A 57,671-nucleotide genomic window follows, 5' to 3' on the forward strand; every position below is an offset into this window, starting at 1 on the left:
TTTATAAATGGCAACCAGAGCAAAAAACCGAGATTTTTCGTCAACCTTCTGGCAATGCTAATGGTAATACGTTAGACCGCTCAGGGCGTTTAGTTACTGCCGAACATAGTAATCGTCGTCTATCCCTAACACAGAAAGATGGACAAATCGTAACTCTAGCTAGTCACTACCAAGGCAAGCGGCTGAATAGTCCCAACGATATAGCAGTCAAATCAGATGGTAGCATCTATTTTACCGATCCTCCCTATGGCATCAAATCCGAACAAGAAGAATTAGGGTTTTATGGTGTTTATCGCCTAGCACCAGATGGCACACTAACTCTGCTAGTTGATGACTTTGTGCGCCCTAATGGTATTGTCTTTTCCCCAGATGAAACTAAATTATATGTGAATGATTCACAAAGAGGTCATATTCGGGTTTTTGATGTCAAGCCAGACGGGATGTTAGAGAATGGAAAACTTTTTGCCGAACTGAAACCTCCTAGTCAGGAAGGCGCAGCAGATGGTATGAAGGTAGACATCCAAGGCAATGTTTACAGCACTGGACCAGGAGGAGTTTGGATTTTCTCACCACAAGGGGATCTACTTGGCATTATTGAAACACCAGAAGCGCCTGCTAATTTAGCCTGGGGCGACAGTGACTACCAAACCCTTTACATTACAGCAAGAAACAGTCTTTATCGTATCCGTCTTAAGATTAAAGGGATGCCCTAGAAAGTAATACTAATTATACTGCATTAATCAGAGACTTAGTAGGAGTATATAATTTATAATTCAGATTAATGGTAGTGGTACACAAGTAGTGATCGATAACAGAAGCGTCTAAACCTCGTCTATTTTCTGCAGATGTCTACTGAAGATAGTTCAAGATTGAGTGCATACATCTCATCCTGGAAGCGCATAAAAATATTCCATACCTCTTCAGTCACCATATAAACTAGGCTACGGGAAACTTCTATCTCATCTAGACGGCGGGCTAGATGGATAGAATCTCCAGCATGATCCGCTTCTACCACGCTATGTAAGGTGAGCCAAGTTAGATCATGCTCAGAAATTTCCTGAGTCCGCATGATTTGCTCATTGAGACATTCAATGAACTTCTTGGCGTAAATCTCTTCTACCAAAAATGCAGCGATGATAATAGTCGGATCAGGAGCATTAAAATAGCCTTCTAGTCGTTGTCTTAGTTTTATCCCAGGTGAGCTAATGTTCAGAGCATCCATCTTCCCGGTAGCAATTGACTCGTAACCGTTCAGGGGGGTTGTAATCATCAAAAAAACACACCCGGCAGGAGTAATAATGAAATAAAATTATTGAGCTGCGATCACTAGCTCTTGCTCATGCTCGTGATCAGAAATAGCTACCTATGGCAGTAACGAAGGGGCAGGTTTACCTGCGCGTGCAGCGGGGAATTGCATTTGTCAAAAACTCCAAGACATTACGCTGCTGGGACTTCAATGTTGTCACAACAGTTAACATACGAGCAACAAAAGCACTCCCTGCTTGAGTCTGAGAACCAAAACTGGTACGCCGCCAGATTACTGCTGGACGGATGGCTCTTTCTGCTGCATTATTTGTTGGTTCCACACCCTCAACACTCACAAACAACCATAAAGCTGGTTCAACTTTGAGTAGTTGGCGACAAGTGCGGACAGTTTTAGCAAGGGGTGTTTTCTCCTGTGACCCAATCGAGTAAGAATCTGCTTGTTTTAAAGTCAACTTGACCCCTTCACGTATCTCCAAGGGCTAGCAATTGAAACTGACAACGTTTCAAAGTACCATATAGTACTCGATGCCACAATTCAAACAGCTTCTCCTGTTGTTTAACCAATGCAGTCCCTAATTCTTTAGATACCCCAGGACGTTCCGAGATTTTAATGAATTCCCGTCGCCGATGTGCCCAACACAATTGCCGACGTTCCTTGTCTACCCAGTTATACGCACCATGACGGTCTGAGTTTAAAATACCACCAAAATTTTGACCCAGTAGGTTTGTCAGAAGCAGAGGTACAACGAGTTAGGGCAATCTCAAAAAATGTCACTAGTGGCGTGACTGCCACCCACAACCACGCTTTTCGTTGTTTGGGGTTTTTCCCATCTAGATTTCCGTGGATTTTAGCTCGTTTCGTCTGCTCCTACCACCTTTGAGTGTTGGACATAAAGTTTGGCATCCTCAACACTGCTTGCCACTGCATCGCTTGCTTCTTGCCGGAGTTTGTTTACCGTTCCTAATGACATGGAAATCTCAAACAAGTCAGCTAGAGCACTTTGCACCTGGCGTTGACTATTGCGGTAAACTCCACTCAGTAGTGCCACCATTGCTACTACTCGTACTCCGTATCCACTCCTGTTGACCTCCTCTGGCAATTTAGCCCTGGTTGATCTCTGACATTGCCCACACTTCAACGAGTGTAAACGATGCTCGATCACGATCGGTTCAATCGGTGGAATCTCTACTATTTGGTGGCGATAGGGGTTTTGATCTTCTCCACTTAGTCTTTTCCCACAACAGGAGCATTTGCTTGGATGATGGTCAATGATCTGGTTACACCGCTCGATTGGATACAAGTCTCGACTATGCCCATCATGACCTGGTTGACCTCCTCGTTTTCTCTTACTTTTGTTTTTCTGTGGTTTTTTTTCCAGCCCTGGTGGGTCAAAGGAAGGAGGCGATGATGAGTTCTTTGATGTCCGTCGGGTTTTTTCTAATAGCTGTTGCTGAACTGCCGATATATCTGTGAGTTGTTTTTTTAAATTTTCAATTTGCTGCGCCATTCCCTCTACCAGTTTTTTGACACTGGCTGGAGTTTCTTCCCAATCTGACCAGGGGACTTGCTCGCTCATGTTTGGGCGCTGCTGTTCCATGTTCCTTACCGCACGCATATTCTCGCTACCATTTTTGGCGAGGGCTCTTCTACCCCCTGAACGCTTACATTGACTCTGGTTGCCAGGGATGAAAGGCATGATAAAAGCGATTATATAGTAAAGTATGACACTGTTCAGGATTTCCGTTTCCAAGTTCATCATAGAGCTGTTTTACAAGTAAGCAACGAATAACATTATCGTCGATTCTAGACACAGCACTAGCGAGCCAGCGGACAAAATCTGCAGTAATCCCCTGAAGATTATGGAGAAGCAACCAAATGCTGGAAAGATCGATAGGCCTTAAATGCAACCACTGGAAGTAGTCATTTCTTATATCTTTTTGCTCGTAAAAATTAATGACTGCTTCTAGGCTTTGGTAATTCCGATCTGGAGTAGTTGAGTTATTCTCAGTAAAACTCAGAGACACTAGTGATTCTTTCTGAGAAACCGAATGAAATGTAACCATACAAAAATATCTTGTTAAAAAATTTCCCCAAAAACATCAGTCTACTATTTACTATAGTAGTTTATAGTAATTCAAGAGTGTTGTAGTCTTTAACTTGACTATCGTTTCCCTGATGCCCGATATATTGTCAATGCTACGGCACACTCAGGCTGGTTCGTAAGATTTCGGAAAAATTCTAGACCGGCTTCTAGCCTTTGATAATCCTTTCCCAGTTTTCGTGTCATTTCCATGAGAGTTGGTTGTATACAAGAGTGCATATACTCTACCAACTTCTCTAGATCTTGATCTTCAGTATTACCAAAGTTATAAAACGCCCATGGTATATTAGTGACCTCCCGAAAACCCACTGAATTTAAAAGTGGTCCCAAAATTCGCCCGATACAGGGATTACCATCTGCATATAAGAACATTTCACGGTAAGATTGTAGTAAATATTGATAATCAGGTGATTCCGGCCAAATCAGGTGAGTTTCGTAATCAGTTTCAGTTAAGGTAATTCGACCGCCTGGCTTGAGGACACGGTACGCTTCCTCCAGAATTGCTTTAGGATTTGAGACATGTTCTAAGAACCAGATGGCATAAACATGATCAAAACTGGCATCGGGCCAAGGAAGCTGAATGGCATCACCTACACGCAGATCAATGTTGTTTTCAAAACCAAGAGTATGTAAATAGTGCTGAGCGCATTCTATTTGAGTAGATTCGAGATCGATTCCAGCTACTCTCAAATCTGGAAAACTGTCTAGAATTATTCCTAAGACAGCACCTGTACCACAGCCGATTTCTAACAAATTCTCGGTAGGAAACAAATTGAGATCGCGCAATAGCACTTTGTCCCGCCAATATTGAGCTTGTTTAACTAAGCGTTGTTGCTCTTGATGTGAATAGCCATGTATGTAATTTTTGGACAAGTGTTAGTCTCCCAACTGAACTAATTTAGAAGATTGTCGATGAAGTTTATAAATTAAAATTTGTGATTATAACACACTTGAATTTGCATTGCCAGCACAAGAATGTGTTATAACCATCTAAACTATCCTATTGTTTCTAACACAGAATATCTTAATTTATCGGCTGCCTCTTCCATTTCTACTAGTGATTCAATCGCCATAACATCTGTAAGTGAAACACCTAAAATTTGAGCAGCTTTCCGAATGGCTTCTTTTTCCTTTTGATGATAGTCTCTATCAGCTCGGCACATCTTGATCGCTTGATATAAAATAACTTTTGGCGAATTCATGGGAAAATCAAAATTAATCTTCTCCAATAGCTCTTCGAGATTAACATCTTTCCAATTAAGGTTTTTGACAGTGGCAATATACTCTTTACTGATTTCTGGCAAATACTCTTCAGTACATCCGAACAAAACCAGCTCATCAATGTACCAATCCAATTCTGCCTCTGCCAGCTCACCCTCTGCACCAGCAATTGCCAACAACACACGACTATAATTAACCGCAACATCAAAGTCACCAGGTTGGTGAATATTGTATTGTCTTTTTGAATAGGGGGATGGTTGCAGTGCCTTGCCGTTACTCATATTTTGTGCTGGATTTGTCTAAGACGGATTTAATACTAAGCAATTTATCCTATACTAAAATTTTAACAATGTCAATTTTTTATAGGGCGTGTCATCAAATAGGTATCAATCTAGTTTAGAAGCGATGCATATCGTTAACAAATATAGAAATTCTACGACTTGTGAGGTAAAAATTTCTGAGGCGCGCACCAAAGCGCGAATTTAATTACGGGTCAAGCGCACCTAAGGGGTATTGAGGGTTTTCCCTGCTCGCGCTTTGCATGGAGACAGCGTGCCCATAGCCCATAAGTTGATAACTGATAGCTGAACGCGCACCCGTGGGCGTAGCGCATTAACTGATAGCTAATTTATTACAAAATTATCCCTCTATTATATTACTTTAAAAAACTCGTTATAATAGATGACAATTAATTCCTAAAAAATTAACTATGCTTACTGGCTCAATGTTACTAAAAACAATCACACTCTTTACCGCAATGGTAATGAGTGTACTGTTAGTAAAAGCAGATTTATACAAGAGATTTAACCCTGAGCAATCTTACCCCACAGCAAATAACTACCAGACCAAACAAAAAAAAAGTATAACCAAAAGTGAATTTGGCCAGACTAAAGATGCTCAAAACGTTTATCTCTATACTTTAACCAATACCAAGGGTTTAGTAGCTAAGATAACCAACTATGGTGCTACTCTTACTGCATTACACTTGCCTGACAAGAGCGGTGAGCTAGAGGATGTAGTGCTCGGATTTGATAGTCTAGAAGATTATTTGGCGGCTAAGCGCTACCTATATTATGGTGCAATTGTTGGTCGCGTCGCTAATAGGATTAAAGATGCTCAGTTCACTCTCAATGGTCAAAAGTATGATCTAGCTGCTAATGCCCCTCCCCATCACATCCATGGTGGTAACAAGGGTTTTGACAAAGTGGTTTGGAATGCTGAACCAATTAACAGTAGCCAAGGACAGGCACTAAAACTAACTTATCTGAGTGCTGACTCAGAAGAAGGATATCCAGGTGATTTGACAGTTACAGCTATTTACACTCTGACTAACGATAATGAGTTAAAGCTGGAAATGACCGCTACCACTAACAAACCTACTCCTGTCAACTTGGTGAATCATACATATTGGAACTTGGCTGGTCATGCTTCTGGAAATATTCTAGGACAATATTTAACGATCAATGCCGATAGATATACGCCTAACAACGAACAGCGCATCCCTACAGGAGAGATTAAATCAGTTAAAGATACACCCTACGACTTTACTCAGCCTCAGTTGATTGGAGATGGCATTAATCAGCTTAGAAATACCCTAAAGCCAAACTATCCAGGAGGCTACGACCTCAATTATGTCTTGAATGGAGAATCAGAAAAAATCAAACTGGCAGCTACTGTATATGAACCAAAATCTGGTCGGGTGATGGAGCTTCACACTAATCAGCCAGGAATACAGTTTTTTTCGGGAAATCTTCCTAAGCTTAGAACTGTGGGTAAAGGAGATGTTGTTTATACAAATCATCAAGGTTTGTGCCTAGAGACCTGAGGGGGTGACATGAGCCCTGAAAAGCTTACTAGGTAAGGCTTTGATGCCAATTATTTCAGGAAAGATAAACTCCCAAATTGACCCTTCTTTGATGTTCTGGACGCTCAAACCCTTATAACTACGTCCAAGGTCGGTCCAAAACAGCATGTATCTTTTTGTAACAGATGAGCTGAATATCTTACCCAGTAAGGATTTTAGCTTGCATGTCACCCCCCCAGGCCTAGAGACACAACATTTTCCTGACTCAGTCAATCAGCCTAACTTTCCTTCGGTTATCTTGCATCCAGGTGAAACTTACCGACACCTAATGGTTTATAAATTTTACACCAAACAAAATAATCTAGGAAAAATTATTGCTCCCAATACTCAAGTTGAAAAGGTAGCAGGAGGTTTTAAGTTTACTGAAGGACCTGTTTGGCATCCCGACGGCTTTCTACTATTTAGTGATATTCCAGCTAATACCATTTATAAATGGCAACCAGAGCAAAAAACCGAGATTTTTCGTCAACCTTCTGGCAATGCTAATGGTAATACGTTAGACCGCTCAGGGCGTTTAGTTACTGCCGAACATAGTAATCGTCGTCTATCCCTCACACAGAAAGATGGAAAAATTGTAACTCTAGCTAGTCACTACCAAGGCAAGCGGCTGAATAGTCCCAACGATATAGCAGTCAAATCAGATGGTAGCATCTATTTTACCGATCCTCCCTATGGCATCAAATCTGAACAAGAAGAATTAGGCTTTTATGGTGTTTATCGCCTAGCACCAGATGGCACACTAACCCTGCTAGTTGATGACTTTGTCCGCCCTAATGGTATTGTCTTTTCCCCAGATGAAACTAAATTATATGTGAATGATTCACAAAGAGGTCATATTCGGGTTTTTGATGTCAAGCCAGACGGGATGTTAGAGAATGGAAAACTTTTTGCGGAACTGAAACCTCCTAGTAAAGAGGGGGCAGCAGATGGTATGAAGGTAGACATCCAAGGCAATGTTTACAGCACTGGACCAGGAGGAGTTTGGATTTTTGATCCCAGCGGCAACCTACTGGGCATTATTGAAGTGCCAGAAGCTCCCGCTAATTTAGCCTGGGGTGATAGTGACTACCAAACCCTTTACATTACAGCAAGAAACAGTCTTTATCGTATCCGTCTTAAGATTAAAGGGATGCCTTAGAACATCATACTAATTATACTGCATTAATCAGAGACTTAGTAGGAGTATATAATTCATAATTAAGATTAATAATAGTGAATTTTTAGGATGGGTTTCGCTATCGCTATACCCATCTATCTCTCCCTCCTATTCAGTTTTATCCTTCAACCTAACCTACAATAATGTGAATTCCATAACCATCATTATTGCAAACTATTCTGGTCAATAGGGGATTTTGCTGAACGAACGAGTTTCCTAACTTTACCATCTTGTTTTGATGTCACATAGATTTCTCCTTCTTCGTCCACCCCGAATCGCACATCAGAGCGTTTTTTACCAATAATTTCTAGAAAAGAAGCGTCTTGCTCTCCGTCAAAGAATCTGAGTTCTTTTATTTTTGCCTGTTTGCCATTGATAAGTTCATCTACAGGAACGTGGAAAAATCTGGCATCATGAGCGAAGTCAGCAAAAATGTATTGACCGATTAATTCAGGAATTGCTTTGCCCCGATAAACATAACCACCAGCGATCGCAATTCCATAGAAGCCTTTTATGTCGGGGGGGATGTCATGGTCATATTGGGCAACGGGATAAGTATAGCCATAGGAGCGATCATTTTTGGGTAATGCAAACAAAACATTTTCATTATTTTCCTCTATAACCCAAGTACCTTCCCGCTCGCCCCAACCATAGTTAGCTCCTTTGATACCAAGATTAATTTCTTCAATAAAAGCCTGACCAGTATCAGCAATCAACATTTTGCCTTCGCCACCAGTATCCCAGCTAAAACGATGGGGATTACGCAGTCCATAAGCCCAGATTTCACCCAAGGTCTTAGGATCGTCATCTGTAACAAAAGGATTATCACCAGGAATACCATATTTACCATTAACACTCTTATTCCCAAAGGGATCGATTCTGAGAATTTTGCCCAGGGGTGTTCCCAGATTCTGTCCATTATCCAAGGGATCGGTATCGCTAACAGGGTAGCCATCACTACCGCCATCAGCTACTGCAATGTAGAGCAAGCCATAATCATCATCCCCTGGTTTAGCATTGGGATTAAAGCCCAATTGTCCAACATTATGATCTGGGTAAGGCTCTTCAATGCGCAAAATCTCACGGGATGTTCCCGCAAAAGTATTGCTAGAAGGGTTTGTTGCCTTCCACTCGCGAATTACATCGTGGTGGGCACTTTCGATAATGTTATTGTTACTGTCAATAATTGGTTTGGTAACGGGGAAGTCAGGAGTACCGCCAGTTTTAACTTCGCTAGTTACAGTATAAAAAATTCCATTGTTAGCAAATTCTGGATGAAAAGCAAAATAAGCGAAGCCCTGTTGAGGAGTTTCATAAGTAAAGTCTGCACAAATTAGTTTTTTCAGATTCATATAAACAGTAGCAGTGCCGTCAACAATGACATACAACTTGCCACGCATATCGTTAACAAATAATCGTCGGGTCCCATCTCCTGCATGGGTAAGCAGGTTCAAGCGAGCAGCTTTCTTTCTTCCAGTTCCACTGTTGGGAATTTGAACAACTTCTTCCAATCCCACAGATAGTTCTGACTTTTTAATTGGCTCGGGAATGGGATCGGTTATCTGGGCAGAAGAAATCCTGGTAACAGCAAAGATGACCAAGAAGAGCGACAATATAAAACAGAGAAGGCGAAATTTATTCATACATAATATGAATGCTGCTAAGGTAAGGGCGCAGACGCTAAAAATCTGAGAAATACCAAAATACGAAACTCCTTGTTATAATTACCTTGTGAGGGATTGAGCTTGGAGTCATGGTGGCGTAATTTGGTTTTTTGCATGTTACAGCTCAAGGCACTGGTTCCGCAATAATTCTTGCCCACTAGAGCAATAGTAATAGAAACTACTGATAGTCCTGTTAGAAATTGTTACTATATTAGTTTATCTCTATTAACTAAGTCTTAGCATCTAAGACCTAGACACTTGTTGGTGCATTCTACAGAGTAACTCTAATGGAAGATTTAACAACTATCAGCAAACCCAAGCATATTGTTTTAACCTCCCATCCTAGCTCTTCTAGATTAAATTCTCCAGCAATTAACTGGGGAGAAAGTGACCCCCTCAAACGAGGACCTATTGTCGGTACCTTAGTTAACTCAGCTCATCGCAATGTTATTGGTACTCACTCAGGCTCCTATTCAGTGTATCGAGCTTTAGCCGTAGCCAGTGGTACACTCCAGCCCAATCACCGCCCGGATCTCACCAACACTGCTCCCATCGTTCCTATTGGTCCTCATCCGAGTTGGACTGACCCTAATTTGATTGTTTCTCTCGACCCCTTTGGGGCGATGGTAGGTGAAGTTTATAGCGATTTATATCAGCAGGGATACGACATTAGACCCACAATTGCCATCACCAAAGCTCATATCAATATGCCAGAACTACAGGATGCTGTAGAGAAAAAACGTTTAGCAATTGATGGCAAAATTATTAAAAACGATGGTAGTTTAGTAGTAACTAAAGTAGCAATTGACCCGGTTTGGTATCTACCCGGAATTGCCCAACGATTGGACATTCAGGAAAGTTACCTGCGCCGTGCTCTATTTCAGCAAACCGGTGGCATGTTTCCAGAACTGATCACTCGCCCCGATTTAAAGGTATTCTTACCCCCCATTGGTGGCATCACTGTCTATTTAATTGGTGATGTGGCAGCCATTACTGAACCGAATCGACTGCTGGCTGTACGAGTTCATGATGAATGTAATGGTTCCGATGTTTTCGGTTCCGACATCTGCACCTGTCGTCCCTATCTAGTCCATGGTCTAGAAGTCTGTGTCGAGACAGCCCAAGCTGGAGGTGCAGGTGTGATTGTTTATTTCCGTAAAGAAGGTCGCGCCTTAGGTGAAGTGACTAAGTTTCTAGTGTATAATGCTCGCAAACGTCAGGCAGGAGGTGATAGCGCTAATGCCTACTTCAACCGTACAGAGTGTGTGGCTGGGGTTCAAGATATCCGCTTCCAAGAACTAATGCCTGATGTGCTCCATTGGCTGGGAATTAAACGAATTGACCGTTTTGTCTCCATGAGCGATATGAAATATAACGCTATCGTTCAATCCGGTATTGAGATTATTCAGCGCATTCCCATTCCAGAACACTTGATTCCCGCTGATGCCCAAGTAGAAATCGCTGCCAAAAAAGCTGCTGGTTATTACACTGAACATACAACTGAACTAGATGCGATCGCATTGGCTGAAATTCAAGGGCGTGGTTTAGCCGATTAGTCTTTATCGTCAATAGTCAATAGTCACTCGCGAATTGCCCATTCCCTAATTCCCTGTTACCTATGTCATCTGTCGATAATGCACAACAGCAGTTAATCGCTTACTTAAGAACCCCATTGGCAATTCGGGAGAGATGCGATCGCATTTTCACCTTAGCTACTGCTGACCAGTTGCAGTACTTTCGCTGCAATTTAACCAAGCTAGAGCAAGTAGCTAACTATGTAATCGAGGTCATGCAGCAGCACTACCCCGATTTCCAGATTCCATTTCATAGTCGCTGGCGGCATTTTGAGGTAGGAAATGTCCCTCGTCTTCAGGAACTAGACCAGAAATTGGCAGGATTCACTCCACTCCAAAAAGCCCAAACCAAATTCGACTTAGTTATCATTAGTGTCTTACTCGATGCTGGCGCTGGCAGCAATTGGCAGTATCATGAACCAGAAACCGGACTAGTGTTTCGCCGTTCCGAAGGATTAGCCGTTGCTAGTTTCCGCATGTTCTGTCAGGGAGCTTTCTCCAGCGACCCAGACCTACCTTGGCAAGTCGATGCCAAAGGACTTCAATCCTTGAGTGCCCATGACTTAGCCCAGGGATTCCAGGTCAGTCAAACCAATCCACTCATAGGTATAGAGGGTAGGCTAGCTTTACTACAGCGCTTAGGTAAAGCAATGGTTTCATTACCACAGATGTTTGGAAAAGTCAATCCTCGTCCTGGCAACTTAGTAAATTACTTGGTAAATTACTTGGTAAATTACCAATTGCTAGATAAGTTGCAGGTTACCAAGGGATTGCACGATAGCAACTTCAACCTTGAAAGTTGCCAAGACAACCAAAGCTGGGTCAAGCCACTTACAGATTTACAACCTCTCCAGGAGCAACCTGCAACTTGTCAACCAGCTAACCTACAACCTGCCAAGCTACAACCTGCAACCTGTGAACTGGCCAACCTTCTAAGTGCGACTAACCTATTCAGCACCGTCCTGGAGGGATTAGGGGATATTTGGCCAAAACGAGAATCAATAGCGGGGGTCAATTTAGGGGATGTGTGGCAACATTCTGCTCTCAAAGGGGATAACTACGGTTCTGAGTATGTACCATTTCACAAACTCTCCCAGTGGTTAACTTACTCTCTATTAGAGCCATTGCAGGAACTGGGTTTAGAGATTACTGAACTTGATCAGTTGACCAGCTTAGCAGAATATCGCAATGGGGGCTTATGTTTAGATCTAGGATTACTAGAAGTCAAGGATAGCGCTATTTTACAACAGTCTCACTTACCCAGCTCCGAAGTGATTATTGAGTGGCGAGCACTCACCGTTAGTTTGCTAGATCAAATAGCAGCAACTATTCGTCAACAATTGAACCTGAGTGCTACTGAATTGCCACTAGTAAAAGTCTTACAAGGAGGAACTTGGACAGCAGGACGTAGAATTGCTACTCAATTGAGACCAGGAGGCTCTTCCCCGATTCAGATAGACAGTGATGGCACAGTCTTTTGAGAAAATTTGACTTGCTCAATTGGGTACTCAAGCCTAGTTGGGTGATCTAGTTGGGTCAGTTACCCATTACCCATTACCCATTACCCATTACCCATTACCCATTACCCTCAATAGCCTTTTTTCGTTCTTCGAGGATACTGCGAATGGAAGCTGTATCCAGAATTCCCACCAGTACACCCTTGTCACCAACAATAGGTAGCTGATCTAGCTGCTCTTTATCCATAATTTTGACAACCTCTAACAGAGAATGGTCCGATTGAACAGTTTTCAAAGTCTTAACAGGCTTCATCAGTGCTCTTACTGGAGTCACCGGCCAATTAGAGGTAGGAACAGTTTTGAGATCATCCACTACTACAACTCCTAGCAGTTGGCCCGCTTCATCAGTTACTAGAAACTTGCGCCACTGATTTTTACCAATAATGTACTCGTTAGCAAACTCCCTTAGAGACAAATCAGCGAATACAATTGGGCTGTTGGGAATGACCGCATCTTCTGCTGTCAAGCCCTCTAACTGGTCTTTAACCATAGCAGATTGGGCCGACATGCCAGCATTTTGGAGCAAGAACAAACCAATTAAGGCAAACCAGATGCCATTAAAGCTACCATACAGCAGGATTGGAAGCACTCCATAAATAATTCCTCCCCAACCAAAGAACTGACCAACACGGCTAGCAAATAACACACCTTTGTGTGGGTTGTCCGTAACTTGCCAAACCAGTGCCTTCAGGATGTTACCCCCATCTAGTGGTAAGCCAGGAATTAAGTTAAACAATGCTAAAGCCAAGTTGATGGAGGCGAGGAGTCCAACAATTGATGCCAATGAACTAGCTAGATTAGCATTAGCCTGAACGGCAGTTAGTAGAGCAAATAGTAGCAAACTAACAGCTGGACCAGCAATCGCAACTAAGAACGCCTCTAGTGGACTTTTTGATTCTTTCTCCAGGCTAGCTAGACCACCAAATAGGAAGAGAGTGATAGATTTAACCTCAATTCCCTGCTGGATCGCTACAAAGCTGTGTCCTAGTTCATGAGCTAAGACAGAGGCAAATAACAAAAGTGCCGTAACAAATCCTAAAAACCATGGCAAAACACCGCTCAATCCTGAAAAATTTGCTAAGTCACCTCCGAAATCAAAGGTAACTAAAGCTAAGATTAGAAACCAGCTTGGATTCACATAAAAGGGAATGCCAAATAAATTCCCAACACGAATACTGCCGTTCATGCAGACTACCTCAAACTCTCCTAAGACGTTTTTTTATACCAAGTTGGCTTATAAGGTAGTAGATAGGTTATGGTTCATGGTTAACAGTTCATGATTCATAGTTCATGAAAAATAAACTATGATACCATTGCCAGTTATCCTTGGCAGTAAAGGGTTTATCGCTTTTGCCAATCAACAATCAACCAAGAGCAATGAACAATTAACCTACCTTCAAGCAACTCGATAGTAGTTTCGTCTTTCATGGTTCTATCGTAACGAAATGTAAAAGATTTGCCGATTGCTTAAATGCCGTAAAATCCGTCCACGCTTAGTGCGGTTTTAGGAATGCAGGTGGTTTGACCCCTCTGTGTTTCCATCGGCATAATAAAATTAAGCACCGCTCAAGCGTGTTTAGAGCAACATCTTCTTTAAGCACTACCCCCCTTCCTACTAGTTAAACTGACTAAATGATGTCCGTCTTTGAAACCAAAATCACCCACTCTTACAACCAACAAGATATCCAGCAAATCCTCAATCTAGCCCTGGCACGTCAGGAAATGGTTGAAGATTTTTCCCGTGAACAGTTGGTAGAAATTGCTTCTGAATTAGGGATTTCAATCCACACTCTCTTGGAAGCCGAACGAGAATGGCTAGCCCAGCAACAAGAAGAGCAAAAACGTCATGAATTCAATAACTACCGACGTAGCCAATTTAAAAAAAGTTTTGGAAAGTTTGTAATCGTTAATAGTTTTTTGTTGGCGATTAATCTAATTAACGTTGGTTACCTGTCTTGGTCTTTATATATTTTATTGTTCTGGGGTTTGTGGATAGCACTCAGAGCATGGAATACTTATCAAATACAGGGCGATGACTACGAAAGAGCTTTCCAAAAATGGAAACTTCAAAACCAGGTAAAACAGATCGCCCAATCAACGTATACTAGTCTCAAAAACTGGATTCAAGACCAAGGACTAATGACTAAGGAGTAACATAAATAATTTGAGCTAAATCGCTGATTAACAATGTTTCTTCCTGAATATCTCCTAAAGCATGAGCCACTGCGATCGCTTTTTCATAAAAAGCCCGAGCTTCTAACCAATTACCAGTGTCTTGGTATAACTGGGCAAACAACTTTAGAGCAACAAGCTCTTCACGGCGATTGTTTTGTTCTTGTGCCAAAGCCAGATATTCCTTTAGTGCTTTCACCGCTTGCCGATTCTTACCTGTAGCAATATGGGTTAACGCTATACCCTTAATAGCACGAATCTGATTGAAAACATTGTCAACTTTTTCAGCCAGTATCTGGGCAATGCGGTAAGAATACAAAGCATCTTTTTCCTGTCTAGCGGCGAGATAGGCATCTCCCAAATTATTCCGGATATTCGTCTCACCTAACTTATCCCGAGAGCGACGCCGTAAAACTAGAGCAGCTTCATACCACTTAATCGCCTCGGGATAGTTTCCCCCTTGAGCTGCCACTAAGCCTAGATTATTCAGACTCAACCCTTCACCGTCATCATCCTTAATCGTACGGGAAATGGTCAGTGCTTCCGTAAAAGCTTCCTGGGCCGCTTTGAGGTTTCTCGTTTGCAGTAATAAGATTCCAATATTATTTATACTATAAATCTGTGGCTGAAAACTTTGTTGAGAACGAGCAGCACCCAAGCCTCGGCGCAAGGCTCGCTCTGCATCTTGATAGCGTCCCAACTTAGCGTAAGTCTGACCTAGGGAATTGTAAGTCTTACCCAATCCCTCAAAATCACCAATTTGCTGATAAATTTCTCCCGCTTGGGACAAATACGCGATCGCATCGTTCAATTTACCACTCTGTTTTGCCAGCTCTGACTGTTCCAGGAAAAAATCTGCCCGATTTCTGGCTTTGCGGTCACGAAGATTGTCTAAAGGGATTGCCAGTTGTTGGTCAATGCTCCGAGTCTGACCCCAAGCCATCGGGCATGGCAACATTACCAAGGGGGTAAAGGCTAGCGCTATGATTCCGGAAAGACTAGTCACCAACCTGCTACGATTCGCCATACCAAAAGACTCCGTTTGATCAACGTTTCTGCTATTATCGAAGTTATGATCAAAGTACCCCAATCAAGGGTGCAAACTAACCGCCCCTTATTCGCTCAAAACCGGTACTGCAAAGAGATCAGACTCTTCTCGATTCTTAGCTTCGACCCCCAGATAGACCACCCGAATATCCTCGGGTAAAGCAGCTTCCAACAGTTCATAGCCTTCTTGAAGTTCTTTTCTCACCTGAGCTGGAGTAATCATTTCTCCCTCCGCTTGCAGATAAGCCGCAATTCGCGTTTCACTCCAGTGAAAGGTCTGAGCCATGATTACCATCAACCGCACCGCTGGTGGTAGCTGTTCCAATGCCATTTCCAGATAACACCACAAGGGTGGTGGTGCGACATTGAGATTATAGTGAATAGACTCCACTGGTGGCAAGTCTGCCTGGTTAATACAAACCGCCGTTAGGTTTATAATCTGGTTTTGGAAGGAGGTTGACTCTAGTCCATAATCCTCCCGCAAATCCATGCCACCCAGTTCGTGATAGATGTGACGCCAAGTCAGAGCAAATAGATATTCCGCCTGTACAGGCGATCGCGCTGAGTGGCGCACTAATGTATAGACAATAGGACTGTAGCGACAGAAAATTGCTGTAAAGTACTTCCCTTCAGACCGATGACGCTGAAACAAAGTCAGCAATTCCTGATCACTATGATGAAACAGTGATTTAATAAGTGGATGCTTAGATTCAGGAAAATTGGGAATTTGCACAATCTTTCAATAAAAGCTGTAATTAGGAGAATTAGACTAGATGCATCCTGATCTCACCACAACCCCCTCATCTTGAGAAAGGGGAAATGCCGATGGTTAACTGGCATTGGAGTAGATCAATGTCGGGACCTAATATCCTAGGTCTGCACTAGACCTCAAGATGAAGGAGATGGATGACGATACCAAGTCTACAACCTTTGGTGCTCCGATGCTCCTTCAGTTGAAGCTAAAATCGAGAAAAAGCGTTCGCGTAGCGTGGCCCAAAGGCCATCGCCAAGGTGCGCGCCTCCTAGGGCGAGAGGAATTGCTCGCGCCCTAGGGTCGCACCTCAATGTCTGATGGTAATAATATTACCTACGATTGGACAAAAAGTTCATAAGGACCTTTAAACTAATTTATCCAGTTGCTAACTCTGTTTAAGTTTATGATTCTATCAGTTGATATTATTTCCTGGCTAACTTCACCCCTGCCTCTTGGCGCATTTTTACCCTCTTTGCCTTTAGATAGCCTGTTTTCCACTCAAGGCATCATGGTAATGCTCCTAGCCGCCTATGCCTTTGCCATGTGGATGTTTTTGACCAGCGCTCCAAAAGTTCACACCATCATGGTGTCTGATTTGGCAATAGCGCGACAGTTTTATGAAGGCTTGCTAGAGTTATCCGCAGCAGAAGTCCCCCTACATTACTACTATAATTACGAGCAGACCATGGGCAGTACCAGCATTGATCCCCTATATATGTCAACCAATCTGGGCACCACCCAAGCTACCCAGTTCAGTGGTACTGATGGGCTATGGTACCAGTTAAAGAAGAATACCCAGCTCCATGTGATTTCCGGAGCTAGCTTGGGCAATAAAAACCAACAACGTCACGTGTGCTTTGACCATGAGTGCTTGGATCAAGTTTTGATGCTGGTGCAGATGAGACGGCTGAAATACAAAGTGCGCACCCTCAAGCCCCTTAACTTTTTGGTCAAGGATGTGGACGATCGTGTAATTGAACTGGCAGAAGTTTCTAATTAGCGGTTAAATCAATAATGGTGAGTTAATCAGGGATTAGGCGGGTAACAATTGCCCGTAGCGCACCAGCCTAAGGTTTTACGCCTAATCACATTTACCATGTTTGAAGTCATTATCGCAGTACTTATCGTTCTGTTCGGTTCAGCCATCTGTGCTATGGCAGAAACCGCTTTGTTTTCAGTGCCTACTGTTAAAGTCCGACAGTTAGCGCAGTCAAACAAGCCTGCAGTGTTAGCACTACTGGCGATTCGCAAAAACATGAATCGGCCCATAGCTACCATTGTTATTCTCAACAACACCTTCAACATTGTTGGCAGCATCGTAATTGGTTCCCTTGCTGCTAGGGTCTTAGGAGAGGCTTGGTTGGGGGTTTTTTCAGGTCTATTTACCTTTCTCATTATTGTATTTGGGGAAATTGTCCCGAAAACCCTTGGTCAGATCTACGCCCAAAACATCGCCCTACTCGTGGCTCTACCAGTTCGGTTCTTAACCGTTGTGTTTACGCCTCTGGTGTGGTTGATGGAAAAAATTACTGCTCCGTTTACTAAAGGTCAAAAACTTCCTACCACCAATGAGGCGGAAATCCGGTTTTTAGCCAAGGTTGGGTATCAAGAAGGGGTGATTGAAGATGATGAAGCAGAAATGATCCAACGAGTATTTCAGTTAAATGATTTGACTGCATCTGATTTAATGACACCGCGAATCCTAACCACCTATTTACATGGTAATACCACTTTGGCTGATGCTAAACCAAGCATTATTGCTTCGCCTCACACCCGGATGCCTGTGGTTGAAGACTCTATTGATAAAGTTATTGGAATTGCTCTCAAAGATGAGTTACTCACAGCAATCATTGAAGACAAACATAACCAACCCCTTGCTTCTCTGATTCGTCAAGTCCGCTTTGTACCTGAAACTGTTCGGGCTGATAAGCTACTGAAAACCTTTCAGCAAACCCGTGAACATCTGATGGTTGTACTGGATGAATATGGGGGTGTTTCTGGTGTAGTCACCCTGGAAGATGTACTGGAAGTGCTAACCGGTGAAATTGTTGATGAGACTGATCGAAACATTGATCTACAAGCAATTGCTCGTAAACGGCGAGAAAAAATGTTGCAATCTTATGGGCTTGATCAGGATTAGTTTTCGGTAAAATAATAAATAGAGGCTTTTTCTTTGAGATGTAAACATAGAATTGAAAAAAAGCGATTAATCGCTGCTATTATGTCCCTATTGCCTGTTACTTGTTACCTTTAAATAAAGCTATATAAATAAAAAAAATGAGCTAGGTTTTGTGACATATTTTATAAGCTTGTTCTTCTGACTCTTCAAGAGTTTTAAATTGTGAGTATAGCTTTTCAATGGTTTCTTGATCGGTACTTTCTACGGTCACATTAAACACTATACTATTGAATTGATTTTGGGCTGTTTTTACAACTTCTTCAGCTTTCCTACAAGATGGATTTATGAGTATTTGATCAAGTTGAGGAAAACACCCACTTAAGCAAAACGTTAGTATAAAGATTATTATTCTATTAGCTTGGGCAATAGTAGCAAATTTCATCAGACAAGGGTGTAACTTAAGTTAATTCTAATACCCACTACTTAAGGTAATCTAGAGTTTCAGGAAATTTAATCCAAACCTCTGAACGATTCCACAACCCAAGTACCTAGGATTTGAAGTCTTTTCTAGAGCATCACTTCAGTCAACAGACTCTCCTGCTGGTTACTACTATAGAGATCCACTATAGAGATCCACGGTTGTGTACCTCTACTAACTGATAACTATTGACCTCAGTTTTTGGTTATCTTCCCACTGCCACAAGCTTGAGATCATCTCTGCCACCCGCGCGATCGCTTCTGTCAATTTGCTCTCAATGCTCTTGACAAATTCCACATCACCTTGAATGCTCACCAATCTGGATTTCTGTCCTATAGGATAGGCTTTAAGACACCCTTTTTGGGCTTATACGGTGGAATTGAGCCAAAAATCAGCCAAAAAGGCAAGATACTGTATATGGGACAGGTAATATAGTACAGGTATTTAGCCCATTGGTATCAGCCATTTGGCTGATTTTTGCTATGAGGGGTCACACCCCTCATCATTTGTGATAAATTTTAATTAGTAGATGCACCCTGATGATCGAGAGAGTCAAAAACGTGGCTCTCTTTTTTTTTTGGGCATAGGGATTGCCTGATAGAGGTAGCGTTTTCCCCAATCACTTGCCCCAAGCCAGCTGATTAAGCTGATCAAATAGACATCTTTAAAAGTATTTTTTAAAGTATTGCGAAATATATTTACCTGACAGGACAACTCTTGAACTATAGCGCTATATATTAAAGGATTGGGCTAATCTAATCGAAAACTTAACTAGAGGAATTTCCAGTAACCAACAACCACCAGGCTGAAACATTCCGTTCAGTATCAGTACCCCGAAAGCGAGTAATAACCAATAGCATTCCCCAGAGTGCGTTCGCGTAGCGGCTCTTCCAGAGCATCGCGTAGCGGCTCCAAACGCGCCCCGCGTGGCCCATTCGCGTAGCGTGGCCAATAGGCCAAGGCCAAGGAGCATCGCATTCTGGGGGATATCAAAACTACCTAATTCTATTCAGACCAATGTGATCATGTGTTCCCAACACCTGTTAAGGCAATATAGTGAGCAATATAATTCCACAAATTTATCTAAAATTCCAGCACTATAGTCATACCTAATCATCTATACCCTTGAACAAACAGGCAAAACCATCCCCTCCCGAGCCAGTAAGTGATTAGGATAGAAAGACTGGAGTTGCTTTTGTAGTCTGTCGAGATAATCATCATTATAGTCAGGATGATAACGAGACATAACTATGCGCTTAACACCTGCCACCTTTGCCGTTACTATCCCAGTTTGCCAACGGTCATCTTGCCAAATCAAAGGTGAATCATTAAGCAGATCATCTTCTTTGAGGGGAAAGGGAGTATTCAAAATTAGCAAATCTGCCTGACGGGATAGGTATCGTAAATTTTCATCAATGCCACCCCAACCATGGGAGTGAGTAGTGGCGTATACAACAGCATATCCTTGCCAGTTGACCCGATAACCCATTGCTTGATGTGAGTCATTAAGAAGCACAGCCTCCACTGTTACATCATCTAGGGTGACTGTATGACCTGACCTGAGCCCATGAAATTTCAGATCTGACTGCATGACCTGAAGGGGCACTGGAAAATTTGGAGGAATCATTTGCTGACCTAGACACTGTTCGATGGACGCCCCATCAGGTGCTGCTGCTCCATAGAGATGAAAACAGTTACCAGGAATAAACGCAGGAGTAAAAAAGGGAAACCCTTGAATGCTGTCCCAATGGCTATGGGAAAAAAAAATGTGAGCTTCTATGGGCATTTCCTTAAGCCAATGATTTCCCAGCACCCGCAAACCACTGCCACCGTCAAAGATTAAGCGTTTTCTACCAACACGCATTTCTACACAAGATGTATTGCCACCATAGCGAATGGTATCTGTCCCAGGAGCAGAAATTTGACCCCTAACGCCCCAAAATCGGACGCTCATATCCCCTCCAGTACCATTGTTTAGGCTGGGTTTAGCCTTATATTGGCCTAGTTTGGGTGCTACTAGATTTTGCATTTTCAATCTATGAATTAAGTGAACCTAAGTTAGGAATTATTCCCATTGGTAGATTCCCACTAGAGGATACTCAGGTACTATTAAGTAACCATCTGTGGTTAACCACTAATTTCTGTTAAAGCGGGCCGATTGCATACATCAAATTGCATACATCAAATTGCATACACCAAATTGCACACATTAAGAGTAATTAGATGGGGGAAAGCAAGCACAACAGCCCCAGTAATTTAGTCATATCTCTAATCTCGAACCGTTCAGCCCCCCGAAACAAGTTAAGATACAGTTATGCTTTATCTTAACTGTATCTTAAGTGTTGGTTAATTTTAACGGATTTAGGAACAAACAGTTTGTGACCTATGTCACACATGCATCAAATTAATTCAATCAATCAATCAGAATGGGAACTGGGTATTGCATCGCTTATCCCTTGATCGGTCAGCTTTCATCTATCGGAAGTCAGCCTATTTCCTTATAGCTTAACCTCGACAGCTAAACCAAAAGCTCAGTTTATGCCCATCTCAAGTATAACTGCTCACCCCATCCCATTCTCACCCGATTATCTTCTCACCTAAAAAGGTAATATCTTTGAGCTTCTGTTGGTATCTCTCCCTGACCCTACTCTAGTAAGGTTGGGGGATTTTTTGTTCTGCTTGCCCTTAAAACAGAGAATGGCTAATCGCCTTGCTAGCTTTATAGCAAGGCGATTAGCCTAAAAAAAGAAATGCTAGTGGAACTCATCTCACCGATGAGTTCCTACTTGATCAGTCCCTACTACTTATAGTTTTTGATCGACTTTTCCACCAAAGGCATTACGTGATCAAGATCTTTCCATCCTAAAATTTCAGTTACTTTCTTTTCCAGATTTTTGTATGTCTTGAAAAATTCAGCAATCTCATCCAACCGATGGGGCGCTATATCTTGGAGAGTTTTTACCTCAGCGTAGCGAGGATCCTTGTCAGGAACACACAGAATTTTTTCATCCCGATCACCTCCATCGATCATTTCCAGCATCCCGATTGGTCTAGCGGTAATGACACAACCAGGGAACGTAGGTTGATCCATTATGACCATACCATCAAGAGGATCACCATCATCTGCTAGAGTGTTAGGGACAAAGCCGTAGTCATAGGGGTACTGTACGGATGCATAAAGTACCCGGTCAAGGGCAAAGGCTTCTAGATCCTTGTCAAACTCATACTTATTTTTACTACCTGCGGGAATTTCAATTAAAACGTTGATCAGACCTGGTTTAGGTTGAGCAGGAATCTTTGATAAATCCATGAACTATATGTTTCAAAAAAACAGCAGATGTGGGTTATCTCATCTTTAGTGCTTAAGACATCCTAATAGCTGCTTTAATACTTACCCAGACAAATCCCATAGTTCAGGATTTTTTAGGTAGGTAGAATAGCCAACCGATCAGATTATCCTGAGCAGGGTGCCGTTCAATGGCAGCTATATTGAACTACTAGCCCCGTGGAACATTGTGACATCTCACCGCAACTTTTCAAACCGCCATTCGACTGATAGTGTGTAATGTGTGTGTAATGTGTGAGTGATTGAGGAGTGAAGTCCGATGGGAGAGCTTCAGCAGAGGATTGGTATAACACCATTACAGTCGGAATCTGTCACACAAATCCTAGGGGATGATACTGACTGCCTAAGTGACCCGTTTTATCCTGGATTACGCCAACGAGCCTGGGCCGAAATTGATAAAGTTGCTCTTCATCAAAATTTACGGCAAATACAGCAGCTTTTGCGCCATCCTACCCAACTAATGGCAGTGGTGAAAGCCGATGCTTATGGCCATGGTGCTCTAACCGTTGCCCGCACAGCGATAGATGCTGGTGCTGGGGGGTTATGTGTTGCTACTGTCTCAGAGGGCATTCAACTCAGGCAAGGGGGAATTAAGGCCACTATACTCTTGTTGGGAGCGACTAATACCCCAGAACAAGTCAAAGCGATCGCTCACTGGCAATTGGAACCAACTCTGTGTAATCCTCAACAAGCGTTAGTGTTTTCGGAAACCTTGAGTGGTCTAAACCAAAGCCTGCCAGTGCATCTGAAACTAGATACAGGAATGTCCCGGTTGGGAATGCCTTGGCAAGATGCTATCGAGTTTGTACGCCTAGTCCAACAATTACCTAACTTGGAAATAGCTAGTGTCTATTCCCATCTAGCCACTGCTGATAGTCCTGACCCCACAGTGATGAGACAGCAGCATCAAAGGTTTAAAAACGCGATCGCACAATTGCAGGCTGGTGGCATAACTCCTCCCCGATTGCACTTAGCCAATTCCGCTGCCACCTTAACCGATTCAGCATTGCACTACGATTGGGTGCGTGTCGGATTAGCCCTCTATGGTCTCTATCCAGCGGAGCATCTTCAAAATGTTATTCACCTCCAGCCAGTGATGCAGGTAAAAGCGCGGATCACCCAAATTAAAACTATTCCCCCTGGCACTGGTATCAGCTATGGCCATCAATTTATTTCAAATCGACAGATGCGTATAGCAGTAGTCGGTATTGGCTATGCTGACGGTGTTCCCCGAAATCTCTCCAATCGCATCAATGTCATCATCCGAGGGCAGCAAGTTCCTCAGATTGGCGCAATTACTATGGATCAGCTCATGTTGGATGTTAGTGATATTCCTAATATACAAGTTGGGGAAATTGTTACCTTAATTGGACAGGATGGGGAAGAGCAAATCTCAGCAGATGACTGGGCTATGGCTTTAGGCACCATTTCCTGGGAAATTATTTGTGGTTTTAAGCACCGACTACCCCGTGTAGTAGTAGGGTAAGCCGTCAGCCGTCAGCGGTCAGCGGTCAGCGGTCAGCGGTCAGCGGTCAGCTTATTATATTCAAAAGTAGCGTGGCCACAGGCCAAAGGCTGATAGCTGATAGCTGATAGCTGATAGCACCTCAAGTAGCGTGCGCTAATCGCTGATAGCTGATAGCTGATAGCTGATAGCTGATAGCTGATAGCTGATAGCTGATAGCTGATAGCTTACCAATTAACAAATTTAATGTTATTAAAATAAAATTCATCCATGCCATCCCTTTGCCATTAGGGAGTCAGAATGTGTTACCCTAAAAGGGTTTTATAAACATCGCACATCCAGGGTTTCGGGTGTTTCTAAAGGGAAATCCACCTGGATGGAGGTTAAACCCGAATTAGGAGTTAAAAAATTATGCCTGTAGTTTCTTTAGCTGAAATGCTAGAGTCAGGGGTTCACTTTGGTCACCAGACTCGCCGATGGAACCCCAAGATGGATCCTTACATTTACACTGCTCGCAATGGTGTCCACATCATTGACTTGGTACAGACAGCTCAGCTGATGGAGGACGCTTATCACTATATCCGCACCTCATCAGAGCAGGGGAAAAGATTTCTGTTTGTCGGTACTAAGCGGCAAGCTGCTGGAATTATTGCCCAAGAGGCAAGCCGTTGTGGTGCCTACTATGTTAACCAGCGCTGGCTAGGTGGTATGCTCACCAACTGGGAAACAATTAAGACCAGGGTGGAGCGACTGAAAGATTTAGAGCGTCGGGAAACCAGTGGTGCCCTTGACTTACTGCCAAAAAAAGAAGGCTCTATGCTGCGTCGGGAACTAGGCAAGCTTCAGAAGTATCTAGGTGGCATCAAAATGATGCGTAAGGTTCCCGACATAGTCATAATCATAGACCAAAAGCGGGAGTACAACGCTATTTTGGAATGTGAAAAGCTAAGTCTACCGATTGTATCACTATTAGATACAAACTGTGACCCTGATTTAGCCGATATTCCGATTCCAGCCAATGACGATGCGATCCGGTCGATTAAGCTAATCATAGGTAAACTGGCTGATGCCATTTACGAAGGCCGTCATGGTCAGCTAGATGCGGCAGAGGAATATGAATACGAAGAATTTGAAGAGGGATTAGAGGAGTTCCCAGACGAGGAGGAAATTCAAGAGACTGAACAAAGTGAGCAAATTGAATCCGTAGATCAAGGAGATAACCAGGAGACTGAGGAAGAATAGTTAGTTATCTTCGAACTTGAAGCCCCACGCTGAATTTATCCTTTGATAAAAATCAACTAGCTTTCAGCGTGGGCTGGTAAACCCATACTCACGGATCGAGTAGTGTGGGAAGATATCACGGTGTAATCAGTTTCACTAACAGTAGGAACAAAAACAACATGGCAATTTCAGCACAACTTGTCAAAGAGCTACGGGAAAAAACCGGCGCTGGCATGATGGATTGCAAAAAAGCTCTCGTAGAAAGCGACGGAGACACGGCCAAAGCTATAGAATGGCTGCGGAAAAAAGGCATTACCTCAGCTGAGAAAAAATCCGGTCGTGTGGCAGCAGAAGGAATTATCGGCAGCTACATCCACACTGGTGGTCGAGTCGGTGTACTCGTAGAAATTAACTGCGAGACCGATTTTGTTGCCCGCCGCGACGAGTTCCAAGCCCTAGTCAAGAACGTCGCCATGCAAGTAGCAGCTTGCCCTAACGTTGAATACGTGAAGGTCGATGACATCCCTCAAGAGATTGTTCAAAAAGAAAAAGACATTGAAATGGGTAGGGATGACCTAGGCAAAAAGCCAGAAAACATCAAAGAGAAAATTGTTCAGGGTAGGATTGACAAACGCCTTAAAGAACTCTCGTTGATGGATCAACCTTACATTCGTGATCAAAGCATCACAGTGGAAGAGTTAGTCAAGCAATGTGTTGCCCAGTTGGGTGAAAACATCCAAGTGCGTCGCTTCACTCGCTACGTCTTGGGTGAAGGTATAGAAAAGGAAGAAAGCAACTTTGCTGAAGAAGTTGCTGCCCAGATGGGTTCTTAAACCGAAGCTTACCTTTGAGCTTCACCCTTGAGCTTGATCAACACGCTTCACTTATTTCGGAGATAGGGAAGATCAGCTAGTTTAGCAGGAGCTTCACACCATAATCTTTGATTTGGTGTGAGAGGAATGCGCGGTTCCACCCGGGGGTTCAATGCCCCCGTATGGAACCCATCACAACGCTTTCACAGGCAAGTCGTCAGATGGCCCTGATGGCTCCAAGGGCAGAGTTGACCTAACCAGGTGTTCAAGGCATTGTAAAGTTGGGATTTTTTTTCACAGCATTTCTAGAGTATGAGTGGTATCAACTCCATGTGAGCATTATTGGTCTACCCGTGACAACCAACTCAAGAAATCTTCCCAACTATTCAACTCAAAAATAATATCTGTTAACCCTTCCAAATTTGACAGAGACAAACCTTGAACTAAGTTGTTTATTTCCTCGGTCATTTCTGGGAATCGTTTTTTCAGCAGACGCATGACCAAAATCTGTGCCTCAGTGATGCGACCTTCAGCATTCACTTCCTGATAAAATCTGGTCTGTTTCCATTCAGTAAGTCCAAACATCGCTTCTAATTCCCTCCAGGGACGTTCAGGAAATTTATACACTAAGGCTTGTTCTACTAATTCTATCGCATTTCTTTGCTGTGCTACTGGTAGAGCCCTCGCACATCTTTCCAGTTGCTGTACTCTGTGTTGGACATTGGTCTCTGGTTCTACTACCAGGCGTACCAGTCCCAATCCGATTGAGTCTGAGGTGTCTGGAGTTTCATCGAGGTAAAGTGAGCGCAGATATCCTGTTTGGACTTCGCCATCGTAACATCTGGGAATCCCTGTATCCAAGCTGCGCTTAGCCCAAAATACTACCGCTTGCCAACTATGCTGCCAGCGATTTTGTCCTAAGTAGACAAACACTTCTTGCATGAGGCGGTAGTACAAGTCCTCATCTTTCTGAAATTGGACTTCTACGAAATAAATAGGGTCACCGTCCCGTTTGGGGAGAAATACGCCGTCGGTGCGTTTGGCGAGTTCTTTGAGTTCGACGGCCTTAAAATTATAGTTTTGTGCTAGTTGAGAGTTTTCTTCCAGGAGTTCAAAGAAAGTACCAGGGAGGGTTTGGAACACTTTATAAAATAGGCTGTCAGTGCGCATTGGTTAGCATTGGAAGGAACTGGTATTTGGGTTATCTGGCCAATATTATCATCGGTTGGTGTTATTTTTTGATATTATTTTTTTATAATGGCAAAGGTGTGCGCCCATATATAAAGTGCTCTTCTGATATCGAGTCCGCCTCAGCAGTTGAACTATCAGTAAGTCTTGCGGAGTAATTTGGTGGGCAAAGGGAAAAGGGGGTATTTGATGAATCTATTGGTAAAGTTTCCCCTTGCCCACCCTACGAGCTCTGCGATCGCCTCAGTTCTAGACGCTTAACTTGTGCCTGATATTGTCTTCTCTCCCAGACAGCTTTTTCTATCTCTTCTTGGGTACAGTCTAAACGTTGACAAGTATCTGTTAACCAGATTACTTAAGGTAGCTTTCCAGAAAGAACAGCCGCCAGAGTGGGCGTGACAAAAGTTTTTAGAGAAATTCAACTACTTGCCGCCCTTGGATTTGCGACGTAATTCTGTACTGATCGGAGCCATAGCAGAACAGCAAAAAAAATACAAGAATTATTTACAAAAAGTTGCAAAGCTGGGAAAGCTGGGACAGGAGTGGGTTTGGGAACAGCTTTGCTTGGAATTAGGGGTTTAGTTGTGACCGTCGTGCTATTAATTCTATTTCCACTATTTACCACTGCTATACCTGAGTCAGTTCAGGAGTATGATAATTTAGTAATTAAAATCAGCTCAAATCTTTTCTTATGACTAAAACTGGATTATTAATGCCAGGATTTGGAGGTGCAATTGCCACAACAGTTTCAGGTGTTATTGATTTGATAAAACAGGGTCATGTTAAAAAGTATGGCATGATTAGCGAAAAGCCAATTGATGATCGCACGTTAGGTCAAATTGCAGGTGCACCCGAGATTGAAGAGCTAGAAGTTGGGGGCTGGGATGCTGTTGATGCGACGATCGGTGATGCTATGAAATTACATGGTGTCTTGGAAGAGTGGCAATATAATCTGGTCTCACCCAATCTCAAGCTCCTTCGTGCTTGGCCTGTGCGTTGTCCAGATCTTGAAAAGAAGAGCCCATGGGGCTCCTGTATTGCACAAATTTGTAATGATATCGAAACGTTTCGCAAGGAACGTGGGGTTGACTCGATTGTGCTAGTCAATTGCATTAGCACAATGCCGAAGCCAACACCCAATCCAGCCTATGAATCAATCAGTAGTTTGCAAGTTGCCTGCCAGCAAGATGATCCGTGCATTACACCATCAATGCAGTATGCGATCGCAGCAGCATTGACCGGGTCTGCCTACGCCAACTTTACGCCCAATCCGGTAGAAGTTCCTTCCATTGTAAAGTTAGCACAGCAGCACAATACACCGCTTGCAGGTCATGATGGCAAAACTGGACAGACACTTTTGAAAACTGGTATTGCCCCCATGTTCAACATTCGCAATTTAAGGGTTCGGCAATGGATTAGTTACAATCACCTGGGTAATCGGGATGGGGCTGCTCTTGCAGAACCTAATGCCAATCAGACAAAAATAACCAGTAAAGCAAACTGCTTAACTCAGATCTTGGGTTACGAGGATGTTGGACATAAAGTCACAATTGACTACGTTCCTCACCCAGATGGCGAACTCGGTGATCGTAAGCAAGCTATTGATCATATTCGATTCAAAGGTTTTGGAGACACTCCGATGTCTCTGCTGCTGCACTTTGATTGTCAGGATTCTTCTCTGGCCGGTGGTATTGTTGTTGACTTGGCTCGTTTTATGACCGTTTCTCTAGCCCGTAAAGAAAGCGGCTTGCAGCCTCAGTATGGACTATTTTTTAAGTCTCCGCAGGTTCCCAATGGTGAACCTGATCATGATCTGTTCAACCAAGCTGCTTATTTTGAAGCTTGGGTCTGTCAAGATGCAAACCAATAAACCTCTCCGGAAATTATCCCTCTTCTGTCAGACTCCGAAAAATGGGGGTCAAACCCTAATTCTCTCGTTAGGTGTCGTTGGCTGTAATGACGCAATTTCGTCAGAATTTCGGAAAGTGACAGAAGACGGATAAGTTTTCACCTAGACATGATATAGCAATCCTAAATAGATTTTAACTCACATCTTGCACCATCTAAATAGAATTGCTATAAAGGTTTAAGATTCTTTTTCATAGCGCTTTTCATTTGGATGGACACAATTATTCAGTCTGATAGGAGTGTAAGCGAAACAGATTAGAGCTACCCATTTGAAAACCGCTATCAGAGAGGTCTAATAATCTTGGCTCTTCCGTACTTGTTATGCTAAATCAACACTTTGGCAAAGGGAGCTGAGGCCGTGGGCCACGCTACGCGAACGGAGCAGGGAGAAGAGGCAGTATTCAGAAAACTTTATTATTTAAATAGCCTCATAACCCTGACACAGTAAGCTTTATGAGTTTTGTTAACTGGAAATTTAGCATAGCAGTTACTGAAGAACCATAATCTTTAACGGAACAAATTTCCATTATGGCTGTTCAAGAACCATCTCAAGTTTCAGGAGATCATCAAATTAGTCACAGTAACGCTCTAAATATTGATTCATACCCTGGTACTTCAAGTCAGACTATACTTGAACATAACGATCCGAAATCTCGCCTCAAAATCAGTCTTTTACTTCTAGGATTTCTGCTGATTGGTCTATATGAGTCTAGTATCAGTGTCTTAATTCTAAATCTACAAATTTATTATCAGGTTGACAAAGCAACCGTCGCCTTCCTCCTTCTAGGAGGAACACTCGGTCATTTCATTGCGGCATTAACTATTGGCTTCATTGAAAATTGGCTTGGACGCTTATCACTTTTACTTATTGGTATCAATTCATTTGTTATTGCCACATTAGCTTGTAGCTTATGCCCACCATTTAAAATTTTTATTCTATTACCTATTCTCATTGGTTTTGGTTTGGCAATTATAGAAACTTGGTTTAATGCTTACCTGGTCATGCAGCCAAACAGTAAGATTTGGCTTAATTATTTACATGCACTCTGGGGAGTTGGAGCCTTGTTAGGTCCAATAATTGCCGCTAGCATCATTGCCAGCAATCAGGGTTGGTATAATATTTATCGATTATGGGCATTACTGGGGTTTCTGTTGGCGATCGCATTATATTTGGCATTTTCAGATCAAGCTGATACAACGTTAAACTATGATGACTCGCAAGGGTCACAACCCAGTGTTTTGCAGGCTGCTCTAACGTCCCCTATTATCTGGTTCACCAGTGGATTTGTTATTTTCTGTGTTGGAACAGAACATAGCCTAGGGGATTGGGCTTACAGTTTTCTGTGTAGTATTCAGCATGAATCTCACTTCATGGCTAGCTTAAGCATCAGTACTTATTGGTTAGGCATGACTCTTGCCCGTTTAGGCATTAGTATTTTATTTCGCTGGTTTGAGATTAATCAATTACTCTATCTTTGCATGTTCAGCATCTTGATTAATATGATGCTGATCTGGTTTTGGCCATCGGTCATCATGTCTACAGTCGGCCTAGGGATTGCTGGTCTAAGCTTGGGACCGTTGTATCCCACAATACTCGCTGTTGTAGCAAAACAAATACAACCAAGGCTTGTTATAAGTGCGATCGCAATCATAAGTGGGCTTGGTAAGTTAGGAACTTCAATTGTGCCGTGGCTAATGGGACTGATTGCCCAAAAATTCAGTCTATGGTCGCTATTCCCTTACATCATGCTGTTAGCAATGATTATGGTTATACTTTGGACAGCGATGAATTTTCTGTATTATCGGCCTGAACAAATTTCGATTAATGGCTAAGGTTGTAGTACCAGAAGTAAAGACTAATCAGTGCACTAATTGCGACTAAAACCCCATTCCATCACCTCCGTTGTTTAGGGATAACACTATGCACATCAGCCCAGAACTAATAGACCTAAAGCAAATTAAGCCAACCTTTGGATGTTTGAAAGACAAAGTCGTAGTCGTTACCGGGTCAACCCAAGGTTTAGGTGCTGCGATCGCCCGTCAAGTGGCTTGTTCGGGTGCAGCAGGAGTAGTTATTTGTGGCCGCCAACAGGATTGCGGCAAAGCAGTTGCTGATGATATTCAAAACGAATTTAATGTGAAAACCTGTTTCCAGCGAACGGATTTAAGGCAAGTTGAGGACTGTCAAAACTTAGTTGCTACCTCCTGCAAAACCTTTGGACGCATTGATGCCTTAGTCAATGCTGCGGGGCTGAGTACACGTGGTTCTATTGAAAACACTAGTCCTGAGCTATTTGATGAGTTAATTTCAGTTAATTTACGCGCACCATTCTTCACAATTCAAGCTGCTGTACTTGCAATGCAAAAGCAAAACTCAGCTGGGAGTATTGTTAATATCATTTCAATTTCTAGTTATGGCGGACAATCATATTTAGCTCCCTATGTTGCAGCAAAAGCAGGACTTATAGCATTAACTCGCAACGTCGCTTATAGTCAGCGTTGGCGACAAATTCGATGCAATGCTCTCAATATAGGATGGACAGAAACTCCTAATGAGCATAAAGTGCAACTAGCCATGGGAAAGTCCGAAAATTGGCTTGAACAGGTACAGCAATCCTTGCCAGCTAAAAGCTTACTCCAGCCGCACCAAATTGCTAAAGCGACTACCTTCTTGCTCTCAAATGATTCTGCACCGATTACAGGTTCTATTATTGATTGGGACCAGCAGCCAGTAGGTTGCTGGGATTAACACTCTTGAGTGCTTATTGACAGGCTTATTGAGCATAAGATTGATACAGATTGAAGAGGATTCGCGATCGTCTTGAGTTGAGGAAAATTTTTTATTCTTAGGGGCTATGAATGCATTGATTTTATTTGTCCCCAACCGAATCAAAATGATGATTATTATTAATAGTGTACCTCCTTCTGACTTCTGACTTCTGACTTCTGACTTCTGACTTGATCGTAGCACTATACCATCCTTTAAATACCTAGTCATTTCTCTCTTCTTAAACTAGCTAAGAAGAGATTTTTTTATTACTATAATCAAGGATGACGAATAAACATCAATAAATAGTGCTATAAACAAATGTCAACTGATAACTGATTATCAATATTTACTTTGCTAAATCTTTGTTAAAACTTAATTGTTTATTAGTTTTTAGTTAATTATTAGTTAACCTAAACCCATAATTATCTAATGGCTAAGGTATTTTGGATGAGATTAAATTCAGAGATTAGAAGTAGATAACTCTAGTTTTGGTTTTACATTAACCAAGACATATGACTCTACAACTATCACTGTTTTTACTCTTTTTGCTGATAGCTATAACATCGATACATAACTGCGATCTACTGTTATGGAAACTAACAATCCAGAGGTAGTTGATACCTCAAATGAAGTAACTCTGATCGGATTTGCTTCGTTACCTGCTGATACCTTTGCCGATGGACCGGAATCAGGCAAAGATGTAGATAGCACTCGCACTGGACCATTCCCTGGTCAACCCGTAGGTGGATGGAGTGGAGTACAGTTTGCCGATAATGATAGTTATTGGTTTATAGTAGATAGCCTATTTGGTAGCAATTCTGATACTCTGGCCAGGATCTACAAAGTCGATCCCAATTTTGCTGGTACGGAAGGGGGTGACGGCAGTGTTGAGGTTGAAGAATTTATTATTCTTAGGGATCCTAACAAGCTAATACCCTTTGAGATTCGTAACCAAAACGATATCCAAAGACTTTTAACTGGTACAGATTTTGATACCGAACCCTTAGTCATTGACAAAAATGGCGATTTGTGGGTAGGAGATGAGTATGGTCCCTATCTATTACACTTCGATAGCAATGGCGTCTTACTAGTGCAGCGCGGTAGAAATGCTTGAGCAGCTGCGGATAATGGTGAAACAGAAGGATGAACCGCTGACCCACTCGATGCTCAGCTCATCCGATTACACTCTTCACAACTAGGCTATGCCTAACCAGTTTCAGATCAACAAATGGCAGCACTCAACTTGACCCATCGTCCCATTTGTCCCCAGTGGAATTACATGATTCATCCTCGGTCTCAATCTGCTCAAAAACCATGAACTTATTTCTTGACAAACCCTTAGGTCAACCCTCTTGAGCTTGAGTTTGTTAGCAACCTAACTAGCACCATTGATTTTGAGTCACCAGTTACTTATCTGGTTGAGTCCACAACTTTTATGTCGCAGTTTCCGAATTTGTAACATAACTTTACAAAAAACCCCCAGATAGTTCTAATCTGATGGTTAGAATGCAACAGTTTGGTAGACATAGCCCTACTTGCTGTCAGAATGATAATTGCTTGGAATTGCTCGAAAGTACTCTTAGCTATACCTGATGGGGTTGGGTGAGTTAGCTTTTTACCAGTTGTCAATAGGCTAAGGCTTGGTGATAATAAGCGATCGCTGAAAGCGGGACTATCGGCAGAGCCGTTCGCACCTCAAGCAGCGTCGCCTACGGCGAAAGCGTGGCCTACGGCCGACCCTACGCGAACGTCCATCGCATCTTCATACTCCTGAAGTGCAAAAAGCGCCAATCCCCGGTTTTAGTAACCCCGGAAATCATGGCGCTATCGAGTAATTAACCTGAGGGGAATCAAAAAAATGAGCGCCAGAATGGGCGCTTTTTGGGTTTAAGGGTATCGGTTTTGTCCTGATTAACTGGCTTCTGATCAGCCTCTATACCTAATTGTGGAGATTTGGACTCTGGGGATTTTTGATTAGAAATTTCTTTACCCAACTGCCAGTCATTGTCAGCCTGTAATAAAACATAGGTAGCCACATTTTCAATCTCCTGCTCAGTCAGCTTCTTATTGAAGGAGGGCATAGCGTTTTTGCCATTGGTTACCTGGGTTTTAATGCTTTCGAGGTCATACATCTTGTATCGTTTCAGCACAGGTTTCTTCAAGGTTTTATTGGCCATAATCACGTTATTGCCACCGATATGACAAGCAGCACAATTTTGACTAAAAACCTGAGCTCCCTGAGGGGCATCACCAGCTAGGGCTGGACGTTCTAGAGCAAATGTAAACCATACCGTAGCAGTCAACAGGATTGATAGCAGCTTCATAAAAGGTATTCTCCTTCTGATCAAACATACAGCAGGCTACAGAGTGGCCTATAATTATTACCTAGAATGACTGTAAACCTTAGAAGAACTGCTGTCAAACCTAAGCAAGACTATAAATAAAGGAAGCAGACAGACTAAATATGAATCGGGATAGCCTGGCGGCTCTTCACTTCATACACTATTAATCAGTTTTAGCACCAAAATTACCGGAAAATTAACCACTAATCTATGAGTCCTCTGCCCCATCATCGCCCTAAACAACTCTCCCTAGGTCCATTGGAACGAGAAATCTTGGAGATCATCTGGGCATTGGGTTGCGCTACTGTCAAAGATGTCCATGAACAGATTTTGGCTGACCCAGATCGGGAATTAGCGTATGCTTCAGTGACCACAGTGCTACGCCGCTTGACCCAGAAAGGTTGGCTCAGTTGTGATAAACGACAGCGTACCTTTTTATGGAGACCCTTAGTGTCTCGGCAAGAAGCCCAGGTACTCGCAGCCCATGACCAGCTCAATCGCTTTTTAGCCGTAGGCAATCCAGATGTAGTTGCTGCCTTTGCCGATAGCTTAGATGCAGCAAGTGTGGAACAAATTTCTGCGATCGCACAACGACTGCAAGCAGCACGTCAAAGGCGGAAGGAGGGAAAATAATGCATTTTGTAATGATAATAGCAGCCTTAGGGCTGGCTTGCTGGCACAGGCACACAAGCTACCAACTCCCTGGGAGTTGTCCCAGGCGCTGGCAACAGTTACTAGTGCAATTTCTTGCTCCACCCCTACTCCTGCTAACCACTGCTGTGGCTGTGCTATCCATGGGGCCAAAGGGACAAATGATCGGGTTACGTACCGACTGGCTCAGCTACTCTCTAGCCCTAGGATTTCTGGTTTGGGCACTAATGTTGTGGCTAAAGTTAGCAAGACTTGGTTGGCAGTCTTTGCAACAAGTTCGTTCCTTACCCCAAATTTGCTTAACAAATGGGCAATGGCAAAATGGGCAATGGGAAAGGGTTGAAAACTGTCCTGGCTTAACTCCAACCCCTGAATCCCTAGCTAGTCAGGGTCAATTGGCTCGTCTTTTAGACACTCCCATACCCTTTATTGCTCAGATTGGCTTTTGGCAACCCGAACTTGTGGTCAGTCAGGGACTCTTAGAAACTCTCTCATCGGAACATCTAGAGGCTGTTATCACCCATGAGCAAGCTCACCACCATTACCGAGATACCTTCTGGTTTTTCTGGCTAGGATGGATTCATCGCATCACTGCTTGGTTACCAAATACAGAGTCATTGTGGCAAGAACTATTGAGTCTACGAGAAATCCGTGCTGACCATTGGGCCGCTAAACGGGTCGATGCCCTATTGTTGGCAGAATCACTGTTAACTATGGTTAGTAGTCCGATGATCACTACGGAAAATTTCTGTGCTCCCTTTAGTAGACCAGTGTCTCCCAGTCGCTTCCAACAGAGAATCGATGCATTGTTGACAGAGCAAGAGTCTTCCACTGGTACTAGCTCCTGGAATTGGAGTTGGTTGCTATACGTATTATTACCCCTATTGGTTGTACCGTTTCACCAATAGACTTAAGGGCAACAGGTAACAGGCCACAGGGAAAGGGGAAAAAAATATTTTTTTGGGTATTGACGTCGCGACATAGTGATGTAATTATATAAATATATCGCGACAAAAGGAACGAACACAGAAAACACTTAACTAAAACACTTAAGTAAACCCCCTAAGTGTAGTAACTACCTAAGTGTATTAACCAGTGTATTAACCTATTGTCACGATATCACGATATACCAATAGAAGTATATCGTGACAAAATGTGCCAAACTTATAAGAGGACAATCATATGTTGCTCTCTCCCGAGCTAGAGGACAAGGACATTGGTTCACAAAAAGACAGATCCCCGGTATGCATTACTGCGAGGACATATTCCCAAACATCTACTAAAGCGCTTCCGCAACTACTGTGTCGAACACGAGCTTGACTACAGTGAAGGGCTAGAAGATACGCTGACTAAATTTTTTAACTACCTAGACAGCAGCCAACTATCAGCAGTTCCAGTACAAACTCCTACCATTGTTGATCTCATTCATGGCTGGAACTTGGAAGAACTATCACGATTAAGTGAAGTTAGCGTTGAAAACCTGCAAGCCATCTTAGAAGGGAAGCGACCCACAGATGATGACTTGATTGGTTTGGGTGTAGTGCTATGCAAGAACAATGGTGAACCTTGGACAACGGATGAGTTAGTGGAGATTCGCGATCGCTGTTTCTACGGTTTTCCAAAATTGTCGAGCAACAACGAGTTGCCAAAGATTCAATAACCGTGATCGGACTAACACCTGCCAATGGTTATTGCTATCAGAGGGGATGTAAAGCGAGAAATTATCGTTTTTTGAAGCGATTTTTGGCTAAAATCAATCCTGCCAGTTACTTTACTATAGAAGCCGTCGGTTACTTAGATCAACAACCATAAATCAACAACGATAGATCAACAACCATAGTTAGCCATAGTAGTTAGCCATAGTAGTTAGCCATAGTCTCCGTTGGTCCGGTTTAACTTGCTTAAGAGCAACACTCACTACTCAGCGTGTCATTTTAGGTTTCAGTCTTCAACAATGGACAATTTTTTTTTCTCAGGGTGCCATCTATCAGTTACCACCGAGAGTTTCAATATTGAAGCTCCATCACGATTAGCGGCTTATGCTCTAAGGCGACATGCTAGTGAGCTGGCTGTATCTGCTCAAAAACTCAGGCTTCAACGGGCTATTGTATCTTGGCCCGGATGCGAGCGACCTTACCAAATTCCCACCTCCATACTCAGGAGCCAGACAAAGATGACCGGACCAATACGCCAAGACGGAACCTATTTGCTAGGAGCCAACTACCTTCGTGTTAATGATTTTATCAAAGAAAAGCGTGAAGAAGGTCTGATTGTAGTAATTACATCAATGTGGAATGATGTTTGCTTACATACCAATGACCTACTTGCACCAGAACGAGGCATTCTCCAACCCCATCAGTGGACTGGCTTTAATTATCGCTACTTGTGGCGTGATAGTCGGGATGAGTACAACGAACTAATTGATCGATTGACTCGGGAGCGTTACATTCCCAAATTCCAGTACACACTGAGGCGTCCCGATGGCACATTAGGCCGCTATGAGACCGATTATTACCTGGTAGATGATTATCTGAACGTACCAGTGCGCATTGGTGTCAGCCATGTCAATGCTTGGGAACTAATATCAGAACCGTTAGCAAGTTAGTTTCCATGTAGTTTCCATTTTCTATCAGCCATCACTCACCACCAAGACTCAAAATCGTTGATCCTGTTACCTAGGTAAGCGGCTTGCCGCTTAAGGATTGACCTTGGCCTAATGGCCACGCTACGCGAATGGTCACACTACGCGAACGTAATGGTGTTACCTGACTTTCTTGACCGGTCAATTCAGTACGCTCATTCAATAACTGATCGCTGAATCTAATGGTCTACTTGATTGGCCATTAGGCCACGCTACGCGATTGACCTTGGCCTAATGGCCACGCTACGCGAATGGTCACGCTACGCGAGCAGCTACGTAGCCAACAGCGATTTATTTCCCTAAAACTGTTTGCCAACAAATAACTATGCAAAACCAATCAATTAATTCGGTGCCTTCTGGCAATCAGAACTATGAAGCCAGCACTAGTGCTTTAGTGAATTATCCAACTGACAATCATAATGAAAAGCAGCCGATAGTAAGGGGAGGGTATGTTTTTGCTCTGATGGTGGCGATGATTTTGGGATTCCAGTCACTGGAAGCCTCCTATGAACGGGTAAATGGTCAGGAAAATATTTCTTTTGCTACCAAGTCGCCTCCTTATAGTCTCGTAGTGACTGAGTTAACGTTGATTGGCTTGGGGCTAGGTATTGAAATTGATAAATCTACAATCTTCTCCAAAGGCAAAGGAATAATTCAACTGCTAGTAAATTCCTCTATGGATGAAGAGGAGTAATATCATCTAGTCCCATCGGTACTGTAAAACTGAAAAGCTTCGGTAATTGGTAATTGGTAATCGGTAATTGCTAGTTGCTAATTGTAATTACTCCCAAGTCATTACCCATCACCCATTACCAAAAAAACGTTCAATTCCATAATTGACGTACTGATTATTCAAGACTTATGGTTTGGTTAGTTATCTAGTTAGTCACCGGTTGAGTTCCAATTTCATAAGGAAGACTATCTCAGCTATCTATCTCAGCTATCTATCTCAGCTATCTATCTCAGCTATCTATCTCAGCTATCTATCTCAGCTATCTATCTCAGCTAGAAGACGCTGCTGGCTAGTTTGCAATTAGTCAATAGCATTTTTAAAAAGGGTGTTAAATCTACTACTACTTGTAAAATTAATTGTATGACAGTTATTAAACCCTTGGTTTTCGGCTTTAATTTAAGTTACATAATAATCCCTGTCGGTGTTACCCTAATTTAAGTCTAACAAATAATAAGAGTTTTTGGTAGACTCTGCAACATTTTCTCTAGCTGTTTACTAACCCTTTCAAGTCAACCGAGTTAGATACAGATGGGTCAAACCTCTTGTAGTTTTGTTAGATAAGTGGTATAAACCGCTACAGAGTGAAGTCCCCCAACCTGCTTGACCTTTGGTCACGCGGGCCGCGTTCGCTGAGGTTGGGGCTTCCCGCTCTCAGGTCAATTCAGGGACAGTCTTATTCGTCAATAGGGTTTCCCGCGCGCGTCCCCGATGCCTCAAAAAGCCGCGCTAGAATTGGTCTTACTCAGCGTCCACAGGCAGACATCCGCCTTCTAAGGACGTATATTTTGGCGACAGACTTACCTTGGAATTACAGCGATAGCTGACCAGCTAGGGCAAGTCTCTTCCCGGAGACGAAACCTTAGAATAAGGCAGCCTTAATCATAAAGTTTTAACCCTTTTACGCATAGCCGACCAACCATAAAGGCTGCCTTATTCTTGCGGTAACTTCTGACCCTGAGCTGGAGCTAGTACTTTTACACCTTGAAGGTAGCCTTTTAGTCAGTCAGGAGGGTCATCGACCAATTTTATTTTAGCACGACGCTCTAGTTGTCGTCTCGCTATCCATCCCCACCGTCTTTCACGGTGGGGATGGATAGCGAGTTTTGTTAAAAAAACGGGGTGTAATCAGGAGTGATAGCTCAGTCAGTTGCGGTTGACTGGTGCAGACGCGATTCGGCAAAGCCGACGCTTCGCGAACGCTCCTGTTTTATTTTTTTTTAGGACTTACGCAATTTACTTGGAAATCCGCTGCCTAACCCCCCTTGCTCTGGCTGAGTGACAGCTCCTAAACTGACTCTGCTCTTACAGAGCCGCTCCGCGAACGAGTGAGCGTGTAGGCAACAAGCGCCAATCCGGGCATCCCTTAGGAGGCGCTGGGCTTTAAGAACGGACTGCCGAGAGACGAAACCTTAGAGAGGGTCGCCTTACTAAAAAACCTTGAACCCTTTTCCCCATAACCTTAAAACTATAAAGGCGACCCTCTCTTACGGTAACTTCAAACCCTGCCGCTCTGTTTTCTTGGTCTTTTTTTTAAGAGTGTTTTGCTGACTTGCCCAGCATTTAAGGCCGTAGGCCACGCTACGCGAACGGCTTTGTTTACCAGTACTTATATTATAGCAATTCCATGCATACCCTGTGCAAAATTCATCCCACACCTATGCTGCGCATAGGTGTGGGATGAATTTTGCCGGACAGCTAAGGCGGGTGTTCGGTGATCCGCTAGGGGCAGTCAACAATGGGCTAGAGTAGGATAGATAGGATAATTGAGATTAATTAACGGCGTAAGTTAGCCGACAGAAGGATGAGTTCTTGGCGCGATCGCTTAAATAAATTTGGTGGCAAAACTAGATTTGTAGTTTTTCGTTTGTTTGTACACTTAGCTGGTTCAGAAGTAACACCCTTGTTGGGGGTACTCAATCGTGCGGCACGGGAGGCCGTTGACTCAGACGGGGATTTGAAGGTTTTAGGGGAAGAACTGGTAGCAATTTGTCAAAACCTGCTACAGCTGCAGATCTACTGGCAATCCGCAGCGAATGAAGGGGATGTCTTCTGGAAGGAAGGAGAAGCTGGGGACTACGTTAATGAACTGTTTACTGACTCAGCTGGGCGCTATCTGTCTGAACCAGATTTCACTACAGCCTTACCTGACAACGAACCTTTATCCATACCTGTGACCCAAAACGTAATTGTTATGATCACAGTAGCCTACGAAGGGGAAGTTCCTGAACTAGAAACTAACCTAGCTAGTGTTGAGTACCTCGAAGCAGGTCTAAAGGCATTGATTAATCTCCACTATCAGGAAAGTTTGCAAGCTATCCAGGTTCACTTCTCTCCAGCACAGTTGGGTGATGAACTGACTGATGACCAAATTTTACTTAATTTCCCGGAACTGGTTCCCCTGTAATCAGAATACAATAGGTTAACTAAATATAGTGTTATAGTTTTCACTATCAGGTGATGGGGTGATGGGGTGATGGGTGATGGGCAAGACGAACGGAAAATCTTCCCCGAATTGTCTTATTAAAAATTAACTAGCCCATAGCAAAGCGCGATTAGATAATAGTGATTTAAAAGAACAATAGTGATTTAAGAAAACTTTTTTAAGTATATGTTACGTACAATTGCGATTTTTGTTCTATCTCTAACCCTATGTTGGACTACAGTAGGGTGTGGTTCTCCTAACTCAAGCCAAGTGTCGCTGAATCGGGGTGGGAATACGTCCTTTACTCCGACTCGGTTGAGTGATGGGAAATATCCTGTACAACAGGCAACCTACGATGATGTTAATGGGGTATATACCCTAATGGTACTCAATACTCCTGCGGGTAGTCCACCAGTGTTTCAAAGCAGGGATTTGCAGATGGCACGTCTGACTGATGAGCAGGTTGCTGCTGGGGAAAATACTTATCTGAGTATTGATGACAATCAGCCGGTGATGTACTTAACTGAAGACTTCCGGATTCAATATGTTCACAATGTTACTGAGAATAGACCTAATCCTCAAACTGGTCAACAAGAAACAGTAATCGTGCGTCAGCAATCCAGTTTCTGGGCTCCGTTTGCTGGTGCCTTGGCTGGTCAAGCTATAGGTAGTCTACTATTTCGACCTCAATACTATGTTCCACCGGTTTATCAACCGGGAGGAGTTCTGACTGGTTATGGTGGGTATGGTAACAGCTATAGTCAAGCAGTGAAGCGATATGAAACACGGTACCAATCACCGCCACCCGTGGTTAAAAATACTCGCTCTTTCCGCACGACTGGTAGCTTAAGAAAATCTCCTGCAGCTAATCAAGCCACTACTCGTAAAGCCTCACCCAACGCTAATCGCTCCACAGGAAGTGGTTTCGGCTCAAGTCAGTTACGCACCTCTAGTCCATCTAGTACTAACAAAGCCAAACCAAGAAGCAGTGGTTTTGGCAGCACGAAGCGATCGCCTTCTGGCTTTGGTAGTAGTCGTGGTGGTAGTCGTTCCTTCAGACGCCGCCGCTAGTTTAGACACCCCTTACCCAAAAGAAGCTTCTAAAGACTTTAGAAGCTTCTTATTTTGCTTGACTGCCAAGTTATTTTGTCATTGACTACCATAACCTGACTAGTACAACTGACTACTATAACTGGGGTGCTAGGATTCGAACCTAGGAATGGCGGGACCAAAACCCGCTGCCTTACCGCTTGGCTACACCCCATTGATTCCACTTCTTTGATGATAACAGATTTGACTGGGAATATGTCAAGTATTTTTTTAGTTATTTTTCCTTTGGCTTAAAGGGTGATGGGGTGATGGGTTGATGGTTTCCGGAAGGAAGAGAAAGAGATCTTGATTGTTTGAACTATCTTGCTTTTGTCCCCCCTCTTCCTCTTTAACCTAGATTCACGCCGGATAAATCCGTAAACGTCGGTTGGGTTCATCGCCAAAGCTAGAAGACTTGAGGCGATAGTGTTCAACTAACTCGTGTTGCATCTTCCGCACCTTAGCCGATCGCGGCAACAATTCTACGGGTTGGCCTTTGGGAATCACAATTTGCTCAACTGCTAAACGGGCTTCTTCTAGAGCCTCGATTTCATCCTCGCTAACGCTTTGGGCAAATAACTCCAAATCAGCAGCATCGGGAATTGTGGGGTCATCCATGTGCAACAGACGCCTTAATGCCCGAGTAATCTGGGGGATGGAGCTAGCTTTGATAGCGTGAATCGGGATCTGACGAGATTTAGCAATGGACTTGAGCTTGGAGTGGTTTTTGACATGCGATCGCAATCCTAAAACCACATCAGCAGTATCCATGTTTTTTGTCAAGACCACAGGCAAATTGAGGATTTGGATCACTTGCTCGATTTGATGACGACTAATGCCGTAAGGATAGACCTGTAGTGGCAAATCCTCACCATTAGGTCCTAACATCTCCATCCCTTGACCCAAGCGCTCTTGCTGTGACCAAGATTCAGCCAGCAGCTGTTCAAACATACTATTTTCCCGAGCTGGCTTTGGTTCTTGAAGGGATAGGGGATTCATCTGCCCAGATGAACGCCAACCTTTTGGTTGGCTAGGAGTCGTTAGGGTAAGGTGACCCTTGCTCCGACCATTTAGGGGAGTGGTAACTGGAGCGCTAGGTAATTCTCGGGTAATGGTTACCTTACCATTTTCATCTTCTGTCCTGACTGGAGGATTTGGTTGACGTCCCCTGAGTAAATTATCAACCGTGTCCGCAACACTTTCATGTACTACCCAACGCTTACGCTCTAGCATTTCTACAGCGATTTCAAAGGTTGGGGGGGCTTTTCGCTCCAAAACGGTTTTCTGGGAGCCTCGCCGTCTGGCTTCGTCATCGCCTAGGGTTACAGCCTGGATACCGCCTACTAAATCCGAAAGAGTGGGATTTTTAATCAAGTTTTCAATCCGATTGCCGTGAGCAGTTCCCACCAGCATCACCCCCCGTTCCGCAATGGTACGAGCGGCCTGAGCTTCCAGTTCTGTGCCAATTTCATCGATAACGATCACTTCTGGCATATGGTTTTCCACCGCCTCAATCATCACCTGATGCTGATGTTCTGGGCTAGCGACCTGCATCCGTCGGGCTCGACCAATAGCTGGGTGAGGAATATCGCCATCTCCAGCAATTTCGTTAGAGGTGTCGATAATCACGACCCGTTTGTCTAATTCGTCTGCCAGAACTCGGGCAATTTCCCGTAAAGCAGTAGTTTTGCCTACACCAGGACGCCCAAGCATCAAAATTGACTTACCAGTTTCGACTAAGTCACGAATCATGCCGATGGTACCAAAGACCGCTCGACCCACACGACAGGTTAAGCCAATAATTTCCCCTGGACGGTTCCGAATCGCACTAATGCGGTGCAAGGTACCCTCAATTCCGGCTCGGTTATCACCGCTAAAGGATCCAACTCGCTCAACACAGTGATTGATTTGTTCGATAGTAACTGGTGTATCAGAAAGGTACTCTGCCCGATCACGAAAGCGCACTTCTGGGAAGCGACCGAGATCCATAATCACTTCGATCAAACTGTCCCTTTCAGGATGTTGCTCCAATAATGAGCGAATTTCTGCTGGCAAAATGTCTAGTAATTTTGGCAGGTCATCTGTAATTTTTTCACAGTTTGAAATCCCCTGAGTTTTGTCCACTGTTTCTTGGTGTTCCTTGGTAGGTATGGTCGCACAATCTAGTTGAAGATTGTCACTTACCTCTGAGGATTGATCCCTTACGGTCATCGCCTCAACCAAGTTATTTTCATAAACCACTGGTAATTCTTGATGGAATGACACTTGTTGCTCTGAAAGCTTGCTTAGTGGAAAATTCACCATTTGTTTTGACCAAATAAAGCGATTTCTGCTGTTAATTTTTGCCCAGTTAAACTTTCGGTTGTTAGTCAGGTTTGGGATTTAGGTCATGTCTAATTTTACTCCTAATAATTGAATGTTTTTATGCCAATTTAATCCAACAGTATTCCTCGATTAAAGTCAAGAAAATCAGATACTCTCGGGGATTTTTTTTTCTGATTTGAGTTGAGCCACCAGGGCATGGGCATCTGTCACAGCCTGCCAGAGCAGATCTGGTACATCTTCAAGGTTTCTATCAGAGGGATTAGGAACGAATCCCTGGTGGTGATCAACGTTTTGGTCATAGTCTGGTTCTAACTTTTCTAGAATCGGTGAGAGTAGAACTCGGGCGTAGCTACCGTAAGCCACACCGGCAACGTAGGGTAGATTATTTGGTTGTTCGCCTAGAGTGGCCTTTTGGCCAAGGTTGTTGTAAGAACGTTCAACCGGCAACCTATCAACTTGGGCTAGCTTCAAAAGCCTAGCTGCTCTTAGTTTGCTGACGGTGTGGTTATTGGTACCACCAGCTAACTGTACGTATCCTGGTAATCCAGCAGCGATGACTTTTTGAGCGAGTTTGATAGCAGCATGAGTTGTACCCATGCCTATATCCCCACTCATAGGACGTCCATCGGTTTGCCAGATTAGAGGACAGGGTAAAGGCTGGATGAGTTGGTAGATTTCTTTTAGGTAGTTAATCAAATCTTTACCATCTGGGCAGCTAATGGCTAGGAGTTTGAGTTGAGCGCACCAGGGTGCGATCGCATTCCATAGTCTTTTAAAATCTGGTAAATTCCCGACTTTGGTGTGAATTTCTATAGCATCAACGCCATTGCTTAGAATCAGGGGTGCGATCGCAAAAGGAGCTGATACGTATGAGCGAGTAGTGATCAGCTGATGGGGGCAAACTGGCAGACAACGACCACAGCCATAGCAGCGTTGGTCGAGCACACCAGAGTAAGCTTCACTGCCATTCTGGAAAGTAATTGCTTGTGCTGGGCAAATCTTTTCACAGGGACGGGGGCAGTCCCCTGGACACAAATCTGAGTCAAATTCGGCTTTTCGGAAATGGGGGTCTTCCCCATCATTCAAGCTCACCATCAGCCATGGTCTGCCACAGAATCCAAACCCTCGCTGTTTGGCTTCATTTCCCATGGTGTTGGCGACTTGTAAGGCATCTTTCGCCGCCGAAATGACCGCCGGGTCAGCTGCCACATCAATACAATCGGCACCGGCGAGGGTGTAAGCCAAGGTTAGGCTTCTAACAGCAGGGAGGTGTTGAAAACTGGCTCCGCAAATGAGCTTGAACCAATCACCCTCCCTTAAGGAATGTAAGGGATAGTAAAGTTCATTCACTCCTATATGCTAAATCTTTAACGCGAAAATGGGGAGACTAATTTTACAATTCGAGTAATGAAAAAGGTTTTTTTTGAGGCGCTTACAAACCTTTCCAGGGGGGGAAATCCCTCAATTGTTTTCCAAAAATGCAGATTTAGGGTAGCTGGTTTTATTCTTACACCAAATGTAGGGGTTGAATTCCTACAGCTGATCTCACTAAAATAATGGTGTCAATTAATTCAAAATTATTTTTATTTCAAAATTGTTTTTATTTCAACCCATCCCACGTGATAATTAGTCGTGGGATGGTTTTGCAGCCATGGGAATTTTGGCGCTTCTTCGGTTAATCAATAATCGCGTTAAGCAAGACCTCGGCTAAGGTCATATTCTCCATGTCTTCTAGAGTCACTGTGTCCACGATGTCAAATTGAGCCCCAGCCCCTTGAAGGTCATCATCAAGTACTTTCAGAAACCGAGTTGCCATGGCATCATTACCCACTTGGATCAGTGAAATGCCTAGCTCTTCATCCCGGTCTATTTGCCGAGATGCTTCAATGATCACTCGCATTACAGCTTTGCGGTCATCTGGCTCACCATCGGTTATCACCAAGAAGGTTTCCCCATTGGGTTTGGTTTGCCCAGCCGCTTTGCGCTTAAAGTAGTCATCGGTGGCATCCTTTAGCACACCAGCGAGATCGGTCCGACCCATGGGATCATTTTCTTGGAAAATTTGTTCTACTTTATCTGAGGTAACATTATCGTACCGTCTAAAGCGACTAGAAAACAGGTAAACCGTAATCCCATCTGGATCGAGCTGTTCACATTTTCTGGCCACTGCTAAGGTAGACTCTTGGGCAATCTGCCATCGACTTTTGCTCCTATCTTGGTAGTCTGGGCTAGACATACTGCCACTTTTGTCGATGATTAACGTATAGTCACGGTCTTCCACGAGTGAACCTCCCACGAAAAAATTTCCTCCTTACCTTAAACTGCCACGATTTCTTAATCTAGCTTAACTAATATTCCCACAGCTCATCTGGGTGTTTTTGCCCTAAGATTCTTGGCAGTAGTTCATTTATGCCAAAAATATCTAACTATTATTACAAGCATCCTTCAACTGCAGCACCCTAGACTTGCTCATCATGGTACGTTAAGGTTGATTTATTTTATTGACTATTGTCTCTATATTTCTATTATAAATTAAGAGAATAATCTTAGAGATTAATCGTAAACTATTGACAGGTTACTTAGGAGCTGTGTTCCCTGATCACTATCAGATGATATTTGACGAGTCTGATAGTCAAGACTGAGTTTCTTTTAAGGCTTGCAAATAGTCAATTGCTGCCTCCAGTTTGGAGGGATAGGAATCAGAAAATTCTTCAAACCACAAGCCTTCGGCTGAGTTTGGAGTTAAGTTTTTTAGCCACTCAGTCGCTTGCTGATTAAGGGCTTCTCGTTCTCTTTGTTTTTCCTGCTGAACTCGTTTTTGTTCAGCTTCGAGTTCCTGCTGTTGTTTGAGAGCGTCTTCTTGGTCTTTTTTATCAAACTCTGTTCTCATCTCAGCCAGCTCCCGATCCTGAGCAGTAGATACCCAATCAGGTATTTTCGCTGGTGATTGACTAGTTGGTGGATCAGTTAGTGGCAAATTAACTGGTTGTTCCTGAAACAGAGGTTTTTCTTGCGGTTGAACACCAGCATCTTTTTGTTCATACTCAGCTTTGAGTTGGGCTAACAAGTCATCCATTGACTCCATGACTTACGTCTCCTCTTACGTTGTTAACTGTAATGGTGATGTTTAAACAGTTAACTTACAGCACCTCGCACCCTGACGGGATAAATCCCACTAACCTTTCCTATCATTTAATCAATAATAGCATTGATCAAAACTTCAGTGAGAGTCATATCCTCCATCTGATCAATAGTTACCGTATCTACGATGTCAAACTTAGCCCCAGCATTTTGCAGCTCATCATCTAATATTTTTAAGAATTTAGTTGCCTGGAGATCATTCCCGATTTGGATGAAGGAAATTGCTAGTTCTTCATCAATATCAATACGCCGTGATGCTTCTATGATCACCTTCATCACAGCTTTCCGTTCATCAGGCTCCCCATCAGTGACCACTAAGATGGTTTCTCCATTTTCTTTGGTTTGGCCGCTAGCCTTACGTTTAAAATAGTCGTTGGTGGCATCAAGTAAAACACCAGCTAAATCCGTGCGTCCCGATGGTTCATTTTCCTGGAATATCTGTAGGACTTTATCTGCGGTTACATTGTCGTAGCGTTTAAAGCGACCAGCAAATACATAAACGGTGATGCCATCTGGATCTAATTCTTCACATTTATTGGCTAAGGCAAGGGTAGACTCCTGCATGATTTGCCAACGGCTTTTTCCACCCAGTTGGTCTTTAATCGACATGCTGCCACTTTTATCGATGATTAAGGTGTAGTCACGTTGTTCGAGCATTGCTAGTCTTACCCACTGTCATCCTACACCTCTAGGGTATCAAACTTATCATTTTTGACTACTTACGGGGTTGGGTATCCAGAAATATCAGCATTCAGCTATCAGCGGTCAGCATTCAGCGGTCAGCATTCAGCTATCAGCGGTCAGCATTCAGCTATCAGCGGTCAGCATTCAGCTATCAGCATTCAGCTATCAGCATTCAGCTTATGGGCTAGATCACAGGCTAGAAGCCTGTGCCACGGTACTGTTAGCGCAGGGTGCCCGTAGCTCAATCGGTGCTTTTGAATCAAATAAGCTGACCGCTGACCGCTGACCGCTGACCGCTGACCGCTGACCAGTGACCGCTGACTGCTGACCGCTGATAGCTGACGTCATTGATACTGATACTAGAAATTGGCTACAGAAACGAGTCCCGGCAAAGTCTCCTTGAGGGGTTGCCAACGGAAATAACGCTCCCCTCCCATCTCTAGGATTACTTTGACTCGTGGTTCTTGCTGGGGCAATGTAGTTAGATAGTCAACTTCTTGACTAGATAGTATATTTCCTTCAAGAATCCACAGCACCAACCCTTTAGAGTTGGGAGATAGGGCTGAGAGTTGGTAGTTTACCAAGGGCGGCAGGTAGTAAACATCACCGACTGCAGATGATTTACCCATATTTTTCTTGCCCAGATGAGGAGGGCGAACACCGTGAATTCCAGTTAGATAAGCGGCTGGATCTCCGAGTCCTTTGGCAGTAATGGAAACGGTGATATAGCCAGCAGCCCGCAAACGCCGCTGATAACGACCTTCAAACCCACCTTCTAATGGTGCATAAACTGCCAATGCACCAGACTTTTCTAGTGCCCGGATGAATGACTTGCCGGTGGTGATCAGTGCCATTGCTACCTCTGCTTCTGCCTTAAGTTTTGTTAACTCCTGTCAGCCTCCCATTATAAAGGACTGTTGGCAAATTCCCTCGAAGATGGTGGAAACAGAGCAAAATATCGCGGGTTGGGGCAACAGCATCACAAATCTGACCGCTTTTCAAGAATCAATAACCATGGCGGTATAAAAAAAAACGTGATCAGAATTGCTAAATTTAAAAAAACTATCAGAATAAGCAGGTGCACAAAATTAATTACACATTTTCCAAAACTCAAAGCCTTACAATGTAAGGGTTACAGAGATTGGTATTAGGTAATTAATTATGTGTAGGTGCTTAGAACGGGAGCGTGAGAACCCCTACCTTTTAAGGAGGGTATGAAACGCGACACGAACGCGCTCCGCGTCTCCTACGGAGAACGGGTTTTAATCCGTCGTGTCATAATAGAGGCAAGGAGGTGATGCTAATTGTACAAAACAATCCCGATAAAAGCGACATTTACAGACGAAGAAAAAGCTTTTTGGATTTTTCAGTGTGAACAGGCCAATAGCTTAATAAATTGTGCTATTTACTACACCAAACAGAAACACTACAATTGGCTTGAACAACAAAAAGAATCATTCACCACCTACTGGAAAGGTGACGATCTTAGATCTGGCTGGAAAACCTACAAATGCAGTACAAAGTACCCGGAACTAGATCAAGCCTTAAAGTTAAATCCACATTACAAAGCAATGGCTGCTCAATCTGCTCAACAGACGCTCTTGACAGTCGGTGAGTCCATTGCTAGTTACAATCAATTGGTGGGTCTATATTACAAAGAAAAAGTCGATAGACCAAAACTTCTTAGATATCGCAAGAAGGGAGGGTTAGCTGCTGTTACATTTCCTCGTCAAGCATTAAGCTATAAAAACGGTTATTTTGCTCCGTCGATCAGTAGAGAAACCAAACCTCACTTAATTACTGAGATTGCGCTAGAACCACCAGGTTTCATAGATCCAGATTGGGTCAAAGAGGTGACAATTCGCCCGTACCTGGGAGAGCTATGGATTGACTGGGTGATTGATGACGGGTTTGAGCCAGTCTCCCACAATCCCAACCTGGATTACTCCCAAGCCTGGAGTTTCGATCACGGTGGAGATAACTGGTTGACTGGTGTTTCGACCCACGGGAAAAGCCTGATAATTGACGGTCGCAAGCTCAAGTCAATGAACCAGGGCCACTGCCGGTTAGTTGCTAAGTACAAAGAAGGTAAGCCCGATTTTTACTGGGATGCCAACCTGGATCGGGTTCAGCGAAAGCGAAACAACCAGATGAGGGATGGAATCAACAAGGCGGCTAGGTTCATTATTAACCGGTGTTTAAATGATCACATTGGAAACCTGATAATTGGTTGGAATGAGGGACAGAAAAATCGTTCGACTATGGGAAAGCGGGGTAATCAGAATTTTGTCGTAATCCCCACCAAAAGACTGATTGAGAGATTAAAGCAACTCTGTTTAGAGTATGGCATTAAATTAACAATTACCGAGGAAGCGTACACCAGTAAAGCGTCTTACCTTGACGAGGATCCATTGCCAAAATATGGTGAAAAACCCAACGGATGGAAGCCGTCAGTGCGATTCGTTGGCTAGAAACCTTATCCCATAAGGATTTGGGGGATTAGCCACAAGGTAAGAAACCTTGATAACTTGATAACCATGTTGGTGAGATACCAACCCTCGCGAAATCCGAGTGACANCGCAATGTTGGGAATTAGTTGATAAGTTAATGCGTTTAAGTCGTCATAAGCTCGATAATTATTTACGAGGTATGAGAGCTATGAAGCTTATACAGTCTACTTTTTAGCTCTCATGTCGCCCCCCCAGGAAATGGGGAAGTGGGGTGAAAACGTCTCCAACCAGAAAAATTCCCCAACCGGGTTAACTTCCAGGAATACATACCGACCATCAGGGGTAAGAATAATATCTATGGCTCCATAGTTTAAACCAAAATAAGCCATCAGTTGGAGCAACTTTTTCTCAATATCTTCGGGTAAATCATAGGCTTGCCAAGATTTAACTAACGCTCGGCCTTCCTTGCGCCAGTCGAAAGTAGAGCCTTCTAAGCTCTGGGAATCCACGGCAGCAGTAAATATACGGTGTCCTACAATGGTTGTTCGTAATTCTAGAGCCTTGGGCACTTTTTCCTGAAAGGTCATCGGACAGAAACGCAGTCCTTCCACATGCTCTAAATCCTCGGCTGTGACTGGGTTCGTGAAAACAACCTGTTCTTGCCCTTGCTCCCCATAGATAACAAAAGAAGATAGCATTTTGGTAACGATACCCTGCTCTTGACATTCAGAGGCAAATTGCTTCAGTGCCTCTGGATTGTTGGTACTTAGGGTACGGGGCGTAATCAAGCCCACCTCTCGTGCCACTTGGAGCTGTAGTTGCTTATTGTTAGCGACATCAACATTAGACATTTTGTCGAAGTGGAATGCCTTGATGCTGGCAATCATACCCCTAACCGTGACGCGACATTCCTGAATTGCAGCGTTTCGATACTGCTGATCCATACGCGAACAACCTGACAACCTTGGCCAAAAGGCCACGCTACGCGAACAACCTGACAACCTTGGCCAAAAGGCCACGCGCGCGCGAACAACCTGACAACCTTGGCCAAAAGGCCACGCTACGCGAACAACTATTCCACAAAGCTCTTTAATTCATTCCATGATTAAGCAACGCCTTTAGGGAACAGGGAACAGAGAAAAAATCCTGTGTACCTGATTAGACTAGAAACCGCTATAATAATTAAAAGTGTTGTGTCAATTATTGTGTACTTGGGATGCCAAGCTGACTAGCACGGATCATATAAAAAACTCTGTTTTATCAAGTTCCACTCTCGAATTAAGTGGGTTTCACTTGGCCTTAACTTACGCCCCTTTAACTCAGGGTGACTAGCATAGAATACCGCATCGATTAATGCTGTAATTGTCTCCCCGTAATCCTTCACCTCATAACCATAGTCTCCATGATCAGCATAACAGCTAGGTATTTCCATCCAAACAATCCTGTCTTTCAAAACCTCTTTAATAGCTAACCACTCTTGGTTGTACTGTGTTTGGTCAGACTTGATCCTCTTGTCTGACATTTCTGGATTAGCCTGCCAAAAATAAAAGTTAGTAAACCGGTCTAGTACAGACTCGGGAACACACGCAAGTGCTTGACTATGGAAAACAACCGAGGCGGAAATAATTGATAAGCCTAGAGATTTAAATTTGAGCATTGTCCGAAATCGTTACACTTCTTTCTTTAGTCTTCCTTTCCTATAGGGTGTCTTCAGTACCTTTTGTGCATTAGTTCCAGTTAAAAAACTCGGAAAGCTTACTACACAAGGGATGCAGTCTGCCAAAGGAGGTTTCCCCCACTCGCGCTTTGCATCAAGACAGGAAAATTATGGTATTCAACTAACAAAATTTAGGGAAGACAGAACAGGAAACTTCAGATCATGAAATAGTGCGATGCTCCTTGGCCTTGGCCTATTGGCCACGCTACGCGAATGGGCCACGCTACGCGAATGGAGCCGCTACGCGAACGCATTTTCCCCCTGCTGTTTTTAATCACTCAAAAACTGTTGCACTGACACACTACTTGCCATCTGGCCTACATCTACAACAGATCTAAGCCTGACTTAAAATAGTTTTAACCAACTCAATAGCAGCATCTGGACTTGTTGCCAAAAACACATTCTCCTGGGACAGACTACAGAAAAACTGTTGACTCTCTCGATGGTCACTCAACAAAACAACCTTTTTCCAACTTTTGAGAGCCAGAGCAATTTCTGATGCTGTTCCTATGCCCATACCACAGGCAATCACCACATCACTGGAGAGTACATTAATCGTATTGCGAGCATTGCCCATATCCGTAACGATGGCAATATCGACAGCATCAGACATGGCCCTAGTGTCCTTGGTGGGTAAGATACCAATCGTTAACCCACCAACCATTTTGGCTCCCCGACTCGCAGCATCCATTACTCCCACATTTCTGCCACCGGTCAGCAGTACCCAGCCATTATCAGCAATGAGTTGACCGAGACGATAAGCACGATTAATGTCACTATCAGTCGCCTTGTCACCAGGCCCCATTACCCCAACCACTATTTTTCTCATGGCTTATTTAACTCTCAGAGACTGTTAATAAAGTAACTCTTAAGATAGCTATCAGCGTGTCGCGTATCAGCTTACGGCGGTTTGCATAACTATCAAGTACACAGGATTTTCTCCTTCTTTCCTCTTCCGTTCGCGTAGCGTGGCCCACGGCCTCAGTCCCTGCTCCCAGCTCCGAAGCTCCCAGCTCCGAAGCTCCCTGCTCCCTAAAAACCCATAAATTTGTACCTAATTGAAGTGCAAACCGCTGTATGTGCTACAAATGGTGCTGCTTGAGGTGCTTTTCAATAAAATAAGCACCTCAAGCAGCATGAGCCTTAGGCTGACGGCTGACGGCTGACGGCTGAATGCTATAGTATGAAGCGTCTGTAAACCTTGTGTAAAACTTCGGTAAAGGTGTGCTTAATTGTCAATTAAATCACACAGACAATTGGAGTTATCTGCTAATAATTTTGTTTGCCAATAATTTCCTTAACAAAACTGAGTTATCAATAACTGATTAACCCATTTTTTAATAAAAATTAGCTATAATTCCTAGCGATATCTAATTTGTAGATTGAGAGGATAGCGTTTCCTAGTAAGGGTCAGATATAGTCAATTTTATTACCCCTCCCCATCTCCCCATCTCCCCATCTCCCCACACCTCCCACACCTCCCACACCTCCCACACTTTCCTCTCTTTCCTCTCTTTCCTCTCTTTCCCGACTCCCGACTCCCGACTCCCGACTCCCTACTCCCAGATCAGCTGTTCTCTGTTGCCTTTGGAAATGTTCCATCGACTCAAACGATACTTTCTGATTAGTTCGCCATCCCCCAAACATCACCTGCTGTCCTCAATGGCAGAAGATACCTTGCTCACTCCCCATCGACTCCATTATCACCATTGGCATGGGAATAATGGTCATCTCCCCCCTGTGGCGTTAGTTAACTGGTTATCGACATCAGAAGCATCTAGAGAACAAAACAATAATCAAGAAAATAATCAAGATAATAATCAGCAAAATAATCTAGGAACTGTCCCCCTAGCAGAAGAACAGAAAACAGCGGAATCATGTATAAATCATGGGGATTACCTGTGGGCAAAGGGTCAACTAAATGAAGCAGTGACCCAGTATCACCAGGCAATTAAACTAGACCCTAAATCGAGCCTGGGTTACCAACGTCTAGGAGCAACGTTGAAGCAACAAGGTCAATTCGATCAAGCCACTGCTTACTATCGCAAAGCAATTAAATTGGCTGGACTAGAAACCATCGAGTGGGATCAGTCACAATCAAGAAAATCATCTATAGGTCAATCTGTTCCTAGCTCTAGTGAGCGCCATTGTAAACAACATCAGTCAGGAGGTCTTTTGGAAGCAGTCACGGTTTATCTACAACAGGCGCAGACTTACTTGAAGCAAAGACAATGGCAACAGGCGATCGCTGCCTGTGAGCGAGCCATTAAAATTGCCCCAGATACAGCCCAGGCTTACAAGATTTGGGGAAATGCGCTACAGTTCATGGGTCAGACTACTGAAGCTATGGGTCACTATGGCCAAGCTTTGGAAATTGAGCCGGATTTTGCTGAAGTTTATGCTAATCTCGGTAGCTTGTATGCCGGTCAGCAGAAGTGGGAAGATGCGATCGCCTATTATCAAAAGGCGATTAAGCTAAAACCCGATTTGGCTGGGGCTTATCGCAACTTAGCTAAAGTATGGACTGAGCTGGGAAACCAACAGGAAGTGCTTAAATGCTGTTATCATCAGCTGATGCTAGAGTTGGATAAATCTAAACCAGAGGACTTCCTTAATCTAGGAAATCAGTTATTTAAGGAAGGTCTGGTAACAGAAGCGATCGCTTGTTACCGCCAGGTAATTGAGCAGAATCCCCAGTCGGTGGTAGCTTACCAAAACCTGGCAGAAGCCTTGAATCGCCAGGGGAAATGGCAAGAGGCAAATGCTTACTATCGTAAATTACTCCAATTTTATCGGACCGGTTCTCAGTTAACAGCTTCTCAGTTACCAGCTTCTCAGTTACCAGCTTCTCAGTTACCAGCTTCTCAGATAAATAGTCAGATAAATGGTCAGTTAACTAGTCAGATCAATGGTCACACCCACAATCAAGCTAACGCCTCTGATGCCCTGAAACAGGCTATTGTTCCTGAATTGGTAGACAACCAGAAGCAGCAGCAGGTGTCAATTACTCCCCCTAAACGTTACAGAGGAGGGACGATAAAAGCGTCAACTGTTGCCATCGTGCCTAGCCCATCTCAAATTACCGTTAATCCCACCAATCCAACCGTAAAGCCTATCCCTACTGCTCCAGAACGATTAGACCGAGAGCAATTAAAGCCAGAGCAATTAAAGCCAGAGCAATTAGACCGAGACCAATTGGACAGAATTCGCGATCGCACACCACGACTCGGCGGCGGCAATCATATCCCCCAACTTCCTGACTCTAGAGCCTCTGAGTCTAATCTAGAACGAGATCAAAGCCTTGAGTCGTTTATCAAAGCAGCTCAACAAAATCCAGATTCAGCTAAAATCCAGACAAATTTAGGCAGTGCTTATGCTCAGCGGCAGCAGTGGCAAGATGCGATCGCATGTTATCAAAAAGCGATCGCAATTAATCCCAGCTTTGCTGGAGCTTACCGTAACTTAGCAAAAGTTCTAACTCAAACCAATCAACCAGAAGCAGCAGCGGATTATTGGTATCAAGCTCTGACCTTGGAACCGAATACCGTATCGGCTGAAGAACACTTGAATTTGGGTAATACCTTAACCGCCCAAGGGAAATTAGCCCAAGGGATAGCCTGTTATCGTCAGGCAATTCAATTGAAACCTAATTTGTCTGAAGCTTACCATCGACTAGGGGATTTGCTAAAAAACCAAGGACAAGAGCAAGAGCTGCTAACCCTTTATCAGCAAGCAGTTCAAAACAATCCCCAAGATGCTAAAGCTTACTTCTATTTAGGAAACCTGTTCACAGAGCAAGAAGCATGGGAGCAAGCTTACCCTTGTTATCTCAAAGCGACTCAACTGCAACCGAATCTTGGACAAGCTCATCATAATTTAGGAGATACCTTAGTTAAGCAGCAACGGTGGGAAGAAGCAGTAACAGCTTACCGTCGAGCCATTGAGATACAGCCAGAGTTTTCCTGGTCTTATAACAACATGGGCGATGCTTTGCTTAAGTTAGAACGGTGGCAAGACGCAGCCGATGTGTTCCGACAAGCCATTGAACTCAAGCCAGATTTCCCCTGGTCTTATCAAAATTTAGGTGATGCCCTACAAGCCTTGGAGCAGTGGGATGAAGCAATTATTGCCTATCGCCATGGGATTGAGGTGAAATCCGATTGGCCCTGGTCTTATTACAACTTGGGACAAGCCTTAGCAAAAACTGGACAGTGGCTGGATGCGATCGCAGCCTATCGTAACGCTATCGAACTTGACCCGAATTTTGCTAAGGCCTATAGTCATCTCGGTGAAGCCTTAGCAAGAGTTGGGGAGTGGGATGAAGCGATTATCTGTTACGAACAAGCCATTGATATTGACCCCAGTCTTCATGTTTCCGTATACCAGAATTTAGGAGAAGCCTTAGAACGAAACGGATATAGTAATTCAGAGCTTAATAATTCAGAGCTTAATAATTTAGAGCTTAATAATTTAGAACTTAGGACAAAAGACGATAAGTCTAAGTGGCTCTTTGAAGCAATCAATTCAAAGCTTAGGACAAAAGACGATAGCTCTCAGTGGCCCCACGTTTTCCTTCAACCCTTTCATCCCCCCCAAACTCTCCCTGATGGCAGCCCCTGGCCAAAGATATCGATTGTTACCCCTTCGCTGAATCAAGGTGAGTTTATCGAAGAAACTATATTATCAGTGATTCATCAGCACTATCCCAATGTCGAACACATCCTGATTGATGGGGGCTCTACTGATGAAACCATGACCATTGTTAATCAATATCGAGACCACCTTACCTATGTGGTTAGTGAACCGGATAGTGGCCAAAGTGAAGCCTTGAACAAAGGATTTGCGATCGCATCTGGGGAAATCTTGACGTGGCTTAATAGTGATGACCGATTAGCGCCAGGAGCCTTATATAGGGTAGCGCTAGCCTTTTACACTAGTGGTGCTGATGTGGTAGCCGGTGTCTGTCAACTGTTTAAAGATGGCGTAGCCCTAGAGCAACACTTAACATCTTGTCCTAATGGACTGATATCCCTTGAAGAAATCTTAGATGTAGAAAGGAATTGGCTAACAGGGAAATTCTTCTATCAGCCAGAAGTCATGTTTACCCGCACCATTTGGGAAAAGTGTGGTGCATCAGTAGATCAATCCCTCTTCTACAGTATGGATTACGAGTTGTGGGCGCGATTTGCTGCTAAGGGAGCCACCTTACAGGTAATTGGTTATCCCGTAGCTCAATACCGTATCCATGAAAACCAAAAGACTAGCACTAAAGATAAGTATGAGCCGGAATTACTATCAGTATCAGAGGCCCTGCGGACTAAATTCAACTGTCCTAAGTCTAAAGGGACAGAAGAGCCTGGGCAACGCCACAGCCTGCGCATTGTGTGCTTCAACGATACCGGATTTCTCGGAGGGGCTGGGATTGCTCACCAACGCATTGCCAAATCCTTAGCCTTAGCAGGGCATCAAGTAATTCCCGTTGCTGGCACATTAGACTGGTCATTGACTCCCGTAGACTGCACAGCAGAAGAGGTTTATCAATTAATTGCTAGTCTCAATCCGGATTTAGTCGTAGTGGGGAATATCCACAATATGACCAATCCCTTGGACATTTTGGAAAGACTTACCAGTCATTTCCCCACTATCTTTGTGATGCACGACCAGTGGTTACTTACCGGACGCTGTGCTTATGTAGGGGATTGTGAAAATTACACCACCCTATGTGATCACGAATGTCCCACTAGCCATGAGTACCCGAGCTTAGGATCAGAGAAAATAGCCGATGCTTTTCATAAAAAACATCGGCTTTTAGGGAGCTATAAAACTGTGTTA

The 57,671-nt window shown here is 43.5% G+C and carries 55 protein-coding genes, 1 tRNA gene and 2 pseudogenes (1 of these 58 running past the window's edge); 28 read left to right on the forward strand and 30 right to left on the reverse strand.

What is annotated here, in order from left to right:
* Positions 1-713 (forward strand): SMP-30/gluconolactonase/LRE family protein (locus F6K46_RS08525; protein ID WP_293116935.1); only part of this gene is annotated, 713 nt, incomplete at its 5' end.
* Positions 714-832: 119 nt separating this feature from the next.
* Here F6K46_RS08525 and F6K46_RS08530 read toward each other — a convergent pair.
* The 5 genes and pseudogenes from F6K46_RS08530 to F6K46_RS08550 form a co-directional block, all read right to left on the reverse strand.
* Positions 833-1,270 (reverse strand): hypothetical protein, encoded by a 438-nt coding sequence (locus F6K46_RS08530; RefSeq protein ID WP_293055611.1) that lies wholly within the window; start codon positions 1,268-1,270, stop codon positions 833-835.
* Positions 1,271-1,363: 93 nt separating this feature from the next.
* Positions 1,364-2,864 (reverse strand): annotated as a pseudogene (locus tag F6K46_RS08535) (IS66 family transposase).
* Positions 2,865-2,928: 64 nt separating this feature from the next.
* Positions 2,929-3,330 (reverse strand): iron-containing redox enzyme family protein, encoded by a 402-nt coding sequence (locus F6K46_RS08540; RefSeq protein WP_293055608.1) that lies wholly within the window; start codon positions 3,328-3,330, stop codon positions 2,929-2,931.
* Between the two features lie 98 nt (positions 3,331-3,428).
* On the reverse strand, positions 3,429-4,241 hold the full coding sequence (locus tag F6K46_RS08545; protein ID WP_293055605.1) for a methyltransferase domain-containing protein: 813 nt from the start codon (positions 4,239-4,241) through the stop codon (positions 3,429-3,431).
* A gap of 122 nt (positions 4,242-4,363) precedes the next feature.
* Positions 4,364-4,870: a TerB family tellurite resistance protein gene (locus tag F6K46_RS08550; RefSeq protein ID WP_293055602.1), complete on the reverse strand. Its 507-nt coding sequence runs from the start codon at positions 4,868-4,870 to the stop codon at positions 4,364-4,366.
* A 482-nt stretch (positions 4,871-5,352) separates the two neighbouring features.
* Here F6K46_RS08550 and F6K46_RS08555 point away from each other — a divergent pair, with 482 nt between their 5' ends.
* Both F6K46_RS08555 and F6K46_RS08560 read left to right on the forward strand, forming a co-directional pair.
* A complete protein-coding gene (locus tag F6K46_RS08555) occupies positions 5,353-6,414 on the forward strand; it encodes an aldose epimerase family protein (protein ID WP_293116938.1) in 1,062 nt (353 codons plus the stop codon).
* Positions 6,415-6,559: 145 nt separating this feature from the next.
* Entirely contained in the window at positions 6,560-7,591 is a 1,032-nt protein-coding gene (locus tag F6K46_RS08560; protein ID WP_293055596.1) for an SMP-30/gluconolactonase/LRE family protein, read from the forward strand.
* A 182-nt stretch (positions 7,592-7,773) separates the two neighbouring features.
* Here F6K46_RS08560 and F6K46_RS08565 read toward each other — a convergent pair whose 3' ends face one another.
* A complete protein-coding gene (locus tag F6K46_RS08565) occupies positions 7,774-9,210 on the reverse strand; it encodes a PQQ-dependent sugar dehydrogenase (RefSeq protein WP_293055593.1) in 1,437 nt (478 codons plus the stop codon).
* 350 nt (positions 9,211-9,560) lie between these two features.
* Here F6K46_RS08565 and F6K46_RS08570 point away from each other — a divergent pair, with 350 nt between their 5' ends.
* On the forward strand, positions 9,561-10,829 hold the full coding sequence (locus F6K46_RS08570) for a GTP cyclohydrolase II (RefSeq protein ID WP_293055590.1): 1,269 nt from the start codon (positions 9,561-9,563) through the stop codon (positions 10,827-10,829).
* Positions 10,830-10,891: 62 nt separating this feature from the next.
* On the forward strand, positions 10,892-12,328 hold the full coding sequence (locus F6K46_RS08575) for a URC4/urg3 family protein (protein WP_293055587.1): 1,437 nt from the start codon (positions 10,892-10,894) through the stop codon (positions 12,326-12,328).
* A 94-nt stretch (positions 12,329-12,422) separates the two neighbouring features.
* Here F6K46_RS08575 and F6K46_RS08580 read toward each other — a convergent pair whose 3' ends face one another.
* A complete protein-coding gene (locus F6K46_RS08580; RefSeq protein ID WP_293055584.1) occupies positions 12,423-13,550 on the reverse strand; it encodes a site-2 protease family protein in 1,128 nt (375 codons plus the stop codon).
* A gap of 446 nt (positions 13,551-13,996) precedes the next feature.
* Between F6K46_RS08580 and F6K46_RS08585 the strand changes: the two genes are divergently transcribed.
* A complete protein-coding gene (locus tag F6K46_RS08585; RefSeq protein ID WP_330359479.1) occupies positions 13,997-14,518 on the forward strand; it encodes a 2TM domain-containing protein in 522 nt (173 codons plus the stop codon).
* Here the strand turns inward: F6K46_RS08585 and F6K46_RS08590 are convergent.
* Together F6K46_RS08590 and F6K46_RS08595 are read right to left on the reverse strand one after the other, a co-directional pair.
* On the reverse strand, positions 14,508-15,563 hold the full coding sequence (locus tag F6K46_RS08590) for a tetratricopeptide repeat protein (protein WP_293055581.1): 1,056 nt from the start codon (positions 15,561-15,563) through the stop codon (positions 14,508-14,510). The genes F6K46_RS08585 and F6K46_RS08590 overlap by 11 nt on opposite strands.
* 87 nt (positions 15,564-15,650) lie before the next feature.
* The gene (locus F6K46_RS08595; RefSeq protein ID WP_070392451.1) at positions 15,651-16,316 is read right to left on the reverse strand and encodes a sigma-70 family RNA polymerase sigma factor; all 666 of its coding nucleotides are present in this window, start codon (positions 16,314-16,316) and stop codon (positions 15,651-15,653) included.
* Positions 16,317-16,485: 169 nt separating this feature from the next.
* On the opposite strand from F6K46_RS08595, the gene F6K46_RS08600 reads away from it, so the two are divergent.
* From F6K46_RS08600 to F6K46_RS08610, 3 genes are all read left to right on the forward strand, one after another.
* Complete coding sequence (locus tag F6K46_RS08600; RefSeq protein ID WP_293055577.1) at positions 16,486-16,635, forward strand: hypothetical protein; 150 nt, start codon at positions 16,486-16,488, stop codon at positions 16,633-16,635.
* A gap of 105 nt (positions 16,636-16,740) precedes the next feature.
* Positions 16,741-17,337: a glyoxalase-like domain protein gene (locus tag F6K46_RS08605; RefSeq protein WP_070392452.1), complete on the forward strand. Its 597-nt coding sequence runs from the start codon at positions 16,741-16,743 to the stop codon at positions 17,335-17,337.
* 96 nt (positions 17,338-17,433) lie between these two features.
* Positions 17,434-18,477, forward strand: a complete 1,044-nt coding sequence (locus F6K46_RS08610) for a hemolysin family protein (protein ID WP_293055574.1) — start codon at positions 17,434-17,436, stop codon at positions 18,475-18,477.
* A gap of 142 nt (positions 18,478-18,619) precedes the next feature.
* On the opposite strand, the gene F6K46_RS08615 is transcribed toward F6K46_RS08610, so the two are convergent.
* The 5 genes from F6K46_RS08615 to F6K46_RS08635 form a co-directional block, all read right to left on the reverse strand.
* Positions 18,620-18,898 (reverse strand): hypothetical protein, encoded by a 279-nt coding sequence (locus F6K46_RS08615; protein WP_075904662.1) that lies wholly within the window; start codon positions 18,896-18,898, stop codon positions 18,620-18,622.
* A gap of 210 nt (positions 18,899-19,108) precedes the next feature.
* Positions 19,109-19,252, reverse strand: a complete 144-nt coding sequence (locus F6K46_RS08620) for a hypothetical protein (protein ID WP_293055570.1) — start codon at positions 19,250-19,252, stop codon at positions 19,109-19,111.
* A gap of 507 nt (positions 19,253-19,759) precedes the next feature.
* The gene (locus F6K46_RS08625; RefSeq protein WP_293055567.1) at positions 19,760-19,912 is read right to left on the reverse strand and encodes a hypothetical protein; all 153 of its coding nucleotides are present in this window, start codon (positions 19,910-19,912) and stop codon (positions 19,760-19,762) included.
* Between the two features lie 139 nt (positions 19,913-20,051).
* The gene (locus tag F6K46_RS08630) at positions 20,052-20,963 is read right to left on the reverse strand and encodes an MBL fold metallo-hydrolase (RefSeq protein ID WP_293055564.1); all 912 of its coding nucleotides are present in this window, start codon (positions 20,961-20,963) and stop codon (positions 20,052-20,054) included.
* Between the two features lie 771 nt (positions 20,964-21,734).
* Positions 21,735-22,244, reverse strand: a complete 510-nt coding sequence (locus F6K46_RS08635; RefSeq protein WP_075904666.1) for an inorganic diphosphatase — start codon at positions 22,242-22,244, stop codon at positions 21,735-21,737.
* A 295-nt stretch (positions 22,245-22,539) separates the two neighbouring features.
* Between F6K46_RS08635 and alr the strand changes: the two genes are divergently transcribed.
* Positions 22,540-23,766: an alanine racemase gene (gene alr, locus F6K46_RS08640; protein WP_293055559.1), complete on the forward strand. Its 1,227-nt coding sequence runs from the start codon at positions 22,540-22,542 to the stop codon at positions 23,764-23,766.
* Positions 23,767-23,887: 121 nt separating this feature from the next.
* Here the strand turns inward: alr and F6K46_RS08645 are convergent, their stop codons facing one another.
* Positions 23,888-24,013: a hypothetical protein gene (locus tag F6K46_RS08645; protein ID WP_293055556.1), complete on the reverse strand. Its 126-nt coding sequence runs from the start codon at positions 24,011-24,013 to the stop codon at positions 23,888-23,890.
* 143 nt (positions 24,014-24,156) lie between these two features.
* On the opposite strand from F6K46_RS08645, the gene rpsB reads away from it, so the two are divergent.
* Positions 24,157-24,987 carry a 30S ribosomal protein S2 gene (rpsB, locus tag F6K46_RS08650; protein ID WP_075904670.1) on the forward strand — a complete coding sequence of 277 codons (831 nt, stop codon included), beginning with the start codon at positions 24,157-24,159 and terminating at the stop codon, positions 24,985-24,987.
* Between the two features lie 158 nt (positions 24,988-25,145).
* Positions 25,146-25,799, forward strand: coding sequence for a translation elongation factor Ts (gene tsf / locus F6K46_RS08655; RefSeq protein ID WP_293055551.1), 654 nt, complete (start codon positions 25,146-25,148; stop codon positions 25,797-25,799).
* A gap of 318 nt (positions 25,800-26,117) precedes the next feature.
* Here tsf and F6K46_RS08660 read toward each other — a convergent pair whose 3' ends face one another.
* A complete protein-coding gene (locus F6K46_RS08660; protein ID WP_293055548.1) occupies positions 26,118-26,948 on the reverse strand; it encodes an Rpn family recombination-promoting nuclease/putative transposase in 831 nt (276 codons plus the stop codon).
* A 709-nt stretch (positions 26,949-27,657) separates the two neighbouring features.
* On the opposite strand from F6K46_RS08660, the gene F6K46_RS08665 reads away from it, so the two are divergent.
* The 4 genes from F6K46_RS08665 (at position 27,658) to F6K46_RS08680 (ending at position 32,758) form a co-directional block, all read left to right on the forward strand.
* Complete coding sequence (locus F6K46_RS08665) at positions 27,658-28,836, forward strand: inositol-3-phosphate synthase (protein ID WP_293055545.1); 1,179 nt, start codon at positions 27,658-27,660, stop codon at positions 28,834-28,836.
* A gap of 566 nt (positions 28,837-29,402) precedes the next feature.
* A complete protein-coding gene (locus F6K46_RS08670) occupies positions 29,403-30,707 on the forward strand; it encodes an MFS transporter (RefSeq protein ID WP_293055542.1) in 1,305 nt (434 codons plus the stop codon).
* A gap of 88 nt (positions 30,708-30,795) precedes the next feature.
* Positions 30,796-31,623, forward strand: a complete 828-nt coding sequence (locus F6K46_RS08675) for an SDR family oxidoreductase (RefSeq protein WP_075898762.1) — start codon at positions 30,796-30,798, stop codon at positions 31,621-31,623.
* A gap of 610 nt (positions 31,624-32,233) precedes the next feature.
* Positions 32,234-32,758 (forward strand): esterase-like activity of phytase family protein, encoded by a 525-nt coding sequence (locus tag F6K46_RS08680; protein ID WP_293068920.1) that lies wholly within the window; start codon positions 32,234-32,236, stop codon positions 32,756-32,758.
* Positions 32,759-33,494: 736 nt separating this feature from the next.
* Here the strand turns inward: F6K46_RS08680 and petJ are convergent.
* Entirely contained in the window at positions 33,495-33,968 is a 474-nt protein-coding gene (petJ, locus tag F6K46_RS08685; RefSeq protein ID WP_366510695.1) for a cytochrome c6 PetJ, read from the reverse strand.
* 228 nt (positions 33,969-34,196) lie between these two features.
* On the opposite strand from petJ, the gene F6K46_RS08690 reads away from it, so the two are divergent.
* The 4 genes from F6K46_RS08690 (at position 34,197) to F6K46_RS08705 (ending at position 37,242) form a co-directional block, all read left to right on the forward strand.
* Positions 34,197-34,619 (forward strand): BlaI/MecI/CopY family transcriptional regulator, encoded by a 423-nt coding sequence (locus F6K46_RS08690; RefSeq protein ID WP_293055536.1) that lies wholly within the window; start codon positions 34,197-34,199, stop codon positions 34,617-34,619.
* Entirely contained in the window at positions 34,619-35,545 is a 927-nt protein-coding gene (locus F6K46_RS08695) for a M56 family metallopeptidase (RefSeq protein WP_293055533.1), read from the forward strand. Before F6K46_RS08690 ends, F6K46_RS08695 begins: the two co-directional genes overlap by 1 nt.
* Positions 35,546-35,853: 308 nt before the next feature.
* Positions 35,854-36,297 carry a hypothetical protein gene (locus F6K46_RS08700; protein ID WP_293055530.1) on the forward strand — a complete coding sequence of 148 codons (444 nt, stop codon included), beginning with the start codon at positions 35,854-35,856 and terminating at the stop codon, positions 36,295-36,297.
* Between the two features lie 294 nt (positions 36,298-36,591).
* Complete coding sequence (locus F6K46_RS08705) at positions 36,592-37,242, forward strand: hypothetical protein (protein ID WP_293055527.1); 651 nt, start codon at positions 36,592-36,594, stop codon at positions 37,240-37,242.
* Positions 37,243-37,312: 70 nt separating this feature from the next.
* Here F6K46_RS08705 and F6K46_RS08710 read toward each other — a convergent pair whose 3' ends face one another.
* Entirely contained in the window at positions 37,313-37,441 is a 129-nt protein-coding gene (locus F6K46_RS08710; protein WP_293055524.1) for a hypothetical protein, read from the reverse strand.
* Between the two features lie 162 nt (positions 37,442-37,603).
* Here F6K46_RS08710 and F6K46_RS08715 point away from each other — a divergent pair, with 162 nt between their 5' ends.
* The 3 genes from F6K46_RS08715 (at position 37,604) to F6K46_RS08725 (ending at position 41,504) form a co-directional block, all read left to right on the forward strand.
* Positions 37,604-37,972: a hypothetical protein gene (locus tag F6K46_RS08715; RefSeq protein ID WP_293055521.1), complete on the forward strand. Its 369-nt coding sequence runs from the start codon at positions 37,604-37,606 to the stop codon at positions 37,970-37,972.
* Positions 37,973-39,812: 1,840 nt separating this feature from the next.
* A complete protein-coding gene (locus F6K46_RS08720) occupies positions 39,813-40,415 on the forward strand; it encodes a DUF1517 domain-containing protein (RefSeq protein ID WP_293055518.1) in 603 nt (200 codons plus the stop codon).
* A 204-nt stretch (positions 40,416-40,619) separates the two neighbouring features.
* Positions 40,620-41,504, forward strand: a complete 885-nt coding sequence (locus F6K46_RS08725) for a hypothetical protein (RefSeq protein WP_293055515.1) — start codon at positions 40,620-40,622, stop codon at positions 41,502-41,504.
* A 121-nt stretch (positions 41,505-41,625) separates the two neighbouring features.
* On the opposite strand, the gene F6K46_RS08730 is transcribed toward F6K46_RS08725, so the two are convergent.
* From F6K46_RS08730 to F6K46_RS08765, 8 genes are all read right to left on the reverse strand, one after another.
* A tRNA-Gln gene (locus F6K46_RS08730) sits at positions 41,626-41,697 on the reverse strand.
* A 185-nt stretch (positions 41,698-41,882) separates the two neighbouring features.
* Positions 41,883-43,826 (reverse strand): R3H domain-containing nucleic acid-binding protein, encoded by a 1,944-nt coding sequence (locus tag F6K46_RS08735; protein ID WP_293055512.1) that lies wholly within the window; start codon positions 43,824-43,826, stop codon positions 41,883-41,885.
* A 165-nt stretch (positions 43,827-43,991) separates the two neighbouring features.
* Positions 43,992-45,197, reverse strand: a complete 1,206-nt coding sequence (ldpA, locus tag F6K46_RS08740; RefSeq protein ID WP_293055509.1) for a circadian clock protein LdpA — start codon at positions 45,195-45,197, stop codon at positions 43,992-43,994.
* A gap of 325 nt (positions 45,198-45,522) precedes the next feature.
* The gene (locus tag F6K46_RS08745; protein WP_293055506.1) at positions 45,523-46,143 is read right to left on the reverse strand and encodes a VWA domain-containing protein; all 621 of its coding nucleotides are present in this window, start codon (positions 46,141-46,143) and stop codon (positions 45,523-45,525) included.
* A 336-nt stretch (positions 46,144-46,479) separates the two neighbouring features.
* Positions 46,480-46,932, reverse strand: coding sequence for a hypothetical protein (locus tag F6K46_RS08750; RefSeq protein WP_293055503.1), 453 nt, complete (start codon positions 46,930-46,932; stop codon positions 46,480-46,482).
* A gap of 107 nt (positions 46,933-47,039) precedes the next feature.
* A complete protein-coding gene (locus F6K46_RS08755; protein ID WP_293055500.1) occupies positions 47,040-47,645 on the reverse strand; it encodes a VWA domain-containing protein in 606 nt (201 codons plus the stop codon).
* A 216-nt stretch (positions 47,646-47,861) separates the two neighbouring features.
* Positions 47,862-48,020, reverse strand: coding sequence for a hypothetical protein (locus tag F6K46_RS08760; protein ID WP_293055497.1), 159 nt, complete (start codon positions 48,018-48,020; stop codon positions 47,862-47,864).
* Between the two features lie 11 nt (positions 48,021-48,031).
* On the reverse strand, positions 48,032-48,526 hold the full coding sequence (locus tag F6K46_RS08765) for an NAD(P)H-quinone oxidoreductase subunit N (protein ID WP_070393888.1): 495 nt from the start codon (positions 48,524-48,526) through the stop codon (positions 48,032-48,034).
* A 450-nt stretch (positions 48,527-48,976) separates the two neighbouring features.
* Here F6K46_RS08765 and F6K46_RS08770 point away from each other — a divergent pair, with 450 nt between their 5' ends.
* Both F6K46_RS08770 and F6K46_RS08775 read left to right on the forward strand, forming a co-directional pair.
* On the forward strand, positions 48,977-50,143 hold the full coding sequence (locus F6K46_RS08770; protein WP_366510694.1) for a transposase: 1,167 nt from the start codon (positions 48,977-48,979) through the stop codon (positions 50,141-50,143).
* Positions 50,144-50,255: 112 nt separating this feature from the next.
* Positions 50,256-50,377 (forward strand): annotated as a pseudogene (locus F6K46_RS08775) (IS4 family transposase); the annotation flags it as partial.
* Here F6K46_RS08775 and F6K46_RS08780 read toward each other — a convergent pair.
* Complete coding sequence (locus tag F6K46_RS08780) at positions 50,347-51,066, reverse strand: MvdD family ATP-grasp ribosomal peptide maturase (protein ID WP_366510649.1); 720 nt, start codon at positions 51,064-51,066, stop codon at positions 50,347-50,349. The pseudogene F6K46_RS08775 and the gene F6K46_RS08780 sit on opposite strands and share 31 nt — an antisense overlap.
* Here F6K46_RS08780 and F6K46_RS08785 point away from each other — a divergent pair.
* Positions 51,039-51,215: a hypothetical protein gene (locus F6K46_RS08785; RefSeq protein WP_293051339.1), complete on the forward strand. Its 177-nt coding sequence runs from the start codon at positions 51,039-51,041 to the stop codon at positions 51,213-51,215. The two genes, F6K46_RS08780 and F6K46_RS08785, sit on opposite strands and share 28 nt — an antisense overlap.
* Positions 51,216-51,350: 135 nt before the next feature.
* Here the strand turns inward: F6K46_RS08785 and F6K46_RS08790 are convergent, their stop codons facing one another.
* A complete protein-coding gene (locus F6K46_RS08790; protein WP_293051342.1) occupies positions 51,351-51,779 on the reverse strand; it encodes a hypothetical protein in 429 nt (142 codons plus the stop codon).
* A gap of 230 nt (positions 51,780-52,009) precedes the next feature.
* On the opposite strand from F6K46_RS08790, the gene F6K46_RS08795 reads away from it, so the two are divergent.
* Positions 52,010-52,177, forward strand: coding sequence for a hypothetical protein (locus F6K46_RS08795; protein ID WP_293051345.1), 168 nt, complete (start codon positions 52,010-52,012; stop codon positions 52,175-52,177).
* Here the strand turns inward: F6K46_RS08795 and F6K46_RS08800 are convergent.
* Positions 52,174-52,668, reverse strand: a complete 495-nt coding sequence (locus F6K46_RS08800; protein ID WP_293051348.1) for a TIGR00725 family protein — start codon at positions 52,666-52,668, stop codon at positions 52,174-52,176. The two genes, F6K46_RS08795 and F6K46_RS08800, sit on opposite strands and share 4 nt — an antisense overlap.
* Before the next feature lie 581 nt (positions 52,669-53,249).
* Entirely contained in the window at positions 53,250-53,489 is a 240-nt protein-coding gene (locus tag F6K46_RS08805) for a hypothetical protein (RefSeq protein WP_293051351.1), read from the reverse strand.
* A gap of 12 nt (positions 53,490-53,501) precedes the next feature.
* Between F6K46_RS08805 and F6K46_RS08810 the strand changes: the two genes are divergently transcribed.
* Positions 53,502-57,671, forward strand: the 5' portion of a protein-coding gene (locus tag F6K46_RS08810; RefSeq protein ID WP_293051354.1) for a tetratricopeptide repeat protein. The gene runs 1,638 nt beyond the window's last position; 4,170 of the gene's 5,808 nt are visible here — the first part of the coding sequence; its start codon is at positions 53,502-53,504; the stop codon falls past the right edge of the window.

This window comes from Moorena sp. SIO3E8 (assembly GCF_010692445.1).
GTDB classification, from domain to species: Bacteria; Cyanobacteriota; Cyanobacteriia; order Cyanobacteriales; family Coleofasciculaceae; genus Moorena; species Moorena bouillonii.

Excerpts from the sequence above, each read along its gene's own strand:
- F6K46_RS08530 (WP_293055611.1), bottom strand. The coding sequence starts at position 1,270 with ATGATTACAACCCCCCTGAACGGTTACGAGTCAATTGCTACCGGGAAG.
- F6K46_RS08540 (WP_293055608.1), bottom strand. The coding sequence starts at position 3,330 with ATGGTTACATTTCATTCGGTTTCTCAGAAAGAATCACTAGTGTCTCTG.
- F6K46_RS08550 (WP_293055602.1), bottom strand. The coding sequence starts at position 4,870 with ATGAGTAACGGCAAGGCACTGCAACCATCCCCCTATTCAAAAAGACAA.
- F6K46_RS08555 (WP_293116938.1), top strand. The coding sequence starts at position 5,353 with ATGAGTGTACTGTTAGTAAAAGCAGATTTATACAAGAGATTTAACCCT.
- F6K46_RS08560 (WP_293055596.1), top strand. The coding sequence starts at position 6,560 with ATGTATCTTTTTGTAACAGATGAGCTGAATATCTTACCCAGTAAGGAT.
- F6K46_RS08570 (WP_293055590.1), top strand. The coding sequence starts at position 9,561 with ATGGAAGATTTAACAACTATCAGCAAACCCAAGCATATTGTTTTAACC.
- F6K46_RS08575 (WP_293055587.1), top strand. The coding sequence starts at position 10,892 with ATGTCATCTGTCGATAATGCACAACAGCAGTTAATCGCTTACTTAAGA.
- F6K46_RS08580 (WP_293055584.1), bottom strand. The coding sequence starts at position 13,550 with ATGAACGGCAGTATTCGTGTTGGGAATTTATTTGGCATTCCCTTTTAT.
- F6K46_RS08585 (WP_330359479.1), top strand. The coding sequence starts at position 13,997 with ATGATGTCCGTCTTTGAAACCAAAATCACCCACTCTTACAACCAACAA.
- F6K46_RS08590 (WP_293055581.1), bottom strand. The coding sequence starts at position 15,563 with ATGGCGAATCGTAGCAGGTTGGTGACTAGTCTTTCCGGAATCATAGCG.
- F6K46_RS08600 (WP_293055577.1), top strand. The coding sequence starts at position 16,486 with ATGGATGACGATACCAAGTCTACAACCTTTGGTGCTCCGATGCTCCTT.
- F6K46_RS08605 (WP_070392452.1), top strand. The coding sequence starts at position 16,741 with ATGATTCTATCAGTTGATATTATTTCCTGGCTAACTTCACCCCTGCCT.
- F6K46_RS08610 (WP_293055574.1), top strand. The coding sequence starts at position 17,434 with ATGTTTGAAGTCATTATCGCAGTACTTATCGTTCTGTTCGGTTCAGCC.
- F6K46_RS08615 (WP_075904662.1), bottom strand. The coding sequence starts at position 18,898 with ATGAAATTTGCTACTATTGCCCAAGCTAATAGAATAATAATCTTTATA.
- F6K46_RS08625 (WP_293055567.1), bottom strand. The coding sequence starts at position 19,912 with ATGCGATGCTCCTTGGCCTTGGCCTATTGGCCACGCTACGCGAATGGG.
- F6K46_RS08630 (WP_293055564.1), bottom strand. The coding sequence starts at position 20,963 with ATGCAAAATCTAGTAGCACCCAAACTAGGCCAATATAAGGCTAAACCC.
- F6K46_RS08635 (WP_075904666.1), bottom strand. The coding sequence starts at position 22,244 with ATGGATTTATCAAAGATTCCTGCTCAACCTAAACCAGGTCTGATCAAC.
- alr (WP_293055559.1), top strand. The coding sequence starts at position 22,540 with ATGGGAGAGCTTCAGCAGAGGATTGGTATAACACCATTACAGTCGGAA.
- F6K46_RS08645 (WP_293055556.1), bottom strand. The coding sequence starts at position 24,013 with ATGAATTTTATTTTAATAACATTAAATTTGTTAATTGGTAAGCTATCA.
- rpsB (WP_075904670.1), top strand. The coding sequence starts at position 24,157 with ATGCCTGTAGTTTCTTTAGCTGAAATGCTAGAGTCAGGGGTTCACTTT.
- tsf (WP_293055551.1), top strand. The coding sequence starts at position 25,146 with ATGGCAATTTCAGCACAACTTGTCAAAGAGCTACGGGAAAAAACCGGC.
- F6K46_RS08660 (WP_293055548.1), bottom strand. The coding sequence starts at position 26,948 with ATGCGCACTGACAGCCTATTTTATAAAGTGTTCCAAACCCTCCCTGGT.
- F6K46_RS08665 (WP_293055545.1), top strand. The coding sequence starts at position 27,658 with ATGACTAAAACTGGATTATTAATGCCAGGATTTGGAGGTGCAATTGCC.
- F6K46_RS08670 (WP_293055542.1), top strand. The coding sequence starts at position 29,403 with ATGGCTGTTCAAGAACCATCTCAAGTTTCAGGAGATCATCAAATTAGT.
- F6K46_RS08675 (WP_075898762.1), top strand. The coding sequence starts at position 30,796 with ATGCACATCAGCCCAGAACTAATAGACCTAAAGCAAATTAAGCCAACC.
- F6K46_RS08680 (WP_293068920.1), top strand. The coding sequence starts at position 32,234 with ATGGAAACTAACAATCCAGAGGTAGTTGATACCTCAAATGAAGTAACT.
- petJ (WP_366510695.1), bottom strand. The coding sequence starts at position 33,968 with ATGAAGCTGCTATCAATCCTGTTGACTGCTACGGTATGGTTTACATTT.
- F6K46_RS08690 (WP_293055536.1), top strand. The coding sequence starts at position 34,197 with ATGAGTCCTCTGCCCCATCATCGCCCTAAACAACTCTCCCTAGGTCCA.
- F6K46_RS08695 (WP_293055533.1), top strand. The coding sequence starts at position 34,619 with ATGCATTTTGTAATGATAATAGCAGCCTTAGGGCTGGCTTGCTGGCAC.
- F6K46_RS08705 (WP_293055527.1), top strand. The coding sequence starts at position 36,592 with ATGGACAATTTTTTTTTCTCAGGGTGCCATCTATCAGTTACCACCGAG.
- F6K46_RS08715 (WP_293055521.1), top strand. The coding sequence starts at position 37,604 with ATGCAAAACCAATCAATTAATTCGGTGCCTTCTGGCAATCAGAACTAT.
- F6K46_RS08720 (WP_293055518.1), top strand. The coding sequence starts at position 39,813 with ATGAGTTCTTGGCGCGATCGCTTAAATAAATTTGGTGGCAAAACTAGA.
- F6K46_RS08725 (WP_293055515.1), top strand. The coding sequence starts at position 40,620 with ATGTTACGTACAATTGCGATTTTTGTTCTATCTCTAACCCTATGTTGG.
- F6K46_RS08735 (WP_293055512.1), bottom strand. The coding sequence starts at position 43,826 with ATGGTGAATTTTCCACTAAGCAAGCTTTCAGAGCAACAAGTGTCATTC.
- F6K46_RS08750 (WP_293055503.1), bottom strand. The coding sequence starts at position 46,932 with ATGGAGTCAATGGATGACTTGTTAGCCCAACTCAAAGCTGAGTATGAA.
- F6K46_RS08755 (WP_293055500.1), bottom strand. The coding sequence starts at position 47,645 with ATGCTCGAACAACGTGACTACACCTTAATCATCGATAAAAGTGGCAGC.
- F6K46_RS08760 (WP_293055497.1), bottom strand. The coding sequence starts at position 48,020 with ATGACGTCAGCTATCAGCGGTCAGCAGTCAGCGGTCACTGGTCAGCGG.
- F6K46_RS08765 (WP_070393888.1), bottom strand. The coding sequence starts at position 48,526 with ATGGCACTGATCACCACCGGCAAGTCATTCATCCGGGCACTAGAAAAG.
- F6K46_RS08780 (WP_366510649.1), bottom strand. The coding sequence starts at position 51,066 with ATGGATCAGCAGTATCGAAACGCTGCAATTCAGGAATGTCGCGTCACG.
- F6K46_RS08790 (WP_293051342.1), bottom strand. The coding sequence starts at position 51,779 with ATGCTCAAATTTAAATCTCTAGGCTTATCAATTATTTCCGCCTCGGTT.
- F6K46_RS08800 (WP_293051348.1), bottom strand. The coding sequence starts at position 52,668 with ATGAGAAAAATAGTGGTTGGGGTAATGGGGCCTGGTGACAAGGCGACT.